Source organism: Pseudomonas sp. ZS1P83 (genome assembly GCF_054897825.1).
The window spans coordinates 4,452,209-4,508,486 of sequence record NZ_CM142706.1 but is presented as its reverse complement, the minus strand read 5'-3'; the positions used below and the strand labels follow the sequence as shown (position 1 = coordinate 4,508,486).

Sequence of the window (56,278 nt, the reverse complement as noted above, 5' to 3'; positions counted from 1 at the left end):
AAGCACACTTCGGAAGACGAAGCTTCGGGCCTGGCGGATGCCGCGTTGATGGCCAAGGATCTACAGGATTTCGACCTGTTCCACCAATGGGACATCACCCCCGAGCAAGCCATCGAAATGGCTCTGAGCTGCGAAGCGGCGGCGTTTGCCACCGACAGCCGGATCAAGAACGCCGACGGCACCACCCTCAGCACCCACCAAGGCTGCCGTGTTTACGGCAACAGTCACGGTTTCATCGGCGGTTACGCGTCGACTCGTCACAGCTTGAGCTGCGTGATGATCGCCGAGGCCGACGGCCAGATGCAGCGCGATTACTGGTACGACGTGAACCGTCAGGGCACCTTGCTGGCCGACCCGGTGAGCATCGGCCAGCGTGCCGCGCAACGGGCGGCGAGCCGTCTGGGTGCGCGTCCGGTGCCGACCTGCGAAGTGCCGGTGCTGTTTTCCGCGGAACTGGCCGGTGGTTTGTTTGGCAGTTTCCTCTCGGCGATTTCTGGCGGCAGTCTGTATCGCAAATCGTCGTTCCTTGAAGGCACGCTGGGGCAGAAGTTGTTCCCGGAATGGCTGACCCTCGATGAGCGTCCGCACTTGATGCGTGCGATGGGCAGTTCTGCGTTCGATGGCGACGGTTTGGCGACCTACGCTAAACCGTTCGTCGAAAAAGGCGAGTTGGTGTCATACATTCTCGGCACGTACTCCGGCCGTAAGCTCGGGATGCCGAGCACCGCCAATGCCGGCGGGGTGCACAACCTGTTCGTCACCCATGGCGACGAAGACCAGGCAGCCTTGCTGCGACGCATGGGTCGCGGCCTGCTGGTCACAGAATTGATGGGCCAGGGCCTGAACATGGTCACTGGCGATTACTCCCGTGGCGCGGCGGGTTACTGGGTCGAAAATGGGGAAATCCAGTTTGCGGTCCAGGAAGTGACCATCGCTGGCAACATGCGTGACATGTTCAAACAGATCGTTGCGGTGGGTAATGACCTGGAATTGCGCAGCAACATTCGCACAGGTTCGGTGCTGATCGAACGGATGACGGTAGCGGGTAGCTAACGCTTAACCGTTACGCAAAAAGGCGCGCCACCCATCGTTGGGCGGCGCGCCTTTTTTGTGCGTTGATTTTCTCGGGATTGTTTTGGTTCTCATTACCGAATGAGCCCAGATCATGAGTTCTGCCTTGCACGAGCAGCCTTACCTTGAAATCTGGCGCTGGATGAGTCGCCAGATCCGTTGCGCAATCGTTCCCGGGATCTCCGCCGCTGAAAACCTGGGGCTGACGCCTTGGGCGGCCAGCGGACTGATCAGTTTCGGCATCATGGTGGGTGCGTTCGGGCTGTTTCTGGTGGATCGAAAGGTCTCCGGAGCGAGTCCGCAAATGTGGGTCGGCACCCTGGAACGGCCCGTGATTCCACCGCGTTTCTAGTGTTTTTGTTTGCCATCATCGCGCACAACATCCCCGAAAGCAGGGCGGTTGGTGTGTCGGCGGGTGGAGGCTGTCGCGGGTCAAGACGTTCCTGATCGGTGCTGCTTCAGGGTTGGTCGAGCCGGTCTTCGCGCTGTTGTGTGCCTGGCTGGTGAGCCTGGCGGAATTGTTGTTGCCCTTGGGGTTGACACTGGCAGCCGGGGCAATGTTGCTGGTCGTCACCCATGAAGTCATTCCCGAGTCGCGCCGCAATGGTCACGACAAGCTTGCAAGTCTTGGGCTGCTGATCGGGTTTTGTTTGATGATGGTGATGGATACGGCGCTCGCCTAGGCGAGTGCTTAACCACCTTCGCCGAAGTAGTCCTTGATCAAATCCACCAAAGCCTGCAAGGCTTCGTCAGCCTGCTCACCTTCGGTACTCAGGTGAATTATTGTTCCCTTGCCGGCAGCGAGCATCATCATCGCCATGATGCTTTTTCCGTCTACCATGGACTCGGGAGTACGTCCGACCCGAATCGTGCAATCTTTGAACTCACCGGCGACGCCAACGAATTTCGCAGAAGCACGGGCATGCAAACCCAGTTTGTTGATGATTTCAATTTCCAGAGCAGGCATCGCGGTGTGAATCCTTTAGCTGAGGTCGCGGTGGCGAACCTGGACGTTCTTCAGGGTTTTTTGCAGGGCCTGACCCAGACGTTCGGTCAGGTAGACGGAGCGGTGATGTCCACCGGTGCAGCCAATGGCAATGGTGACATAAGCACGGTTGCTGGCGGCGAAGCGTGGCAGCCATTTGAGCAAGTACGTGGAAATGTCCTGGAACATCTCTTCGACATCCGGCTGCGCCGCCAGGTACTCGGCGACCGGTTGATCGAGCCCGGAATGATCGCGCAACTCCGGCTTCCAATAGGGATTGGGCAGGCAACGCACGTCGAACACCAGATCGGCGTCCACCGGCATGCCACGCTTGAAACCAAAAGACTCCACCAGAAACGCAGTACCGGGCTCCGGCTGGTTCAGCAGGCGCAGCTTGATGGTATCGCGCAGCTGATACAGGTTCAGGTTGGTGGTGTTTACTTTGAGATCGGCGAGGTCGGCAATCGGCCCGAGCAGGCTGGTTTCATCGTTGATGGCTTCGGCCAGCGAGCGATTGGCATTGCTCAGAGGGTGGCGCCGGCGGGTTTCCGAGAAGCGTTTGAGCAAGGTTTCTTCATCGGCGTCCAGATAAAGCACATCGCACTGGATATGCCGGCTGCGCACTTCTTCCAGCAGTTCGGGAAACCGCGACAAGTGACTTGGCAAGTTACGCGCATCGATGGATACGGCAACCAGCGGTTGTGCCAGCTCGGTGTGAATCAACGCGCGTTCGGCCAGTTCCGGCAGCAGGCCGGCGGGAAGGTTGTCGATGCAGTAGTAGCCGTTGTCCTCGAGAACATCGAGCGCGGTACTTTTACCTGAGCCGGAGCGGCCACTGACGATGATCAAACGCATGATTACTGACCGTTTTGCTCGTCCAGGACGACCTGATACAAGGCTTCATTGCTCGGGGCGCTGCGCAGTTTTTCGCGCACTTCCTTGCGATCGAGCATGCTGGCGATCTGGCGCAGTAGCTCCAGGTGCGCATCGGTGGCGGCTTGCGGGACCAGCAGAACGAACAGCAGGTCAACCGGGGCGCCGTCGATGGCGTCGAAATCGATGGGGGCATCAAGGTGCATCAAGGCACTGATGGGCGAGTTGCAGCCCTTCAGGCGACAGTGGGGAATGGCGATGCCGTTGCCAAAACCGGTGGAACCGAGTTTTTCACGGGCAATCAGAGCCTCGAAGACATCTTGCATCTCCAGATCCGGCACTTCTTTATGGATAAGGTTGGCAATTTGCTCGAGGGCTTTCTTTTTACTGCCGCCCGGCACGTTCACGAGGGAACGGCCGGGGGTCAGGATGCTTTCAAGTCGGATCATGGGTTGGGAGTGTTAACGACCGGTCGCGCCCTGGAGGAGGCTTTGGGTCTTTTCCTTATGCTTTTTGAGTTGTTTATCCAGCTTGTCAGTCAGTGCGTCGATAGCCGCGTACATATCGGTATGCTCCGCGTTTGCGACCACTTCATTGCCGGGAATATGCAGCGTGGCTTCGATTTTCTGCTTGAGCTTTTCGACCGTCATCGTGACTTGCACGTTGGTGATCTTGTCGAAATGCCTCTCTAATCGTTCGAGTTTTTCGCCGATGTAGGTGCGAAGAGGTTCGGTCACTTCCAGTTGGTGTCCACTGATGTTGACTTGCATACAGCTCTCCTTCGTTGCCAGTGCATAAAGCGGCAGGCAGAAATGCCTGCCACTGGAACGCTGTGGCGTGGCTCTACATCAACCGCTTGCGTTCGCTCGAAGGCGCGATCCCGAGGGATTCGCGGTACTTGGCGACGGTGCGGCGAGCCACCTGAATGCCTTGTGCCTCCAGTAAACCAGCGATCTTGCTGTCACTCAACGGCTTTTTCTGATTTTCCGCGGCAACCAGTTTTTTGATGATCGCGCGGATCGCTGTAGACGAGCATTCACCGCCCTCAGAGGTGCTGACGTGACTTGAGAAAAAGTATTTCAGTTCATATATGCCCCGTGGGGTATGCATGAATTTCTGCGTGGTCACCCGAGAAATCGTCGACTCGTGCATGCCCACCGCTTCGGCGATGTCATGCAGGACCAGCGGTTTCATGGCTTCGTCGCCGTATTCAAGAAAGCCGCGCTGATGCTCGACGATCTGAGTGGCTACTTTCATCAGGGTTTCGTTGCGGCTTTGCAGGCTTTTGATGAACCAGCGGGCCTCTTGCAACTGATTGCGCATGAAGGTGTTGTCGGCGCTGGTGTCGGCGCGGCGTACGAAACCGGCGTATTGAGCATTGACCCGCAGTCGCGGCACGGATTCCTGGTTCAGTTCCACCAGCCAGCGCTCGTTGTCCTTGCGTACGATCACGTCGGGAACGACGTATTCGGCTTCGCCGGACTCGATTTGCGAGCCTGGGCGCGGGTTGAGGCTCTGGACCAGTTCAATCACTTGGCGCAGCTCATCTTCCTTGAGCTTCATGCGACGCATCAGCTGGCTGTAATCGCGGCTGCCGAGCAGGTCGATGTAATCGGTGACCAGGCGTTTGGCTTCGACCAGCCAAGGAGTCTTGGCGGACAACTGACGCAGTTGCAGCAGCAGGCATTCGCCCAGGTTACGGGCGCCGATGCCAGCGGGTTCGAATTGCTGGATGCGGTGCAGGACAGCTTCGATTTCGTCCAGTTCGATGTCCAGTTCCGGATCGAAGGCTTCGAGAATCTCCTCGAGGGTTTCGTCCAGGTAGCCCTGATTGTTGATGCAGTCGATCAGGGTCACGGCAATCAGGCGATCAGTGTCGGACATCGGTGCCAGGTTCAGTTGCCACAGCAAGTGGCTTTGCAGGCTTTCGCCGGCCGATGTACGGGTGGTGAAATCCCACTCGTCGTCATCGTTGCTCGGCAGGCTGCTGGCGCTGGTCTGGTAGACGTCTTCCCACGCGGTATCGACGGGCAGTTCGTTGGGAATGCGCTCGTTCCAGTCGCCTTCCTCGAGGTTGTCCACCGTCGGGGCGGTTTCCTGGTAGGAGGGTTCAGAAACGTCGGCGTTGGGTGGCTGTTCCGCTTTGTCGGCCAAGGGGTCAGCGTTATCGAAGTCGTCGCCTTCTTCCTGGCGTTCGAGCATCGGATTGGACTCCAGGGCCTCCTGGATTTCCTGTTGCAGGTCCAGGGTCGACAATTGGAGCAGGCGGATGGCCTGTTGCAGCTGCGGTGTCATCGTCAGCTGCTGGCCCATTCTCAAGACTAGCGATGGTTTCATGGCAGGGGCTTAACACCTTATTCGCCGGCGCACATGCGCCATCCACTACAGGACGCCGGAGCGCCAAACATAAGCAAATTATATGCCTGAAACCGCAACGTTTGCCTAGAGCGCTGTAACAATAAAAAAGTATTCATTTTTATCGAGACGAGCACTCGATCGACTAGCCAGGCACCTCAGTGCTTACAAGCGGAACTCATGACCCAGATACACTTCCTTGACCAGGTCGTTGGCCAGGATGGTGGCAGAGTCACCTTCGGCTATCAGCTGGCCATCGTTGACGATGTAGGCGGTTTCGCAGATATCCAGGGTTTCACGGACGTTGTGGTCAGTGATCAGCACACCAATGCCCTTGGCCTTGAGGTGATAGATGATCTGCTTGATGTCGCCCACCGAAATCGGGTCCACACCGGCGAATGGTTCGTCGAGGAGAATGAATTTCGGGTTGGTGGCCAGTGCCCTGGCGATTTCCACGCGGCGGCGTTCACCGCCGGACAGACTCATGCCGAGGTTGTCGCGGATGTGGCTGATGTGGAATTCCTGCAATAGGCTTTCCAACTCCTTGCGACGACTGTTCTTGTCGAGCTCCTTGCGGGTCTCGAGGATTGCCATGATGTTGTCGGCTACCGAGAGTTTGCGGAAGATCGATGCTTCTTGCGGAAGATAGCCAATACCGGCCTTAGCACGACCGTGCATAGGCTGGTGGCTGACATCCAGATCGTCAATCAGTACGCGGCCCTGGTCGGCTTGTACCAGACCGACAATCATGTAGAAACAGGTGGTCTTGCCGGCGCCGTTGGGGCCTAGCAGGCCGACGATCTGACCGCTGTCGATCGACAGGCTGACGTCACGCACGACCTGACGGCTCTTGTAGCTCTTCGCCAAATGCTGAGCTTTCAGAGTTGCCATTACTGGGCCTTTTGCTCGTCGGTTTTCTTCTTCGGCTGGATCACCATGTCGATGCGCGGACGCGCCTCGGTGACCTTGTTGCCGGTGGCGCGACCGGCGCTCGCGAGCTTTTTGACCGTGTCGTAGACGATTTTCTCGCCTTGGGTGACGTTGTTGTCCTTATCGATGACTTTGGCGCGATCGATCAGCACGACGCGGTTTTGCGCAGCGTGGTACTGGATCGTTACCCCGTAACCCTGAACCGGCTTGGTATCGCCCGCAGTTTGCAGTTGCTCGAAGTAGGCGAGGTTGCCCACCGAAGTCATCACGTCGATGTCGCCAGTCGGGGTGCGGGTGATGGTTACGGTGTTGCCGGTAACCTTCAACGAGCCCTGAGTAATGATCACGTCACCTTTATAGGTGGCGATGCCGTTCTTGTCGTCCAGCTGGGCGTCGTCGGCCTGGATGCGGATAGGCTGCTCTTGATCGTTCGGCAGAGCCCAGGCGCTCACGCTTCCCAGTGCTGCGCCCAGACTGAGCAAAATAGGGAGGGTTTTAACGAGCCTCATACTGTCCTCTTACGTTAGATAGCAGGTGTATCCTGCTTTCTTTCAAATACGCTTTCATTCCCTTGCCAGTCGACACACCACCAGCGCCGTCGATTCTAACGGGTTGCTCGGTCTGCGCATATTGCTGCTGCGGGAACACTGTCATGCGGGTGGTGGTAATCAGAGTCTTGCGGTTTTTCTCGTCGAAGCGTGTGATGCGCACCGAGTCAATCAGTTCGACCTGAGTGCCGTCGGGGTTCACTTCGCCGTGCTCGCTTTGGACGTGCCAGGGAAACTCGGTGCCGCGGAACATGTTCAGGTCGGGATTGGTCAACAACGTTACTTCGGTCGCCTTAAGGTGTTCGACCTTGTCGGACGTCATTTCGTATTGCAGTTTGCCGTCCGGCAGGTACTGCACGCTGTGGGCGTTGACCGCGTAATAGTCGATCGCGGTTTCATCGACCTTTGCCACTGGCTGGTCGAGGAAGCGTTCCGGACTGATGTTCCAGTAGCCGACCGCCGCGAATATCGCTGCGATGCAACCAAACACCAGGAATTTGCGAATCTTTTTGCTCAGCATAGTTGGCTCACAGGTACGCAGCGTTGGCCGCATCGAGGCGGCCCTGGGCGCGCAGGATCAATTCGCAGAATTCGCGAGCGGCACCCTCGCCACCACGAGCCTGGGTGATGCCGTGGGCGTGTTCACGGACGAAACTGGCAGCGTTGGCCACCGCCATGCCCAGGCCGACGCGGCGAATCACCGGCAGGTCCGGCAGGTCGTCGCCGAGATAGGCGACTTGCTCATAGCTTAGGTTGAGTTGGGCAAGAAGCTCGTCGAGCACCACCAGTTTGTCTTCGTGCCCCTGGTACAGGTGTGGAATGCCGAGGTTCTTCGCTCGTCGCTCGACCACCGGGGTCTTGCGGCCGCTGATGATAGCGGTCTGCACGCCCGCTGCCATCAACATCTTGATGCCTTGGCCGTCGAGAGTGTTGAAAGACTTGAATTCGCTGCCGTCTTCAAGGAAGTACAGGCGTCCGTCGGTCAGTACGCCATCGACGTCGAAAATCGCCAGCTTGATGTTCTTGCCGCGTTGCAACAGGTCGGTGCTCATCACATTACTCCTGCGCGCAGCAGATCAGAGAGGTTGAAGGCGCCGATCGGACGGTCCTCCTTGTCCACCACCACCAGCGCGTTGATTCGATGGTCTTCCATGATTTTCAGAGCCTCGGCCGCGAGCATCTCGGGACGGGCGGTCTTGCCGTGAACGGTCATGACCTCGTCGATGGTCGCGTGATGGATATCGATGGCACGGTCCAGGGTGCGGCGCAGGTCGCCGTCGGTGAAGATCCCGGCGAGTTTGCCATCGGCTTCAAGAATCACGGTCATGCCCAGGCCCTTGCGGGTCATTTCCATCAATGCGTCCTTGAGCAGAGTGCCGCGTTGAACGTGCGGCAGCTCTTGCCCGGCGTGCATGACGTTTTCCACTTTCAGCAGCAGGCGTCGGCCAAGCGCGCCACCGGGGTGGGAAAAGGCGAAATCTTCAGCGGTAAAACCGCGGGCTTCCAGCAGCGCAACGGCAAGAGCGTCGCCCATGACCAGCGCGGCAGTGGTCGACGAGGTCGGTGCCAGGTTAAGCGGGCAGGCTTCGTGCTCGACGTGCACGTTGAGGTTGACCTCGGCAGCCTTTGCCAGTGGTGATTCCGGGTTGCCGGTCATGCTGATCAATTGAATGCCCAGACGCTTGATCAGTGGCAGCAGGGTGACGATTTCATTGGTGGAGCCGGAGTTCGACAGCGCCAGGATGATGTCGTCGCGGGTGATCATGCCCATGTCGCCGTGGCTGGCTTCGGCCGGGTGCACGAAAAAGGCCGTGGTGCCGGTGCTGGCCAGGGTGGCGGCGATCTTGTTGCCGATGTGCCCGGATTTGCCCATGCCGACCACGACCACGCGGCCTTTGCTGGCCAGAATCATCTCGCAAGCGCGTACGAAATCTGCGTCGATATGGGGCAGCAAGCCTTGTACGGCTTCCAGTTCGAGGCGGATGGTGCGTTGAGCAGATTGAATCAGGTCGCTGGATTGGCTCATGTCAGAAATCGTATAGCCTGATGAAAAGGCGGCGATTATAACGGTAATGATCGAAACCCTCACGCAAGTTCGTCGCGCTTTGTCGTTCCCTGTTACCGAATACCCCTCAATAGAAGCTTTTGCCCTGTCATGTTGCTGAAGATGGCCCGGCTTGGGCCTTGGGCGCTTGGCCTTTGCAGTGATATAGTTCGCCGCCAGTTCGGCCTGCCCGGGAGGGATGTGCTTTCGTCAGAAAGTCAGGCGTCCGAGTGAGAGGCTGCATCGCAAGGAGTTTAGATGAGTGCCGATAAAGCCTACGCGGTCGAGCTGAAGGGACTGACCTTCAAGCGCGGTGCGCGCAGCATTTTCAATAACGTCGATATACGTATCCCGCGCGGCAAGGTCACCGGCATCATGGGGCCTTCCGGGTGTGGCAAGACTACGCTGTTGCGGCTGATGGGTGCACAGTTGCGGCCCACCAAAGGCGAAGTCTGGGTCAACGGGCAGAACCTGCCGAAGCTGTCGCGCAGTGATCTATTCGATGCGCGCAAGCACATGGGCGTGCTTTTTCAGAGTGGTGCACTGTTCACCGATCTCGACGTGTTCGAGAACGTCGCCTTTCCGCTACGCGTTCATACCGAACTGCCGGAAGAAATGATCCGTGACATTGTCCTGCTCAAATTGCAGGCCGTGGGCTTGCGTGGCGCCATCGACCTGATGCCTGACGAGTTGTCCGGCGGCATGAAGCGTCGTGTCGCTCTGGCCCGGGCGATTGCCCTTGATCCGCAAATCCTCATGTACGACGAGCCCTTTGTCGGCCAGGACCCCATCGCCATGGGCGTGCTGGTGCGCCTGATCCGCCTGCTCAACGATGCGCTGGGCATCACCAGTATCGTGGTCTCCCACGATCTGGCCGAGACTGCGAGCATCGCCGATTACATCTATGTCGTCGGCGAAGGCCAGGTGTTGGGGCAGGGCACTCCCGAGGAACTGATGAACTCGCAGGAACCACGCATCCGTCAATTCATGACAGGCGAGCCGGACGGTCCGGTCGCCTATCACTTTCCAGCGACGGATTACCGCGCAGATCTTCTGGGGAAGCGTTGATGCGCAAGATTTCACTAATAGAACGGGTTCGCCGGTTCGGCCACTCTGGCATTGACGTGCTGGGGGTGTTCGGTCGTTCGGCGATATTCCTGTTTCATGCCTTGCTCGGCCGTGGTGGCATTGGTGGCGGTTTTGGCCTGCTGATCAAGCAACTGCATTCAGTGGGCGTGATGTCTCTGGTGATCATCGTGGTCTCCGGGGTATTCATCGGCATGGTGCTGGCGCTGCAAGGCTTCAATATTCTATCCAGCTACGGTTCGGAGCAGGCGGTCGGGCAGATGGTTGCGCTGACGCTGTTGCGCGAACTGGGCCCCGTGGTCACGGCATTGTTGTTCGCCGGGCGCGCCGGTTCGGCGTTGACTGCCGAAATCGGCAACATGAAGTCCACCGAGCAGTTGTCCAGTCTGGAAATGATTGGTGTCGACCCGCTCAAGTACATCATTGCCCCGCGCCTGTGGGCCGGCTTCATTTCCCTGCCGGTGCTGGCGATTATCTTCAGCGTGGTGGGAATCTGGGGTGGTTCGTGGGTGGCCGTCGACTGGCTGGGTGTCTATGAAGGTTCCTACTGGTCCAACATGCAGAACAGCGTGACCTTTGCTGATGATGTGCTCAACGGCATCATCAAAAGCATCGTTTTCGCCTTTGTCGTGACTTGGATCGCTGTATTTCAAGGCTATGACTGCGAGCCCACTTCCGAGGGGATCAGTCGTGCCACTACCAAGACCGTGGTGTACGCCTCTTTGGCTGTACTCGGCCTGGACTTTATTCTGACCGCCTTGATGTTTGGAGATTTCTGATGCAAAACCGCACCCTGGAAATCGGTGTCGGCCTTTTCTTGCTGGCTGGCATCCTGGCTTTGCTGTTGCTGGCGTTGCGGGTGAGTGGCCTGTCCCCGAGCGCAACCACCGATACTTATAAAACTTATGCGTATTTCGACAATATCGCCGGTTTGACTGTCAGAGCTAAAGTGACCATGGCCGGTGTGACCATCGGCAAGGTCACGGCGATCGATCTGGACCGCGACAGTTTCACCGGTCGAGTGACCATGCAGCTGGAAAAACGCGTAGATAACCTGCCGACTGACTCCACTGCATCTATCCTGACCGCTGGCCTGTTGGGCGAGAAGTACATCGGTATCAGCGTAGGCGGGGAAGAAACCTTGCTCAAGGATGGTTCAACCATCCACGACACGCAGTCGTCGTTGGTACTTGAGGATCTGATCGGTAAATTTCTGCTCAATACCGTTAGTAAAGACGCCAAATAAGGAGCTTTTGAATGATCTCTACCTTGCGACGTGGCCTGTTGGTATTACTCGCGGCCCTGCCGTTGATGGCTAACGCAGTGGCAGCGCCCTCGGCGCACGATATCGTGCAGGACACCACCAGCCGGTTACTGGCCGATCTGTCGGCCAATAAAGAGAAGTACAAGCAAGACCCGCAAGACTTTTATACGGCGCTGAACACAATCGTCGGGCCTGTGGTGGATGCCGAGGGCATTTCCAAAAGCATCATGACGGTCAAGTTTTCACGCAAAGCCACACCTGCGCAGATGAAGACCTTTGAAGAAAACTTCAAAAGGGGTCTGTTCCAGTTCTATGGCAACGCGTTGCTCGAGTACAACAATCAGGGGATCGTCGTCGACCCTGCCAAGGATGAGTCGGGAGACCGTACAAGCGTCGCCATGAGGGTCAAAGGCACCAACGGCGCGATCTATCCTGTGTCTTACACACTCGAAAAGATCAATGGTGAGTGGAAACTGCGCAACGTGATCATCAACGGCATCAACATTGGCAAGCTGTTCCGTGATCAGTTCGCTGATGCGATGCAGCGCAATGGTAACGACTTGGACAAGACCATCAATGGTTGGGCCGGGGAAGTCGCCAAAGCCAAGGAAGCCAGCCAGAAGCAAACCACTGAGACGCAAGCTCAATGAGTGTGTCGGCCATTCGCATGAGCGAATCCGGCGAGCTGACGCTTAGCGGCATGCTGGATTACCGCACCGGCCCGGGCTTGCGCAAGCAGGGGCAGGCGCTGATCAAGTCCAGCAAGGCCGCTGCACTGTTGGTCGATTGCTCGGCGGTGTTGAAGTCCAGCAGTGTCGGCTTGTCGCTGCTGCTGTGCTTCATGCGTGATGCAGAGGAGGCCGGCAAGGCGTTGAGCATCCGTGGGATGCCAGAAGATATGCGCGAAATCGCTCAGGTCAGCGAATTGACCGAGCTGTTGGCGCATCCCTAACCAGCATCAATAAAGAAGCCCCCCGTCAGAGTCCTGCTTCGCGGGGTTCGCAGGCGCGGGGCTTTTTTGTATGATGTCCGACCCGCGCGCACAGGGCGCCGATTGAGGTTGAGCATGCAGGCCGTAGAAGTGAAGAGCTTCCTTGAAGGAAAGCTGCCCGGAACGTTGGTAGAAGTTGAGGGCGAAGGCTGCAACTTTCAGCTGAACGTGATTAGCGATGAACTGGCGGCGTTGAGCCCGGTGAAGCGTCAGCAGCAGATCTATGCCCATTTGAACCCATGGATCACCGATGGCAGCATCCATGCGGTCACTATGAAATTTTTCAGCAGCGCGGCCTGGGCCGAGCGCACCTGAGCCCAAGGGCGTCGAGATTCTTATGGATAAATTGATTATTACCGGTGGCGTTCGTCTTGATGGCGAAATCCGCATCTCCGGGGCAAAGAACTCTGCCCTGCCGATCCTGGCTGCAACCCTGCTGTGCGATGGCCCGGTTACCGTTGCCAACCTGCCGCACCTGCACGACATCACCACCATGATCGAACTGTTCGGTCGCATGGGCATTGAGCCGGTGATCGACGAGAAGCTGAGCGTCGAAATCGATCCGCGTACCATCAAGACCCTGATCGCACCGTACGAACTGGTTAAAACCATGCGTGCGTCGATTCTGGTGCTGGGCCCGATGGTTGCACGTTTCGGTGAGGCCGAAGTCGCACTGCCTGGCGGTTGCGCCATTGGTTCGCGTCCGGTTGACCTGCACATCCGTGGCCTCGAAGCCATGGGCGCGGTCATTGACGTCGAAGGCGGCTACATCAAGGCCAAGGCGCCTGAAGGCGGCCTGCGCGGTGCGCACTTCTTCTTCGACACCGTCAGCGTGACCGGTACCGAAAACATCATGATGGCGGCCGCTCTGGCCAAGGGCCGCAGCGTTCTGGCAAACGCCGCTCGCGAACCTGAAGTCATCGACCTGGCGAACTTCCTGATCGCCATGGGCGCCAAGATCACTGGTGCCGGCACCGACACCATCACCATCGATGGCGTCGAGCGTCTGCACCCGACCACTTACAAAGTGATGCCTGACCGTATCGAAACCGGCACCTACCTGGTCGCCGCTGCCGTGACCGGCGGTCGTGTGAAGGTCAAGGACACTGATCCGACCATCCTCGAAGCCGTTCTTGAGAAACTCAAGGAATCGGGCGCGGAAATCACCTGCGGCGAAGACTGGATCGAGCTGAACATGCACGGCAAGCGGCCAAAAGCCGTCAACGTGCGGACCGCTCCGTACCCGGCGTTCCCGACTGACATGCAAGCGCAGTTCATCTCCCTCAACGCCATTGCCGAAGGCACCGGTGCCGTGATCGAGACGATCTTCGAGAACCGCTTCATGCACGTTTACGAACTGCACCGCATGGGCGCCAAGATCCAGGTCGAAGGCAACACTGCCATCGTCACCGGTACCGAGAAGCTGAAAGGCGCGCCAGTCATGGCCACCGACCTGCGTGCTTCGGCCAGCCTGGTGATCTCGGCGCTGATCGCTGAAGGTGACACCCTGATCGACCGCATCTACCACATCGACCGTGGTTACGAGTGCATCGAAGAGAAACTGCAGATGCTCGGCGCCAAGATCCGCCGCGTACCGGGCTAGTTTCTGCTTTATGGGCGCAAGGACGTGCCCGTTGATTTCGCTTCAAGTCGAGGGTGCTTCACCCTCGGTGTGTGTTCGGCGCCATTTGCGACCGGGCATGAGTACCTTGATAAGGACTGACGTTTCCCATGTTGACCATCGCACTGTCCAAGGGCCGCATCCTTGACGACACCCTGCCGCTTCTGGCTGAAGCGGGCATCGTGCCGACCGAGAATCCGGACAAGAGCCGCAAGCTGATCATCCCCACGACTCAGGCCGATGTGCGGCTGCTGATCGTGCGCGCCACCGATGTGCCGACGTACGTCGAGCATGGTGCCGCTGACCTGGGCGTCGCCGGTAAAGATGTGCTGATGGAATATGGCGGCCAAGGTTTGTACGAGCCTTTAGACCTGCGAATTGCCCTCTGCAAGCTGATGACCGCTGGCCGTGTCGGCGATGTCGATCCCAAGGGCCGTTTGCGGGTGGCGACCAAGTTTGTCAACGTTGCCAAGCGCTACTACGCCGAACAGGGCCGCCAGGTCGACATCATCAAGCTTTACGGCTCGATGGAACTGGCGCCACTGATCGGTCTGGCGGACAAGATCATCGACGTGGTCGACACCGGCAACACCCTGCGCGCCAATGGCCTGGAACCCCAGGATTTCATTGCCGACATCAGCTCCCGGCTGATCGTCAACAAAGCTTCGATGAAAATGCAGCACGCCCGTATCCAGGCGTTGATCGACACCCTGCGCAAGGCAGTGGAGTCTCGACACCGCGGCTGATTCACCTGCGCGACGTTAAGTCGCGCCCGTCTATCCGCCTCATAGCCAGAATTCTCAGGTGCCCAAGCGGATCGGCTGCTAGCTTACGGCACCTGAGTTTTTTGCCATTCCTATGAGGCTCTCGCTATGACCGCACCGACTGCAATTCGCCGACTCAACGCTGCTGACCCGGATTTCGCACATCATCTGGATCATCTGCTGAGCTGGGAAAGTGTGTCTGACGACTCGGTCAATCAGCGGGTGCTGGACATCATCAAGGCTGTGCGCGAGCGTGGCGATGCCGCGCTGGTGGAGTTCACCCAGAAGTTCGACGGCCTGCAAGTCGCGTCCATGGCGGACCTGATCCTGCCTCGCGAACGTCTGGAACTGGCCCTGACCCGAATCACCGTGCCTCAGCGTGAAGCGCTGGAAAAAGCCGCGACTCGAGTACGCATCTATCACGAGAAACAGAAACAGGATTCCTGGAGCTACACCGAAGCCGACGGTACCGTGCTAGGCCAGAAGGTCACGCCGCTGGATCGCGCCGGCCTGTATGTACCGGGTGGCAAGGCGTCTTATCCTTCCTCGGTTCTAATGAACGCAATTCCGGCCAAGGTGGCCGGCGTGACCGAAGTGGTCATGGTGGTGCCGACTCCTCGCGGTGAAATCAACGAACTGGTGCTGGCTGCAGCCTGCATCGCTGGCGTCGACCGCGTGTTCACCATCGGCGGCGCGCAAGCGGTCGCCGCACTGGCTTACGGCACCGAAAGCGTGCCGAAGGTCGACAAGGTGGTCGGTCCTGGCAACATCTATGTCGCCACGGCCAAGCGCCATGTGTTTGGCCAGGTCGGCATCGACATGATCGCCGGCCCCTCCGAAATCCTCGTGGTGTGCGACGGCAAGACCGATCCGGACTGGATTGCCATGGACCTGTTCTCCCAAGCCGAGCACGACGAAGACGCCCAAGCGATTCTGGTCAGCCCAGACGCCGAGTTCCTCGACAAGGTCGCCGCCAGCATCGCCAAACTGCTGCCGACCATGGAGCGTGCCGAGATCATTGAAACCTCGATCAACGGTCGTGGCGCGCTGATCAAGGTTCGTGACATGGACCAAGCCATCGAAGTGGCCAACCGCATTGCGCCGGAACACCTTGAGTTGTCCGTTGCTGATCCGCAGGCCTGGCTGCCGAAGATCCGCCACGCCGGCGCGATCTTCATGGGCCGCCACACCTCCGAAGCCTTGGGCGACTACTGCGCCGGTCCGAACCACGTGTTGCCGACTTCCGGCACCGCGCGATTCTCGTCGCCGTTGGGCGTGTACGACTTCCAGAAACGTTCGTCGATCATCTTCTGCTCCGAGCAGGGTGCGTCGGAACTGGGCAAAACCGCTTCCGTGCTGGCCCGTGGCGAGTCGCTGACCGCTCACGCCCGCAGCGCCGAATACCGCATCCTCGACGAAGACTTTTCACAAGGGCAGGGGAACTGAGCATGAGTAAATTCTGGAGCCCGTTCGTCAAGAATCTGGTGCCTTACGTGCCGGGCGAGCAGCCCAAACTGGCGAAACTGGTGAAGCTCAACACCAACGAAAACCCGTACGGCCCATCGCCAAAAGCCTTGGCGGCGATGCAGACCGAACTCAATGACGACCTGCGTCTGTACCCGGACCCGAACAGCGACCTGCTCAAGCAAGCGGTCGCCAAGTACTACGGCGTACAGAGCAATCAGGTGTTCCTCGGCAACGGTTCCGATGAAGTCCTGGCGCACATCTTTCACGGTTTGCTGCAACACGATCAGCCGCTGCTGTTCCCGGACATCAGCTACAGCTTCTATCCGGTTTACTGCGGCTTGTATGGCATCACCTTCGACGCGGTGCCGCTGGACGAGCAGTTCCAGATCAACCCGGCGGACTACGCCAAGCCGAACGGCGGGATCATCTTCCCGAATCCGAATGCACCGACGGGCTGCCTGTTGGCGCTGGATGCCGTGGAGCAAATCCTCAAGGCCAGCCCGGATACGGTGGTCGTGGTTGATGAGGCTTACATCGACTTCGGAGGTGAGACGGCGATCAGCCTGGTGGACCGTTACCCGAACCTGCTGGTGACCCAGACCCTGTCCAAATCCCGTTCACTGGCGGGCCTGCGAGTGGGTCTGGCGGTGGGGCATCCGGACCTGATCGAGGCGCTGGAGCGGATCAAGAACAGCTTCAACTCTTATCCGCTGGATCGTCTCGCGAATGTCGGTGCAGCCGCAGCGTTTGAAGATCGTGAGTACTTCGACAAGACCTGCCGGTTGGTCATCGAGAATCGTAAACAGGTCGTTGTGCAATTGGAAGCGAAGGGCTTTGAAGTGCTGCCGTCGGCGGCGAATTTCATTTTCGCCCGTCATCCGAAGCATGATGCGGCGGGGCTGGCAGCGAAATTGCGCGAGCAAGGCGTGATTGTTCGGCATTTCAAGCAGGAGCGGATTGCGCAGTTCCTGCGGATCAGCATTGGCACGCCGGAGCAGAATCAGGCACTGATTGACGGCCTCGGCGACCTGTAACGTTACTCGCTGATCGTTCCCATGCTCCGCGTGGGAATGCATCCCGTGACGCTCCGCGTCACAGTGGGCGCAGAGCGTCCATGGCGGCATTCCCACGCGGAGTGGAACGATCAGTCACTTACTCTTCTGCTTTCTCTTTGACCGGCGCCGGTGGCGGACGCAAACCGATCTCTGCGGTCAGCTTGAGCTCTTTGCCGTTGCGCATCACCTGGACCGTGACCTTGTCGGTCGGCTTGATCCGCGCGACCTGGTTCATCGAGCGGCGACCATCGCCAGCCGGCTCGCCGTCGATGCTGAGAATCACGTCACCCAATTGCAGGCCGGCCTTCTGCGCCGGACCGTCGCGGAAAATTCCCGCGACCACAATGCCCGGACGTCCCGACAGACCAAACGATTCCGCCAGTTCCTGAGTCAACGGCTGCACTTCGATACCGAGCCAGCCGCGAATGACCTGGCCGTGTTCGATGATCGACTTCATCACTTCCATGGCCAGTTTCACCGGGATCGCGAAACCGATGCCCTGGGAGCCGCCGGACTTGGAGAAAATCGCCGTGTTGATGCCGGTCAGGTTGCCGTTGGCATCCACCAGCGCACCGCCGGAGTTGCCTGGGTTGATCGCGGCGTCGGTCTGGATGAAGTCTTCGTAGTTGTTCAGGCCCAGCTGATTACGCCCGGTGGCGCTGATGATGCCCATGGTCACGGTCTGGCCGACACCGAACGGGTTACCGATGGCCAGGGCTACGTCGCCGATGCGGATGTTGTCGGAGCGCCCGACCGTGATCGATGGCAGGTTTTTCAGATCGATTTTCAGTACCGCAAGGTCGGTTTCCGGGTCGCTGCCGATCACTCGGGCCAGGGTTTCACGACCGTCCTTGAGCGCCACCACAATCTGGTCGGCACCGCTGGTCACATGGTTGTTGGTCAGCAGGTAACCTTCCGGGCTCATGATCACGCCGGAGCCGAGGCTCGATTCCATGCGCTTCTGTTTCGGCGAGTTGTCGCCGAAGAAGCGGCGGAACTGCGGGTCCTCGAACAGCGGATGGTTCGGTTTGTTGATGACTTTGGTGGTGTACAGGTTGACCACCGATGGCGCCGCCGTGGTCACCGCGTCGGCATAGGACACGGGGCCTTGTTGCATCGTGGTGGTTTGCGGGGCTTGCTGCATGTTGACGTCGAGGCTTGGGAGCCCGACCCACTGCGGGTAACGCTGGATTATCAATAGAGCGATAAGCACGCCGGCCAACAGCGGCCAGCCGGAAAAACGCAGCGCCTTGAGCATTAAGCACGTCCTGAGAGGTTGCAGGCGGTATGAGACCGCCCATAATGTCGCGCATTATACGAGGCGAAGCGTGCCTCTGAACGGGATATTTAGGAGTCTTTTATGGCCGTCGCCCTGAGCACCCTGGTCGAAGAAGCCGACCGTTACCTTAGCAGTGCAAAGATTGCCGATTACTGCCCCAACGGGTTGCAGGTCGAAGGCAGGCCGCAGGTGATGCGCATCGTCAGTGGCGTCACCGCCAGCCAGGCTTTGCTCGACGCCGCTGTGGAAGCCAATGCCGATCTGGTGCTGGTGCATCACGGCTACTTCTGGAAGGGCGAGAATCCGTGCATCACCGGCATGAAGCAGCGTCGGTTGAAAACCCTGCTCAAGCACGATATCAGCCTGTTGTCCTACCATCTGCCGCTGGATCTGCACCCGGAAGTCGGCAATAACGTGCAGTTGGCACGTCAGCTGGACATCACCGTTGAAGGCCCGCTGGACCCGGACAACCTCAAAGTGATCGGCCTGGTCGGTTCATTGAGCGAGCCGGTGACGCCCCGTGATTTTGCCCGTCGCGTACAAGAAGTCATGGGGCGCGAGCCGTTACTGATTGAAGGCAGCGAGATGATCCGCCGCGTTGGCTGGTGCACCGGTGGCGGTCAGGGATATATCGATCAGGCCGTGCTGGCGGGCGTCGACTTGTACCTCAGCGGTGAGGCGTCCGAGCAGACCTTCCACAGTGCCCGGGAAAACAACATCAGCTTCATCGCCGCCGGCCACCACGCCACCGAGCGCTATGGCGTTCAGGCGCTGGGGGATTATCTGGCGCGGCGTTTTGCCCTTGAGCACATCTTCATCGATTGCCCGAACCCCATCTGACATCGTTGTCCCCCGTAGGAGCGAGGCCGCCGCACCGCTCGCTCCTACAGGGGGCATGGTGCCCAAACGCGGGGGTATATTCATATACCCTTTCGATCTAGTCGGTGTCCTGATTAGAAGAGGTCGCTGTGCTAGGATTCCCCGCTCGAACACGGCCCGCTGGCCGTCCATAAGATCGTTTTCGTGAGTAGCCATGGTCGACAAACTGACGCATCTAAAACAGCTGGAGGCCGAAAGCATCCACATCATCCGCGAGGTCGCCGCCGAGTTCGATAACCCGGTGATGCTGTACTCCGTCGGTAAAGACTCTGCCGTGATGCTGCACCTTGCGCGCAAAGCATTCTTCCCGGGCAAACTGCCGTTCCCGGTGATGCACGTCGACACCCGGTGGAAGTTCAAGGAAATGTACGCGTTCCGCGACCGCATGGTCGAAGAACTCGGCCTGGACCTGATCGTGCACGTGAACCCCGATGGCGTCGCGCAGGGCATCAACCCGCTGACCCACGGCAGCGCCAAACACACCGACATCATGAAAACCGAAGGCCTCAAGCAGGCCCTCGACAAGTACGGTTTCGATGCCGCATTTGGTGGTGCCCGTCGTGACGAAGAGAAGTCCCGTGCCAAAGAGCGCGTGTACTCCTTCCGCGACACCAAGCACCGCTGGGACCCGAAAAACCAGCGTCCCGAGTTGTGGAACGTCTACAACGGCAAGGTCAACAAGGGCGAATCGATCCGCGTGTTCCCTTTGTCGAACTGGACCGAACTGGACATCTGGCAGTACATCTACCTCGAAGGCATCCCGATTGTGCCGTTGTATTTCGCCGCCGAGCGCGACGTCATCGAGATGAATGGCACCTGGATCATGATTGACGACGAACGTCTGCTCAATCACCTGAGCGATGAAGACAAGGCGCGTATCGTCAAGAAGAAGGTCCGTTTCCGTACACTCGGCGACTACCCGTTGACCGGTGCGGTCGAGTCCGAGGCCATCAGCCTGACCGACATCATTCAGGAAATGCTCCTGACGCGAACTTCCGAACGCCAGGGCCGAGTCATCGATCACGATGGCGCCGGCTCGATGGAAGAAAAGAAACGTCAGGGTTATTTCTAAGGGGTTGTCATGTCGCATCAATCTGAGTTGATCAGCGAGGACATCCTCGCCTATCTGGGCCAGCACGAACGCAAGGAAATGCTGCGCTTTCTTACCTGTGGCAACGTCGACGACGGCAAGAGCACCCTGATCGGGCGCCTGCTGCACGACTCCAAAATGATCTACGAAGATCACCTGGAAGCCATTACCCGCGATTCGAAAAAAGTCGGCACCACCGGCGATGACATCGACCTGGCATTGCTGGTCGACGGTCTGCAGGCCGAGCGGGAGCAGGGCATCACCATCGATGTCGCTTACCGTTATTTCTCCACCGCCAAACGCAAATTCATCATCGCCGACACCCCTGGCCATGAGCAGTACACCCGCAACATGGCCACCGGTGCGTCCACCTGTGACCTGGCGATCATCCTGGTCGATGCCCGTTACGGCGTGCAGACCCAGACCCGTCGCCACAGCTTCATTGCCTCGTTGCTCGGCATCAAGCACATCGTTGTCGCCATCAACAAGATGGACCTCAACGGCTTCGACGAAACAGTCTTCGAGTCGATCAAGGCCGATTACCTGAAGTTCGCCGAAGGCATCGCGTTCAAACCGAGCACCATGGCCTTCGTGCCGATGTCGGCGCTGAAGGGCGACAACGTGGTGAACAAGTCCGAGCGCTCGCCGTGGTACACCGGCCAGTCGCTGATGGAAATTCTTGAAACCGTCGAGATCGCCAACGACCGCAACTACACCGACCTGCGTTTCCCGGTGCAGTACGTCAACCGTCCGAACCTGAACTTCCGTGGTTTCGCCGGTACCCTGGCCAGCGGCGTCGTGCACAAGGGCGACGAAGTCGTTGTGCTGCCGTCGGGCAAGAGCAGCCGCGTGAAATCCATCGTCACCTTCGAAGGTGAGTTGGAGCACGCCGGTCCAGGTCAGGCTGTCACGCTGACCATGGAAGACGAGATCGACATCTCCCGCGGTGACTTGCTGGTGCACGCCGATAACCAGCCGCAAGTGACTGATGCCTTCGACGCCATGCTGGTGTGGATGGCTGAAGAGCCGATGCTGCCGGGCAAGAAATACGACATCAAGCGCGCCACCACTTACGTGCCGGGTTCGATCACCAGCATCGTCAACCGCGTTGACGTGAACACCCTGGAAGAAGGTCCGGCCAGTTCGTTGCATCTGAACGAGATCGGTCGGGTCAAGATCAGCCTCGACGCGGCCATCGCGCTGGACGGTTACGCGAGCAACCGCACCACCGGTTCGTTCATCGTCATCGATCGTTTGACCAATGGTACCGTTGCGGCCGGCATGATCATCGCTCAGCCGTTGAGCCATGGCACCAGCACGCATCACGGCAAACTGGCTCACGTTGCCACCGAAGAACGCGCCCAGCGCTTCGGCCAGCAACCGGCCACCGTGTTGTTCAGCGGTTTGTCGGGCGCGGGTAAAAGCACCTTGGCTTACGCGGTTGAACGCAAGCTGTTCGACATGGGCCGTGCGGTGTTTGTACTCGATGGTCAGAACCTGCGTCACGACCTGAACAAAGGTCTGCCACAGGACCGTGCCGGGCGTACCGAGAACTGGCGTCGTGCGGCTCACGTCGCGCGTCAGTTCAACGAGGCCGGTTTGTTGACCTTGGCAGCCTTCGTTGCGCCGAATGCCGAAGGTCGTGAGCAGGCCAGGGACCTGATCGGCAAGGAGCGTCTGCTGACGGTCTACGTCCAGGCCTCGCCGACGGTCTGTGCCGAGCGTGACCCACAAGGCCTGTACGCGGCGGCCGGGGATAACATCCCGGGCGATTCCTTCCCGTACGACGTGCCGCTGGACGCCGACCTCGTGGTCGACACCCAGTCGCTGTCGCTGGAAGAAAGCGTCAAGCAAGTGCTGGATCTGCTGCGTCAGCGTGGCGCGATCTAAGCGTTAGCTGCAAATAAAAAACCCGCCGATGAGTGATCATCGGCGGGTTTTTTTGTGCTCTTGAGATGATGATCGTTCCCACGCTCCGCGTCACTAGTGTCCGGTAAACATGCTTCATAGTTGAAGGCTGCCTTGGGCAGCCTTCAACTTTTCTCGCTCCTGCCTTCGTCGATCCCTCAATACTGGGGTTCCGGGCCGTTCAAACAGGACATGAACTATGCGAACCGTCAGTTCGAACAACGAGCCGGTAAATCCTGAGCGACGATGGAGTATTTGCAGTAACAGATAGCTGATCAAGGCACTGTAAATCTGCAAACGCACCGCATTTTCGGAGTAGGCATAAAAGCGTTTGAGCTTCAGATGTTGTTTGATCCACTTGAAAAATAGCTCGATCTGCCAACGATCTTTGTACAAGGACGCGATTTCTTCAGCTGTCCTCGTGAAGTCGTTGGTCACCAGAACTAACGGCGTCGCATGCCCCTCGCGCTCAACCACGACGCGTCTTACCGACTTTTCCCAATAGTCGTTCAGGCGTTTGCCGGCCAAATGCTTTTTGCCAAACTGGACGACTTCATCGGTCATGACCGAGCTTTGCTCAGTCACGGTCGAGTGCTCATGCAGCACTTTGATATTGGCGTTTTTCTTCAGGCGGGTGACGAAAAAAGCACCTTTGGTCTGCAACTCGTGCCACCAGTTGTAATCGCAGTAGCCCTTGTCGAAAACATACGTCATGCCGGTCTGGATCGGCATTTCCAGTGCATCGCTCAGGTCGTTGACGTTGGCAGGCGTAATGTTCACGTACACCGGGGCCAGCTGCGCCAGATCCAGTCCGACATGCACTTTGAGGCCTTGGGTGATGCGGGTTTTCGTCGCGGCTGTCCAGCCATCGAAGTGAGGTCCGCGCAAGGTGATCGACGTGGAGTCAATCAGGCTAACCATGGCCCCGACCTCCTTGCGCTGCTGGCGGCTGACGGCGCTCATCAGGTACCCACAAAGGTCCTGTAATGGCCGGTAGTCACGCTTGTTCAAGGCATCGGACATTGTCGAGCGGGCAATAGGGCCGGCATTAAGATGGTAGCTATGCGGGCCGAAATTTTCGGAGATAGTCGCCAAGGATCGCAGGCTTGAGGCTCGGGTCAAATGGCCGCTGATCAGTGTCACCAGCAATTGCCAGGTCGTGCAGCGTTTGACATAGCGATCAGCTTGGTGTGTTTCGATGGATTGCTGGAAAAACTGGCGCGGGATCGCACTGAGTAGTTGGCTTAAACGGGTGCTGGAAAACATAAGTCAAAATCGAGTCTGAAAAAACCGATTATGCCTCACAGCCGCCAACAGCAAGGGGGAGCAAGCTCCCCCCTCGTTTTTTACCGGACACTAGTGACGCTCCGCGTGGGAATGCCGCCTGGGACGCTCCGCGTCCCTTCGCTGGCGTGACGCAGAGCGTCACTGGATGCATTCCCACGCGGACGGTTCGACGCCTCGACGTGGGAATGATCAGTTAGACGGGTATTCGCGATGCATCTGCCCCAGCAGTGCATCCTTGTCTTCCCACAACTGATTAATCCACCCCTGAAACTGCAGTCGATACTCCCCATCCTGGTCGTAGTTCTTGCCGATGAACTGCGGCGGAATCTTCAGAACGATTCTTCCGGTTTTTCTCTGGAATGTATTACTAATCCGTGAAGTCTGACATGTGTATGTAGGATCTGACTTAACCAGGGACGAAAGCGCAATCGATAATCGGAATTGGACTACGGTTACGTCGGAAGTGGGAGGGTGATATTTATTCCTAAATGAGATTAGTCTTCTCGGCGCCTTTGCTCTTAAAGGTTGGCCGAGAATTCTTTTATCGATTTAAGGAAATAAAGGCATGAAATCAGAGTGTAAAAACTCTTACTTGTCGGTATTAACAAATGAAGCGTTGATTACGTTCGCGATTGGTGTCGTGTTAGTCATTAGTCTAATTGGCTATTCATCATTTGCATCTGCTAATGATCGATTTGGTCGTGCTGATTTGCTGAGTGTTTATCAAGAGGCAACTGCCAATGATGCGCAGCTTGCCGCAGCTAGGCATCAATATAAAGCCCACAAGGAAATAACCTCCCAAGCCCGCGCTGAGCTATTGCCCTCTTTAACTGCCGGCACGTCGGTACAATCCATAAAAGTGGATCAGAATGCTTCTTCTTTCAATCACACCCGCAGTGACTCCATTTTTCAGGCCAGTTTAAACCAGCCTCTGTTTCGAGCTGATCGCTGGTTTCAGCTTGAGGCTGCTCATGCCAGTACAGCCCAGGCCGAACTCGAACTTTCAGCAAAGGAGCAATCGCTGATCTTAACTGCGGCAGAAGCTTACTTTCAGACCCTACGTGCGCTGGATATGCTTGCTGCATCGAAGGCGGAAGAAGCAGCAATGCAGCGTCAACAAAAACAGGCACAAGCACGCCTTGAGAGCGGCGCCTCTAGTATTACCGATACATTAGATGCCCAGGCCGCCTACGACAATGCCATGGCCAACCGCAAGTTGGCGGAGCGTAAAGTGGATGATGCTTTCGGGTATCTATGTCGCCTTACCAACCGAGACTACACCAGCATTGAGGGCATTCAGCACCAATTACCTCTCGAAGCGCCAGTACCTAATGACGTGAGCACCTGGGTTAACCAAGCGGTGCAGGAAAATTTACTTCTTAAAGCAAGTAATTTTTCAGTTATTGCGGCAGAGCACATTATCCTTCAGCGAAAGTCCGGGTTTGCCCCAACTCTTGATGCTGTTATTTCCTATCGCAAAGGTGATGGCTCCAGTATGGGTGGAAGTAATTATCAAGGTGATGTCACCCAGCGCAGCATTGGACTTGAACTCAATATTCCGTTGTACTCGGGTGGTATGACTCGTTCGCAAGTGCGTGAAGCAACTGAGCAGTTGTCTCAAAGCCAATATGAAAGAGAAGACAGGCTCCGTGGAATAGTACAGAGCACTAGAAGCCTTCGTCGAACCGTTAACTCCGATATTGAACAGGTTGTTGCGAGACGTCAAAGTATTCGTTCGAGTCAGGCGTCCGTACATGCAAATAAGATGGGTTGGGAGATGGGAGTTCGTAACGTCGCTGATGTGCTTAACGCCCAGCGTCAACTCTATAGTGTTGTTAGGGAATACAACAATGCTCGCTACGATTATATTATTAACACTCTAAAGTTGAAGCAGGCGGCAGGAGTGTTGAGTCCTGATGATTTGTCCGATTTGAGTATCTATTTGGCCAAGGACTATGATTCGGTGCGCGACTTCCTTCCGCCAGATATTCGTGCGCCGCTTTGAGCAAGATCAAAAAGCTGGCAGTTAGTCTTCTGTTCGACATCATGTTTTTATTCATGAGTGGTCATTCTCGTATTGCAAGCAGTTAAATTATTTTCCAGGCATCGTTGGGATCACTATGAGCGAAGAAGTAACAAATGCTGATTCAGCAGGCTTGAGTATTGATTTGGATACTGGTGCTGTTTGTTTAGTCGTGTTGGCCCGTTTTCATAATATTGCGGCATCGGTAGAGCAGTTGCGTTACCAGCTTTCTTCTTCAGTTCAGCTACTCAGTCAATCTGAGTTGCTCTTGGCTGCTCGCAAATTAGGACTTAAGTCCAAGCTTGTGCAAACAACGATCTCCCGTCTTGATCGTACTCCGCTGCCTGCTATTGCTACGGATCGTGATGGTTCTTTTTTTATTATTGCGAAGATTGATAACGGTAAAGCACTCATCCAGGATCCTTGCTGCAACGGGCCCGAGGTAATCAGTTTAGAGCATCTGGAAGCTCGTTGGACGGGTGCCCTGGTGTTGGTGCGCTCCGAATCGGGAGTTCCTGGTGAGACTTCACGCTTTGATTTCACCTGGTTTATTCCGGCCATCGTCAAATACCGAAGGCTACTGGGCGAAACCGTACTCGTCTCTTTTGTTCTGCAACTTTTTGCATTGGTGACACCCCTTTTCTTTCAGGTAGTGATGGACAAAGTACTGGTGCACCATGGTTTAACTACGTTAGATGTTATCGCCTCAGGCTTGCTGGCGGTGATGATCTTTGAGTCGGCGCTCAGTAGTTTGCGTAGCTATATATTTGCCCATACCGCCAGCCGTATTGATGTGGAGCTTGGCTCGCGCTTGTTTCAACATTTAATCAATCTACCGTTGGCCTACTTTCAGGCGCGGCGGGTAGGTGACTCAATCGCGCGTGTACGAGAGCTGGAAAATATCCGCAGCTTCCTCACTGGCAATGCCATTACGTTGCTGCTGGACGTCCTGTTTTCAGTGGTGTTCATCGTCGTGATGTTCTATTACAGCGGCTGGTTGACGCTAATCGTGCTTTTGTCATTACCGCTTTATATTTTGGTCTCGCTATTTATCACGCCAGTATTGAGATCGAGACTGCAAGACAGTTTTGCTCGAGGTGCCGAGAACCAGGCTTTTCTGGTGGAGGTCGTGAATGGTATTGATACCGTCAAGTCGATGGCCGTCGAACCGCAGGTAATGCGCAAGTGGGACAACCAGTTGGCGGCCTATGTTGCGGCGGGCTTCAAAACCCAAAACCTGTCCACTGTCGCAAATGAAAGTGTCTCCCTGATTGGCAAATTGGTCACTGTGGCGACGCTCTGGCTGGGCGCACAGTTAGTCATTGGCGGGCAGCTTTCGGTGGGTGAGTTGATCGCCTTTAACATGCTTGCCGGTCGGGTATCGCAACCCATTATGCGCATGGCGCAGTTATGGACGAGCTTTCAGCAGACGGGTGTTTCGGTTCAGCGTCTGGGCGACATTCTCAATACTCCCACTGAGTTGGCCAAGGGCACACGCAGCACGCTGCCGGCGCTTAAGGGCCAAATAGAGTTCGACCAAGTGCATTTCCGTTATCGCACCGCTGGCTCGGAAGTTTTGCGTGGGGTGAGCCTGCGTATCGAAGCCGGTGAAGTCATTGGTGTCGTCGGTCGGTCTGGCTCTGGAAAAAGTACATTGACCCGCCTTCTGCAACGGCTGTACGTCCCTGAACGTGGCCGGGTACTGGTCGATGGAATGGATTTGGCGCTGGCTGATGTTTCATCGCTACGCCGACAGATTGGGGTGGTGTTGCAGGACAGCATGCTGTTTAACCGCAGCATTCGCGAAAACATTGCACTGACTGACCCCGCAGCTCCCCTTGAGTCTGTGATCGATGCCGCCAAAATGGCGGGAGCTCATGAGTTCATCCTGGAGTTGCCAGAAGGCTACGACACCGTCGTTGGTGAACACGGAGCTTCGCTATCCGGCGGGCAGCGCCAGCGTGTGGCTATCGCTCGAGCATTGATGGGCAATCCGCGCATTCTCATCTTTGATGAAGCCACCAGCGCTCTGGATTACGAATCAGAGCGAATCATCCAGCAGAACATGCAGACCATTTGCCGAGGGCGCAGCGTGATCATCATTGCTCACCGACTATCGGCTGTACGTGAAGCCAATCGCATTCTGGTTGTGGATCGAGGGCAAATCGTTGAACAGGGCTCGCATACCGAACTGCTAGCCCAGCAAGCCGAACATTACTGTCGCTTACACCGTATGCAGCAAGGCTGAGCCATCAAAAACGCGAGACAACAATGTTCACTACTGACCTCTCCATGTGAGGCAGGGATGAAAACACTTTGACTCAAGGAGCGACCTTCTCATGAGCGCAAGTCTTGAACTATTGCACCGATATCGCGACTCCTGGCGCCAGTGCTGGCGTCAGCGCAAGCAGATGGACGCGCCTGAGCGCCTGCCACATGAAGTCCAGTTTTTACCGGCTGCTTTGGAGCTCCAGGATAAGCCTGCACACCCGGCGCCTCGCGTTTTTATCTGGGGCATCATGGCGTTCGCCGTACTCACAGTGCTGTGGGCTTCAATCGGCAAAATAGAAGTGGTAGCCATCGCCTCAGGCAAGATTGTGCCCAGCGGTAAAACCAAACTGATTCAGTCCAGTGAAACGGCTGTGGTCAAAGCCATCCATGTCGGTGATGGCCAGACGGTCAGGATGGGGGAGTTGCTTGTCGAGCTAGATCCGACTTCTGCGGATGCAGACATCAAGCTCATCCAAAGTGAGCTTCTTGCCGCGCGAATTGACAGTGCTCGTGGCAAGGCAATGCTGGATGCAATCAATCACCAAAAAGACCCTGAGTCCTTGGGCGGTGTCATCCAGAATGCCAATCCGGAGCAAGTGCTTTCGGCGCAGCGCTGGCTCCAGGGGCAGTATCAGGAGTACCGCAGCAGCCTGGAGTTGGTTGATGCGGAAATCCTTCAGCGTAGCGCCGAAATCCAGGCCGCTCGGGCTCAGGTGTCGAATCTGCTGAAAACGCTGCCGATAGCCACGCAGTTGGCGGAGGATTATCAGCGCTTGCTGAGCCAGCAATACGTGGCTCGTCACGAATACCTTGAGAAAGAGCAGGCTCGACTGGATCTACAGCGTCACTTGAGGGTGCAGCAGGCCGGCGTGCTGCAATTCTCTGCGGCTCAAGCAGAAGCTCGACGTCGCCGTGAAGGCGTCATCGCCCAGACACGCAGAGTCATGCTTGATTTGCAGCAACAGGCGGATCAAAAGGTCGCGCGACTGGTTCAGGAACTTGCCAAGGCCCGCTATCAGGAATCGCTAACACTTCTTCACGCTCCGGTGGCTGGCACTGTCCAGCAACTGGCGATTCACACCGTTGGTGGAGTGGTGACCGCTGCCCAGCCACTGATGGTGATCGTTCCAGATAATCAACCGGTTGAGGTTGAGGCTTTCCTGGAAAACAAGGACGTCGGTTTTGTGCGGGCTGGGCAGCCCGTCACGGTGAAGGTGGAGACATTTACCTTTACCAAATATGGGACGGTGGCTGGCGAAGTTTTCAGTATTTCCAGTGATGCAATCGAGGATGAAAAGAAAGGACTTGTCTACAGCAGTCGGATACGACTGAAAAACGATCACTTAGTAGTGAATGGCAAAAAAGTGTCCTTATCCCCCGGTATGTCGGTGACGGCTGAAGTGAAGACAGATCAACGCCGAGTGATTGAGTATTTCTTGAGTCCGTTGCAGCGAAACGCGAATGAAAGCTTGAGAGAACGCTGAGTTTTTATCGTGCAGAAAGGGCTTTTGTTAGCCAATGGTTTACTGCGACTTTGTTTGGTTTGTATGAATTGTTTAATTCACAAGTTCTGTGGAGGGTATTTTGATGCTTAAAAAATATGCAGCTATGAGTTGGATGATTTGGAGTGTGTTGATTTTTTCGATTTCTGTGGGTGCTTTTGCAACATGTAAAGATCAGCCTGAGACATTGGTTGCTTATCCTTTTCAGGCTGAGATGGCTGAAAAAGAGTGCCATTTTGTTGCTTACAAAAAAGACGGCAAGATAGAAGTGGTCGTTGAATACCCTGAAATGAAAATTGTAGAGGCTAAAGCAGGCTCCGACAAAGGACGGATGATTATTCAGTTTTGGTATTTCCCAATACCGGAGGATGGAGTAGATCGTGCTGTCGTTGATGTTCCACTTCTCAATACAGGGCCTATTACAAGTTTCAGGGTCGGAAGAAGCCGGGTCAGCACATTTTTGGGGCGCGACGGCCGAGAGGTTTATGTTAATGAACGTGAAACTGTTAATAGTGTGGCGCGAAAATTCGCCATCAACATACAAGGCACTTATCAATACTCGGTGGAGCATGCGGATATAAGAGGTATGGACGATTTTGCCTTGGATTTTTTTAAGAAAATAATGGGCGGAAATTTGGCTATAAAGTAGGCGCCTCACAATAATTTCTACAGTGGTGTGATCCTACAATCGGCAAGAGATTATCGGAAGGACCCTACAGGATTGTCGGAAGCCAGGTTAGTGACTTATAGGGGAAAGCGGCTAGGCTAGCAAGTATTGAAATTAATTATTTAGCGGTTGAATCTTGACGTGGGTTTTTGAATTCATGGTCCGTTATAGGGCGATGGACTTGTTCGGCTGGCTAAAAATCGTGTTTGAAGCATATAGGAGAATTTTCATGATGCTGGGAAAGCGTTTGTTGTTTTTAGTCGGAATGATGTTTTTTTTTTATTGCTCCGTAGGTGTTTCTTTAGCTGAAGATATGGTCTGTGGAAAGTTAAATGGGCATGTGATCGAGGTGTCACGTAAATACAGTGCGTTTTGGCCGGAATATGAAGGTGAAAGCTCTTGGGGACAGGGGTTTATCCATAACAAGAAAGGGTGTGATGCAAATTTAGAGTCTTTGCCGATGGTCATGACATGGCCGGAGATGTTGCCGGCTGATCATACGACTTACTTTGTACAAGCACTGAGGTTTGAAGGGGTGGATATTACGCTAGAACCTCTTCGTAGACCCAATAGCGACATGAGTTATTTGCTTGATTTTTTTCTTTGGGAAACACCCGGGCAACGGAAGGAATATGTGGGTTTTGATGGAAGTCTTGGTCTGTTTTATGTGGAAGGAAAAGACAGAGTTTTCGCTGAGGGTTTGAATCGGTATTACTGGCAGGACAGTGGTGGTGAGGTCTCTATCGTATTCGAATGCCTATGGTTGCCTAAGGAAAACAGACTTTATACCTGTGAGGGGGCCTATGTGTTGCAGGAGGTTGATACTTTGGTACGTTTCAGATTTACACCAGAGAAGATGAAAGAGTGGAAGGCCGTCGTCGGCGCTATAAGAAAATTTGTGTTGGATAAAGTCAAAAAATAAGGAATATGCATATGGCAAAGGTGTTGACTGTCGCTGATCTGGAACATGCTCGGAATCTTTTAGCGTCGCAAGGTCCCGGCCCAATGTATGATTTTTTATCGGCTAAAGGTTACAAGTACGCAACATTAGCGAATGGCGTAGCAAAGGGTAACTCTGTCGCAGGAGAGGTTGCTATTAATTTCATGAAGCTTACCGCTACTAAAATGGGAGCGCCGATTTCCCCGGATGGTGTAGATGAAATTCGTTCTCAGATGGCTGCCGAATATATTAATACACTCTTGGGTAAGCTTAAAAAAAGTAATTTGGTGCTGACTTCTGATATTAATCATAAAGAGGCGTGGGAGTTTCACACTAAAGTTTTCGAAAGAAATGGCCTTACAGCTGACGCCTGGACTTTGAACTCCGTGTTATCAATCATGAGTGAAAGAAGCCGCGAAGGGTATTGGCAAGCTGCACTAGACGCAGCAGGGAGTCTACCAGCAGAGTTGAGTCTGGCAGCCCGAACGGATGTATTGATGTCAACGGCAAGTTCTGCCGGTACAGAACAAAACAGAAAACTGGCAAAAAACTGGATTAATCGGGTCGACTCTCCTTCGGGTACATTGACTTTTCTATCCAGTGTTGCGAGCCAACTTGGAAGTGCTGCAATTGAGCTCTTTGGTCCGCCTATAGAAGCGGCGGCCGGTGCGCCACCTATCAACCACATCAACATCCAAATCACTCCCAACCCAAAACCCCAACAAAAAATCCCCAACGAAAACCAGGCCCGCGAAGACGTAGCCAACGGCTTCACTCAAAACTCCCCCACCCATCGCGTGTTCTTCAACGACCAAACCCTGAACAAAACCGATTTCACATCCGTCCAGCTTGGCAGTCTGGCAACTGGCGGTATTCGTCCCGGCGAAATTCAGCTCGATCCTAACGTTCGCCCAAGCGACTACTTGTCGCAGTTCTACCACCATCGCCCCTCAGATAAGGCGCCGGATTTCAGTTTGCGCAATGCAGTGACATTGAACGGATTGGCAGCGCTGACCACCGTCAATACGTACGTCGATCCGCTACTACTGGACCTGACTGGCGATGGCGTGCAAATGACGCCGATCAGCGACGGTGTGTTGTTCGATACAGACCATAGCGGGACGCTCAAGCGTAGCGGTTGGGCAGACCGAGCAACCGGGATGTTGGTGATCGACGATGGCAGCGGGCAAATCAAGGATGTCAGCCAGATGTTTTCCGAATACTTCCGGGGCACTTCGGGGGGCAACGGTCAGGCGGGCCAGGCATTGTATAAAGAGGGGTTTGCGGCGCTGGCTAGTGTCGACAGCAACGCTGATCTGGTGATTGATCAGCGTGATGACATATGGAGCCAGTTGCGGGTTTGGGTCGATGCGTCTCACGACGGTAAAAGCGATGCAGCTGAACTCAAGACTTTGGCCGAGCTCGGCATCTCTCAGATCAACGTCACGGCTACACCGGTTAGTGGTGATATTCGCCAGGGTAACAGCGTGGTTGCGCGCGGTTCCTTTGTTATCAACGGCGAGACTCGTGAAGCCCTGGCGGTCAACTTCCTGGGGGATCCGGTCAGCAGCACGCTGACGGTTGAAGGTAATGGCAGCAAAGTAGTGTCGACTACCGGCACTACCACCACGACGGCTTATGCGAGTAGCAGCTCCGCCGATGAAACCCTCGATGCGGGCCAACTGGGCGTCACCAACCTGTACGCCGGTAGCGGCAATGACACCTTGACCGCCGCGTCGACGGGCAGTTGGTTGGTGGGTGGCGCTGGTAGCAACATTTATAACGGCGGAATGGGTGACGATGTGTTTGTCATCAGCTCTTCCGACAGCTCTCAAAACATCCATGGCAACGGAGGACGCGACACGGCGATTATCGTCGGTGATGAGGGCGTTGCGCTGAACATGGCTAAGGCCGGGTTGACCATTGCTCAAGGTGGCCGGGGTCATGATTATCTAATCAGCGGTGGCCAGTCCGGGGTCTTTATATAAGGAGGTTCTGGAGGCGCGACATTGGTGGGCGGTGGCGGCAACGATGTATTGGTGGGTGGTGCAGGCCGCAACACCATCATCGGAGGAAGTGGTAAGGCACTTATTTACGCGGGTCCCAAGGGCGATGCGATCATGGCGTCGGCCGGTGGCAGCATCATTCACGCCGGGGCAGGTATGGATCGGATTTATGGTGGTGCGGGTCATGATGTGATCGAGGCCGGCAACGGCAACGCGATCATTGACGGTGGCGGGGGAATCAATCTGGTGACGCTGCATGGTAAGTACGGCGACTACACGATCAGTCCCACCGGCAACGGTTACACCGTGGCCGATAAGGTCACGGGGCGAGACGGCACCCTGACCCTGAGCAATATCCAGAAGGTGAACTTCGCAGATATTTCGGCGGTGGACCTCCAGCAACCCAATGCGATGCCAGTGGCGGATGCATTACGGGTCAATCAAGCCGGAAATGAATTTGATCGTACTCAGCCTCACCTGATTTCGGCAGCGATTCTGGTTGCAAACGATCAGCGGCTCAACAGCAAGGGCAACTTGCGTATTGCTTCTGTTGGCGACGCGATTGGCGGTAGCGTGAGTCTCACTGAACAGGGAGATGTGCTATTTATTCCCAATCCGCGTTTCACCGGGATTCTCAGTTTTAAGTATGGCTTGGTGGATGAAGCCGGTAACGCGGCGACGTCGGTTGTGGACTTGAAGACCGGCGAACTGGCACCCATGCGTGCGACCGTCACACTGCTTACGTCGGAGGTTCCGACTGACCCGTTGGCGGCGCAGGAGTGGTACTTGAGCGACATCGACGTGCTGCCGATCTGGAAGGACTACACCGGCAAGGGCGTGCGCATTGGCCAGTTCGAGCCGGGTGGGGAGTTTTCCACCGGACCGGAAATTTTTGATATCCAGCACCCCGATTTGGCACCTAATGTCGATCAGGCCTGGCTGCAGGCGCAACGCACCGATCAGACCCTGCCAGCGTTGGTATCGAATCACGCGACGATGGTCGCGGGCGTCATGGTGGCGGCGAAAAATGCACTGGGCGGTGTTGGAATTGCCCACGAGGCAACATTAGGCGGCCATTACTTGGCCAACAGCGGTGAAGACCTGACCGGCATGGGCAAGATGCTCGGCTATGACATTGCCAATCACAGTTGGGGATTCACCAAGGACTTTGGCTTAAGTAATCTGCAAGGAGGGCAAATCAACACGGCAAGTGCGTTGATCAGTAATGCGCGCTATGCCGCGAGCAATGGCCGAAGCGGCCTTGGAACGTTGATCGTCACCTCGGGCGGGAACAAGCGTGAGACTGGCGGTAGCTCTCAAGGCTCGCTGACCAACAACAACCGCTTTTCGATCCAGGTCGGCGCACTTAATGCTCAGGCGGATCTGTCAACGCTGGAGGTGGGCTCTGCACCTTTCTCCAATCCTGGCGCGAGTCTGCTGGTTTCGGCTCCGGGCAGTAACGTCTGGTCCACCAGTTACAAGCTGGAAACCGAGCGTGGCTCGACGTTCGGCAACGATTACAGTGCTATGCAAGGCACCAGTTTCGCAGCACCGATTGTCTCAGGTGTGATTGCCCTGATGCTGCAAGCCAACCCCAATCTCGGCTACCGCGATGTGCAGCAAATACTCGCCGTGTCTGCACGCAAGGTGGAGGGCTCGTCCACGCAGTGGAGCGACAACGGTGCCCGTAACTGGAATGGTGGGGGGATGCACGCCAGCCACGATTATGGTTTTGGCAAAGTGGATGCGCGGGCAGCCGTGCGCTTGGCTGAGAGTTGGATGACGCAAAGCACAGGCGCTACTGAAAAGTCACTCAGCGCATCGAGTGGTGCGCTTGGGCAGGCCGTTGCTGCTGGAAAGCTCATCGCGCCTAAACTGGCGATACTGGGAGGATTAAACGTCGAACACGTGGAAGTCGATTTTGACGCTCAGGTCGGACGGTTAGGCGATCTGGTCGTCAAACTGATTTCACCCAATGGCACTCAAAGCGTGTTGCTTGACCGGGTGGGCAAGATCCCGGTGGCCGTGACCGGCGCCAACGAAGCGGACGTCGGCAGCACTCAATCGGGTGAATTTAAATACACCTTTATGTCGACCCATGACTGGGGTGAACGCTCGGCTGGGGACTGGACGTTACAGGTGACTAATACTGCCAACGGCCTGCCGGTCACGCTCAACAGTTGGTCGCTTCGACTCTATGGTGCCGAGGCTACGAGCGACGATAGCTACTTCTATACCGATGAGTTTGTCGATGCGGCTAAACGCCAGAATGCTCGCACAGTTCTCGACGATGGGCTTAACGGCACGTCGGGTGGGCGCAACACGATAAATGCCGCAGCTGTTAGTGCCGATGTCTCGATTGATCTGAGTACAGGCACCGCATCTATCGGGGGAGTCGCCTTGACAGTGAAGAATCCCGGCGCGATTCAGAGTCTGCTCAGTGGTGACGGAAATGACTGGCTGGTTGCCGGTCCGTCGGACAGCTTGCTTAACGGTGGTCGCGGGAAAAACACCTTGGTTGGAGGCGCAGGCAAGGATCTTTTCGTAGTTCATCGGCGTAGTGGTGGAAACGACACAGTAGTCAATTTTGATCCCGTTCGCGGTGAAGTGATCAACTTGGTCGGCTTCAAGGGTAAGCAGTTCAGTGAACTTCGGTTTCACCAGCAAGGGGCAGATGTCAATTTTGAATTGGGTGAAGGGCAGACCCTTTTGCTGAAAAATCAGTTAGCCGCTGATGTAAAGGCGAGCCAGTTCAAGTTCCAGAACACGTTCGTTGCTCCGGTCTTTCTGAGTGAAATCTCTGCAGGTGAAAAAACTACCATCACTCCTGAGATGTCACGCGATGCACCGGGCATAGTGACCCTGAAAGGAGGCGCAGGAGGCGTAAGTTATTCAACTGATGCCAACGGACAACTGATCGCCTCTCTGACAGGCAAGGTGTATAGCCACGATAACGAAGCATCCAATGTATTTGTCGTCGCGAAGCAGGAAGGTGTGTCGAATTACAGCAATGCGATGCGGGGATTTCGCCAAGGTGTCGATAAGATAGACTTGAGCCAGACTGGCATCATCGATTTCAGCTCGTTGACGATCAGCAAGCAAAATAGGGCAACGATCAATGGCATCTCACTGGTTCACGGTGTGGAGGTTAGCGCGGGAATATCAGGCGCTGGCTCCAAGGTCAAATTGCTCTACCTGGATGCGCTTGAAGTTTCTCAATTGAATGCGGCGGACTTTATATTTGCCTCACCTGGCCGCCAAGTTGAAGTGAATCCGGATTCGGTATTGGTGCCAATTACTGAAAATTTGACAACCGGCCTATCACCCACGAGCGCGCATGAGCAGAGCTTGAGGCCCGAGCCTATTGCTCGGTTAGTACCGTTGCCGGAAATGGATCTTCGACCCTCTACGATTGAAAGCAGCAGAGAAATTCCACTTCGCCTGAGTCCAGTTATCGATAGAGTGCCTTTCCGGTTGAGCGACTACTTTTCAAAGCTGGATGAGATTTCTTTTAAGCCCATCGTGTTTGAACCGCGCGATTGGAAAATCCCAGAGCTGAGCTCTTTTGAACGGAATCGACCAACGCTCTCATCGATAGAAGATCGAATTCTTTCGGCTGACAGATTGCTGGACGCCCTTAAAATGCCCACCATGCCGGTTGGAAGGGAGCAGAGTCGCAGTGCTTTTATGCAGCAAGGCGCTGATCATTTGGTACAGGCGATGGCGACATTCGCTCCGACAAATTCGGCAGCATTGTCGTTCATGCCGATGGAGCCAAAATCAGTGCATCCCGTATTAGTGGCGAGTGTTGGCTGAGTACCCGTCTTAAAAAAAACCGCCGATGAGTGATCATCGGCGGGTTTTTTTGTGTCCCTGAAACCGCTTTCGCGAGCAGGCCGGTACAGTCACCTGATTACTTCGCTGGATACTCCCGATGCATCTGCGCAAGCAACGCATCCTTGTCTTCCCACAACTGATTAATCCAGCCCTGAAACTGCAGTCGATATTCCCCATCCTGGTCGTAGTTCTTGCCAATGAACTGCGGCGGAATCTTCAGTTCCTGAAAGTGCACCACCACCTCCTTCACATTCCCGCAGAGCAGATCCCAGTAACCAAGACGCCCGGCCGGATAGTGAATGGTCACGTTGACGATCGACTCAAGTTGCTCACCCATGGCATCCAGCACAAACGCAATGCCGCCGGCCTTCGGTTTGAGCAAGTGGCGGAACGGCGATTTCTGTTGCGCATGCTTGCCTTCGGTGAAGCGTGTGCCTTCGACGAAGTTGAAAATCCCCACCGGGTTATTGCGGAACTTGTCGCACGTCTTGCGGGTGGTTTCCAGGTCTTTGCCTTTCTTCTCCGGGTGCTTTTCCAGATAGGCCTTGGAGTAGCGCTTCATGAACGGAAAGCCAAGCGCCCACCACGCCAGGCCAATCACCGGCACCCAGATCAGTTCCTGTTTGAGGAAGAACTTCAGCGGGCGGATGCGGCGGTTGAGCACGTACTGCAACACCATGATGTCGACCCAGCTCTGGTGGTTGCTGGTGATCAAATACGAGTGCTGATAGTCCAGGCCTCCGAGGCCGCTGAGGTGCCAGCGGGTGCGGCAGACCAGGTTCATCCAGGCCTTGTTGTTGCTGATCCAGGCTTCATGGGTATGGCTCATCAGCCAGTGCGTGAAACGCTGGGTGAGGGCGAACGGCAACACCTTGAGAATCGCCACGCAGAACAGAAACGAGCACAGCAAAATAGTATTCAGCGCCAGCAACAACGACGCGATCACGCCGCGCACGGCGGCAGGTAAGAAATCCAGCATTTAAAGATCCAAAGGTCGGTTGGCAGCTTGAATCGCGGTCAACGCGATGGTGTAGACGATGTCGTCGACTTGCGCGCCGCGCGGCAGGTCGTTCACCGGTTTGCGCAGGCCTTGCAGCATCGGCCCGAGGCTGACGCAGTCGGCGCTGCGCTGCACGGCTTTGTGGGTGGTGTTGCCGGTGTTCAGGTCGGGGAATACGAACACTGTGGCGCGACCGGCGACCTGGCTGTTCGGCGCCAGTTGCCGGGCGACGGTTTCGTTGGCGGCGGCGTCGTATTGCAATGGGCCGTCGATCAGCAGCGAGTTTTGCTGTTCGTGGGCGAGCAATGTCGCTTCGCGAACCTTTTCGACTTCTTCGCCGCTGGCCGATTCACCGCTGGAGTAGCTGATCATCGCCACGCGTGGGGTGATGCCGAATGCAGCGGCCGAGTCGGCGCTTTGCAGGGCGATTTCGGCCAGTTCGCTGGCGCTCGGGTGCGGGTTCATCACGCAGTCGCCGTAGACCAGGACTTCCTCGGGGAAAAGCATGAAGAACACCGACGACACCAACGTGCAGCCCGGCGCGGTCTTGATCAGTTGCAGGGCTGGGCGGATGGTGTTGGCGGTGGAGTGAATGACCCCGGACACGAGGCCGTCGACTTCATCCAGCGCCAGCATCATGGTGCCGATCACCACGGTGTCTTCCAGTTGCTGCTCGGCCATTGGCGCGTTGAGGCTTTTGCTTTTGCGCAGGGCGACCATCGGTTCGACGTAGCGCTCGCGAATCAGGTCCGGGTCAAGAATCTCCAGGCCCGGCGGCAACTCGATGCCTTGGGCGCGGGCCACGGCTTCGACGTCCGCAGGTTTCGCCAGCAATACGCAACGGGCAATTCCGCGCGCCTGGCAGATCGCTGCCGCTTGCACGGTCAGCGGCTCGCTGCCTTCAGGCAGAACGATGCGCTTGTTGGCGGCCTGGGCACGCTGAATCAATTGATAGCGGAACACCGCTGGCGACAGGCGCATTTCCCGCGGCGTGCCGCAACGCTGGTGCAGCCAGTTGGCATCGAGGTGGCTGGCGACGAAGTCGGTGATGATCTCCGCGCGCTCGCGGTCGTCGATCGGGATTTCCTTGTTCAGGCCGTTCAACTGGTTGGCGGTGTCGTAGGAGCCAGTGCTCACCGACAACACCGGCAGGCCAGCCTGCAACGCGCCACGGCACAGGTCCATGATGCGCGGGTCGGGCAGGGTGTCGCTGGTCAGCAACAGGCCGGCCAGGGGCACGCCGTTCATGGCGGCGAGGCTGACGGCGAGGATGATGTCGTCGCGATCGCCAGGCGTCACCACCAACACGCCGGGCTTGAGCAGCTCCACGGTGTTACGCATGGTGCGGGCGCAGATGATGATTTTGGTCATGCGCCGGGTTTCGTAATCACCGGCATTGAGAATTTGCGCGCCCATCAGATCGGCGACGTCGCGAGTGCGCGGGGCGTTCAATTCCGGCTGGAAAGGGATGCAACCCAGCAGACGGAAATCGCCACTGCGCAGTAACGGCGAATGCTCTTTCAAGCGCGAGGCGAAGGCCTCCATGCTCTCGTCGGTTTTGACTTTGTTGAGGATCACACCGAGGACTTTCGGGTCTTTCGGGCCGCCGAACAATTGCGCCTGCAATTCCACTCGGCCAGACAGTTCGGTCAGCACTTCGTTTTCCGGTGCCGAGACCAGGATCACTTCGGCGTCGAGGCTCTTGGCCAAATGCAGATTGACCCGCGCGGCGTAGCTGGCGCTGCGGGTCGGAACCATGCCTTCGACGATCAGCACATCTTTGCCGACTGCCGCCTGCTGATAGAGGGTGATGATTTCTTCGAGCAGTTCATCCAGCTGACCGTCGCCGAGCATGCGTTCGACGTGTGCCAGACCGAGCGGCTGGGGCGGTTTCAAACCGTGGGTGCGGGCCACCAGTTCGGTCGACCGTTCAGGCCCGGTGTCACCCGGATGCGGCTGGGCAATCGGCTTGAGAAAACCGACTTTGAGGCCGGCTCGCTCAAGGGTACGTACCAGCCCAAGGCTGATGGAGGTCAGGCCCACACCAAAATCGGTGGGCGCGATAAAAAAAGTTTGCATGCGAATTCTCTGGAGGTGCATGTGGGCAGCCCGTGTGGCCTTTGCCGTCAGTCAAATTCGGCGCCTAAAATCCATATCCTGCGTTGCTGTTCCTCCCCATAGCGAGCTATGACTCGTCACAGCGCCTTGGCTATGGACTTCAGGCATCCGAATTTGATCTGACGCAAAGGCCGTACGGGCCGCCAGGCGATCATCTATGTCTGACGATCTACCGAAATTCAGTCGCCAAGGTTATCGCTAACCGAGCCTTGTGCGCACCAACCGCAATCAAAGGGCTGGCCTATTTTTTCAATACGTTGCGCGGGGCTCAGGACCCAGGCGCGCGATTGCCAGGGCGGCTGGTGGCGCAGGTGCTGGGTGTGACCGCAGGAAAGCTCGGCCACCCAGTGCCCGTCCTCATCCTGATGGAAACCCGTGACCGTCGAGTCTTGCGCCGCGGCCCGTCTGTCCGGGTTGTGTTCGCTTTCGGGCGATTGCTTCGCTAAACTTGGCCATTCTTCATTCTTATGCAAAAGGTCTCGCCCCATGCTGATCGCCGCCAATAAGGCTGTCTCCATCGACTATACCCTGACCAACGACGCCGGTGAGGTCATCGACAGCTCCGACGGCGGCGCGCCGCTGGTCTACCTGCAAGGCGCAGGTAACATCATTCCGGGCCTGGAAAAGGCACTGGACGGCAAAACAGTCGGCGACGAGCTGACCGTAGCTGTTGAACCTGAAGATGCCTACGGCGAATACGCTGCCGAACTGGTCAGCACGTTGAGCCGCAGCATGTTCGAAGGCGTCGACGAGCTGGAAGTGGGCATGCAGTTCCACGCATCCGCGCCGGACGGCCAGATGCAGATCGTCACCATTCGCGACCTGGACGGCGACGATGTCACCGTCGACGGCAACCACCCGTTGGCCGGTCAGCGCCTGAATTTCCAGGTCAAGATCATCGACATCCGTGAAGCCAGCCAGGAAGAAATCGCCCATGGTCACGTCCATGGCGAAGGTGGCCATCACCACTGATTTTCTGCGCTAAGCTCACAGAACTGGAGAGGCGCCCGAGGGCGCCTTTTTAGTCCGCGGCTGTCCCTGGTGACACCGCCAAGTGGCTGTTTCGAGAAGAACAAGGGAATTTGGAGTTCGTCATGAGTGCTTTTCACGACCTTAAATTGACAGCCCTGGATGGTCAGGAGCTACCGCTGGCACCCCTCAAGGGGCACGTCGTGCTGGTGGTCAACGTCGCCTCCAAATGTGGCTTGACCCCACAGTACGCGGCGCTGGAAAACCTCTACCAGCAATACAAGGACAAAGGATTCAGCGTGCTGGGCCTGCCGTGCAACCAGTTTGCCGGGCAGGAACCGGGTACCGAGCAAGAGATCCAGGATTTTTGCAGCCTCAACTATGGCGTGACCTTTCCGTTGTCCAGCAAGCTGGAAGTCAACGGTCACGATCGTCATCAGTTGTACCGTCTGCTGGCGGGCGAGGGTGCTGAATTTCCCGGTGACATTACCTGGAACTTCGAAAAATTCCTGCTCGGCAAGGATGGTCGCGTGCTGGCGCGGTTCTCGCCGCGCACAGCGCCGGATGATCCGTCTGTCGTTCATGCGATCGAAAAAGCGCTGAGCTGAACCCCCCCTCTGTAGGAGCGAAGCTTGCTCGCGAAGGCGTCATGTCATTCAAAATTGATATCGACTGACCTGACGCCTTCACGCCCTGAGCCTTTCCGTCAACACGGTTTTGCTGTGTCCGGCTCGCTGGTCAACGGTGAGCCGTGCCGGAGCAAGGCTTGTAAATAAACCTTTTCGTCGTACACGGTGCTGCTCTTCCAGCACTGATAAACGATCCGGATCCACTTGAACGCCAGGGCCCTGAGGGCCGCTTGGTATGAGCAGCCTTTGGCCCTTTGCTGGCGATAATAAGCCTCTGCCCACACCGATTGATTGATGCTGTGTGCAGCCCACTCAACAAAGGTCTGGCGCAAAAAAGTTGCGCATTGATAGCGCCAGTGGACGACTTTTTTCTTGCCACTGCGTTCGGTGACCGGGGCAATCCCGGCATATCGCTGCACAGCACTGGCATCCTTGAAGCGATCACGCTGCTCACCAAAGGCGACCATCAACCGTGGTGCAAGCTGCTGTCCCGCGCCGGGCAAGGCCTTGAAGAGTCGATAGTCGGCCAGGGTGTTGGCAGTTTTTTCGATCTCCCGATCAAAATCTTTGATCGCCGTGATGACCCCTTTCAGTTGCGAGACCAGGGCCAGCACATACAGCGCTGAAGGACTGACCACGCCTGGATCTTCAGTCAACGGCATGGCTTTGGCGATCAATGCCAAACGCTGCTGATTGAGCCCAGCATGGCGAACATTATGCGCGTGAAGGAACTTCAAAACGCTGGCCGGCCGAGCGTGCTTAAGCACTTCAAATGTCGACCAGCGCGCCAAAAACTCACAGAAAACCAGCGTGTCATGGTCATGAAACAGCTCAAGAGCCAACGGATAATACTGTTTGAGCATGCAGACCAGACGATTGCTGATCTTGACCCGGTCATCGACCAACCCGCGGCGATGTTCGGTCAGGCTGGCGAGCGAACGCATGGCGGAGCTTTGCTGGACCAGTTGAGGAAACCGTTCGGGGTGATTCAGCAACAGCTCAAGCGCCCATTGAGCATCCGTTGGATCATCCTTGGCGCCACTGGGGACGAAGGTTTTACGGTGCCGGGCCAAGATGCTCGGATTGATCGGAAAGATACAAAAAAACTCATATTTTTGCAGAGCCGCTATCAGTGGCCCTTTGTTCAACTCCACGGCGATCGCGATCGGGCCACCGTAACGTTGATGCAGCGACTTGGCCCAGCGATCAATCGACTCGGGCTTGTGGTCGATGACCTCGAAACTCCGCTGCGCCTCTCCAGCAATCTGCAAACAGATGTCGTGCTTGGCGTCTGCCCAATCAATTCCGATATAAGCAGTGAAATTCTGAGACAGGAGCGTTTGCATGGAACACCTCCACAGGCGCTAAAGTACATGCAGGGACATGCATGCTTGCGTCCAGCGAAGGCGATATAGAGAGCCGTGTCGGGCTTTCCCTGAGAATTCGTTAGAGGGCGCAAGCGCACCTGTGGACTCGAAGGTGAAGGCGTAATCATCGAGTGCTGCGCGAGCATATTCGTAGCCCGCAGGTGCATGTTCCTTCCTCGCCGACAGCCAACTTCCAGCGAAGTCAGTATGGAAGAGAAAGGAACGGACTACCTATATCGCGAGCAAGCTTCGCTCCTACTGTCTTTTGATCCTTAATCACCCAAATCAATAGTGCTGTTCAAGGCTGGCAACTCTCCATATTATCGCCGTCATAAAGTCATTTCCCCGTGGAGCGCCCCATGCCCGTCAAAGCCCTGTTCAAACCGTTCCATCTCGGCAACCTTGAACTGCCGACCCGCGTCGTCATGGCGCCGATGACCCGCTCGTTTTCGCCGGGTGGCGTTCCCAATTCCAAAGTGATCGAGTACTACCGTCGTCGCGCCGCAGCGGGTGTCGGCCTGATCATCACCGAAGGCACCACCGTCGCCCACAAGGCTTCCAACGGTTATCCGAACGTGCCGCATTTCTACGGTGAAGCAGCGCTGGCCGGCTGGAAGAAAGTGGTCGACGCGGTTCATGCTGAAGGCGGCAAGATCGTTCCGCAGCTGTGGCATGTCGGCAGCGTGCGCCGCATCGGCACCGAGCCGGATGCCAGCGTGCCGGGTTACGGTCCGTCGGAGAAATTGAAGGACGGTCAGGTCGTGGTTCACGGCATGACCCAGCAAGATATCCAGGACGTGATCGCCGCGTTCGCCCAGGCCGCCAAAGATGCCCAGAGCATCGGCATGGACGGCGTGGAAATTCACGGTGCCCACGGCTACCTCGTGGACCAGTTCTTCTGGGAAGGCAGCAACCAGCGCACCGACGAATACGGCGGCAGCCTGGCCAACCGTTCGCGCTTCGCCATTGAACTGATTCAGGCGGTGCGTGCGGCGGTCGGTGAAGGCTTCTCGATTATTTTTCGTTTCTCCCAATGGAAGCAGCAGGATTACACCGCGCGTCTGGTGCAAACACCCGAAGCGTTGGGCGAATTCCTCAAACCGTTGTCCGACGCCGGCGTGGATATTTTCCACTGCTCGACACGTCGTTTCTGGGAGCCGGAATTCGACGGTTCCGAGCTGAACCTGGCAGGCTGGACCCGCAAACTCACTGGCAAGCCGACTATCACAGTGGGCAGTGTCGGCCTGGACGGCGAGTTCCTGCAGTTCATGGTCAACACCGACAAGATCGCGCAGCCGGCCAGTCTGGAAAAACTGCTGGAGCGTTTGAACAATGATGAGTTCGATCTGGTGGCGGTAGGTCGTGCGCTGCTGGTGGACCCGGACTGGGCGCAGAAAGTGCGTGATGGCCGGGAAGAAGACATCCTGCCGTTCAGCCGTGAGGCGTTGATGACCCTGGTTTAAGCAGCGACCGGAAGGGCCTCTTCGCGGGCAAGCCTCGCTCCTACAGGTCCGAGTCGTGTCGAAGTGTTGTGATCGACATAGATCCTGTAGGAGCGAGGCTTGCCCGCGAAGCTTTTAAGGTACCGACGCCGCACCAGGCAACGCTTGCCCCTGCACACAAGCCCCGCGCAACTGCCCTTCAAACTGCTCGATAATCGCCGCCCAGCCCTGACGACTCGCATGCTGACGCGCATTAAGCCGCACGCAGCGCAAGGTTTCGCGCTTCTCCAGCAGCCAACACGCCGCATCGCAGAACGCCTCTTCGTCTCCCGGCATCGCCAGTACGCCGTTGTAGCCATGGCGAATGTGCTGAGCCGCGGCAGCCTGATCGTAAGCCACCACACCCAAACCCGAAGCCAGTGCCTCAAGCACCACGTTGCCGAAAGTCTCGGTCAGGCTTGGAAACAGAAACACATCCCCCGATGCATAGTGACTGGCCAGCGCTTCGCCGCGTTGTGAGCCACAGAAAAGCGCTTCAGGCAGTTCCTTCTCAAGTGCCGCTCGTTGCGGACCGTCTCCGACCACGATCAACTTTATTGTTCGCTGTGGATAAGTCGCTTTCAGCGCGTCGAAACTGCGCTTGAGCAGGCCCAGATTTTTCTCTGGTGCCAGGCGTCCTACGTGGATGACAGCAATGTCGTCGTTCCCCACCCCCCAACTCTCACGCAGGGCGTTAATCCGTTTGGTCGGGTGAAACAACTGGCTGTCGACCCCTCGGGACAGCAACGCCAGACGCTCGAAATGCCGGCGCTCCAGTTCCAGCCGCTGGCTGACGCTGGGCACCAGGGTCAGGGTCGAGCGATTGTGAAACCAGCGCAGGTAGTGCGTCAGCAAACGTGTCAGCAACCCGAGCCCATACTGGCTGGAGTACTGCTGGAAATTGGTGTGGAAGCCACTGACGACCGAAATCCCCAAGCGCCGTGCCGCGCGCAACGCGGACAATCCCAGCGGTCCTTCCGTGGCGATGTACAGCACGTCCGGCCGATGACGCTTCCAGCGCCGCAGCAGTTTGTGCATCGACGACTGGCCCCATTGCAAACCGGGATAGCCCGGCAGCGGCCAGCCCCGACACAGCAACAAGGCATCGTCGCTGCCCAGCTGCTGGTCGCAACCCTGACGAGGTCGCACCAATTCCACCTGATGCCCGCGCGCGCGCAAGCCGTCGCACAAGCGGCCAAGGGTATTGGCTACGCCGTTGATTTCCGGTGGGAAGGTTTCGGTGATCAGAGTGATATGCAGAGCTGTCGTCATGACCTCAGTGTCGGCTGAGGCCATGTCGTCAGTGTGACGGTTCGATGACGGATTTGTGACCGAATCAGCGTTGGGTCACCAGGTTTTCAGCGCCGCGCTCGCGCACCCAGAACAAGGTCGCTCCCGCCACAGCGGCCGGCATCATCAGGATGTTGACCACCGGAATCAGCAGCACCAGATAAACACTCCCGCCGAAACTCATGCTCTGCCAGCGCTTCTCGCGCAACCAGGCAAGCATCTCGTTCCAGCCCAGTTTGTGGTTATCCGCCGGGTAGTCGATGTATTGGATCGCCATCATCCACACTCCGAACAGCAGCCACAGTGGCGCAGCGATGATGTTCACCACCGGAATGAACGAGAGGATGAACAACCCGATGGCGCGGGGCAGGAAGTAACCGAGTTTGCGCATCTCCCGGGCCAGGGTGCGAGGGATCATGGCGATCAGTTCGCCCCAGCTGAAGGTCGGGAAGTCGTCCGTGCCACGCACCACGACTTCGACTTTTTCCGCCAGAAAGCCGTTGAACGGTGCCGCGATGACGTTGGCCAGCATGGTGAAGGTGAAGAACACCATCAACACCACCAGCACCACGAACAACGGCCAGAGGACATAACTGAGAAAACTCAGCCAGTCGGGCAGGGACGGCATCAATGTATCGACCCACAGGCTGAATTGATGGCTGGCCAGGTAGATCAATCCGACGAACAGCACCAGGTTGATCACCAGGGGCAACAACACGAACAAGCGCAGGCTTGGGCTCAGGACCAGCTTGAGGCCTTCGCGCAGGTATTGCGGGCCGGACAGAACGGGGGCGGGCATAACGTGCTCCGAGCAAAGGGGAAACGCGCCGACCTTACCGGCTTTGCCTGACGGGCGAAAGCGCGGCAGCAGCATCGACATTAACTGTAACAAAGGCGCCTATCTCTCCATTGTGATGGGATAGAGACCGCCTATGAGCTGGATTGTTAAACCGTATTTCCTTAATCTTCGCCCCCTCGATACGCTGCACCCAATCTTTTTACAGGACTGTCGAGTTCAAGCCTTCCCCAAGTGCTTTCAACGGTCCTTTTTTATTCCCGCCGGCAACCCGGCGTTCCGCGCCAGGTGTTTCCGGCCGGTCAACAGGAGCAGGTCATGTCTGAAGTCCGTCATTCGCGAGTGATTATTCTCGGTTCCGGCCCTGCCGGTTACAGCGCTGCGGTGTATGCCGCCCGTGCCAATCTCAAGCCGCTGCTGATCACCGGCATGCAGGCCGGTGGTCAACTGACCACCACCACCGAAGTCGACAACTGGCCGGGCGACGTCCACGGCCTGACCGGCCCGGCGCTGATGGAGCGCATGAAAGAGCACGCCGAGCGTTTTGAAACCGAGATCGTCTTCGATCACATCAATGCCGTCGACTTCGCTGCCAAGCCTTACACCCTGACCGGCGACAGCGCGACTTACACCTGCGACGCCCTGATCATCGCCACCGGCGCCAGCGCTCGTTACCTGGGCCTGCCGTCGGAAGAAGCGTTCATGGGCAAAGGCGTTTCGGCCTGCGCGACCTGCGACGGATTCTTCTACCGCAACAAGCCAGTGGCCGTGGTGGGTGGCGGTAACACTGCTGTGGAAGAAGCGCTGTACCTGGCCAACATCGCCAGCAAGGTCACCCTGATCCACCGTCGCGAAACCTTCCGCGCCGAGAAAATCCTGATCGACAAGCTCAATGCCCGGGTTGCCGAAGGCAAGATCGTCTTGAAGCTGAACTCGACTCTGGACGAAGTCCTGGGCGACAACATGGGCGTGACCGGTGCCCGCCTGAAGAACAACGACGGCAGCTTCGACGAGCTGACCGTCGACGGCGTGTTCATCGCCATCGGCCACACCCCGAACACCTCGTTGTTCGAAGGTCAGTTGACGTTGAAAGACGGTTACCTGGTGGTGCAGGGCGGCCGTGACGGCAACGCCACGGCCACCAGCCTCGAAGGCATCTTTGCTGCCGGTGACGTGGCTGACCACGTTTACCGTCAGGCCATCACCTCGGCCGGCGCTGGCTGCATGGCGGCACTGGACGCCGAGCGTTACCTCGACGACCTGCAGAACGCTTCGTTCTGATTGCGTAGCAATGAAAAAACCGGCCTCGGCCGGTTTTTTTGTGCACACAGCAAATGCGTTCACCACATCCCCTGTAGGAGCGAGCGGTGCGGCGATCCGACTTGCCCGCGAATGCGCCGTGTCAGCCGACATCAATGCTGAATATTAAATCGCCTTCGCGGGCAAGTCGGATCGCCGCACCGCTCGCTCCTACAGGAATTGTATTGGCCAATTCATTTAGCCCGGAAGCGCTCCTGGACAAAATCCATGAGCTTCAGCGATTGATAGATGGCATTGGCGGCAACGCGCCCGAACGGCCCGCCGTTCCAGTCCAGCAAGTACGGTTTGAACAGCTGATAACGCGCACTTTCCCCGCACACCGCTTCGGCGATGACCCTGCCGCCAATCGAACCGGTATTCAAGCCATGACCACCGAACGAGGTGCAGGCCCAAACGCCCGATTCCAGCAATCCCAGGTTGGGCATTTTGTTGGTGGAATAGCCCATTAGGCCGGACCAGGCCAATTCAATTTTGACCGGGGCCAGTTGTGGATAGACCGACATCATGTCGGCCTTGAGCATGGTGGCGAGAGCCTTTTCGTTCTGTTCGTTGCGGGTGGTGATGCGTCCGCCCCAGAGCAGGCGGTCGCCTTCGACCACGCGGTAATAGTCCGAAGCTCGGCGGTCGTCGGAGAACGCGGCGCCGGAGTCGAGGACGTTTTTGATCGAGTCGCCCAGGTGTTCGGTCAGCACCACGTAAGTAGCGATGGGCAGGTAGGCGCGGCTGAGTTTTTGTAACTCCGGGCCGCCGTAACCACCGGCGCAAAACACCAGGTCCTGGCAGCGCACGGTGCCGTGAGCGGTCTGGACAATTTTGTCAGCGCCCTCGCCATGCCAGGCCAGCATTTTTGATTGTTCGAAAATCCGGCTTCCCGCGGCTTCGATGGCGAGGGCCAGCCCCAGGCAATAATTCAGCGGGTGAAAGTGCAGCGCCTTCGGATCTTCGATGCCTTGGAAATAGCGCAGGGTGTGGGCCCGCTCGCGGACCTGAGGGGTGTCGAGGTAGTTGAGTTCATAGCCGAAGTCACGGCGCATCGTGTCGATGTGGTTTTTCACACCCGCACTGTCGTCGTAACGCTTGACCTGAATCGTACCGGCGGACGGATCGCAGCCAGCCAAGGCCAGTTCGGCGATGTTGCGGCGGACAATCTCCACACCCTCGACCGACATTTTAAAGAGCGCCTTGGCCTGTTCCAGTCCAAGTTTCTTGCAGATCGCTCCCGACCCTTGAGCCCAGCCCGGCGAGACCACGCCGCCATTTCGACCGGACGCGCCCCAGGCGACTTGTCGGGCTTCGAGGATCATCACGCGTTTGCCCCGTCGGGTCAGTTCCAGGGCAGCGGTAAGGCCCGCGATCCCGGCGCCGATGATGCAGACGTCGCAGGTTTCGTCAGTGCGCAGTTCGGGCCTGGCTGCGCGGGGTAGAGAGGTTTGGGAGTACCAGGTGGTGGGGAAGGACATGGTCAATCCTTGAAGAGTTAGCTTTTGTGGGAGCGAGCCTGCTCGCGAATGCGGAGGATCAGTCGACATCAATATTGACTGGCACACCGCTTTCGCGAGCAGGCTCGCTCCCACAGGGAGGGCAGCGTTTACTTGATGGTCGAATAGTCGACGCCGTACCACTTGTCCGACAGCTTGGTCAGCGTGCCGTCCTTGTGCATCGCGGCGATTATTTCACCGAGCTTGGCTTTCAGCTCCAGGTCACCCTTGTCGGTGGCGACGGCCAGCGGTTCGTAGAACACCACGTTGTTGTCGACGGCCCGCAATGGATAGCCCTTTTTCACCGCTGCATCCAGCGTGCTGCGTTGCGTGAGGATGGCGTCCAGGCGGGCACCGTCGCCCAGGCGCAGGTCGTCGAGCGGCCCGACGGAACCGGAGTAGGTTTTCATTTTTTCGGTTTTGACGTCGTACACGACTGGCGGCACGTCAGTGGTTTCAATCGCCAGGGACTGGCTGAAATAGTCCTCGGACGTGGTGCCACCTTCGACGCCGATGATTCTGCCATTCAACGCTTTGTGGTCAGTGACCGTGGATTTTGCGTGCACCGCGAACACGTAGGGAACGTAGTAATAGGTCCCTGGGAAATCGAGGATTCGTGCGCGACTTTTGGTCGCCGTCATCGAGCCGACGGACACGTCCCAGCGGCCGTTCCACTTGCCGGCGGTGATCACGTCCCAGTCGGGCGTAATGAACTTGGCCTCTACGCCGAGACGCTTGGCGATTTCCTTGGAAACGTCGATATCAAACCCATCGATTTCATTCTTGTCGTTGATAAAACCCTGGGGTGGCCAGGTCGCCGACGTGGCGACGGTCAATGTCTTGCTGCTCTGGATCTTGTCCAGCACGGCACCGGCATTGGCGGCGCCGACGAATACCAGCGACATTGCGGCTGCAATTACGTGTTTTTTGCTGACCATGTCCATCTCCACTTATCGTTATTGTGATGAAGGGGCAAAGCGGTGCTCAGTGACCGATGATCTGCGACAGGAATTTCTGCGCACGTTCGGTTTGCGGGTTGTTGAAAAACTCGGCAGGGGTGGCTTGTTCGATCACCTGGCCCTGGTCCATGAACAGCACGCGGTCGGCGACCTTGCTGGCAAAACCCATTTCGTGGGTCACGCAAATCATGGTCATGCCGTCGGTGGCCAACTCGCCCATTACGTCCAGCACTTCGTGGACCATTTCCGGATCCAGCGCCGAGGTCGGCTCATCGAACAGCATCACTTTGGGGTTCATGCACAGCGCCCGGGCAATCGCCACGCGCTGTTGCTGGCCACCGGACAATTGCGATGGGTACTTGTGCGCATGCTCGGCAATTCGCACCCGTTCCAGGTAAACCTGAGCGCGTTTTTTCGCCTCGACGCCCGACACGCCTTGCACCAGTTGCGGCGCCAGGGTCAGGTTGTCCATCACGCTCAAGTGCGGGAACAAGTTGAAGCTCTGGAACACCATGCCGATTTCCCGGCGCACCGCGCTGACACTTTCTGCCTCGCTGGTGAGGGTGATTCCGTTGACCTGGATGTGGCCCTTCTGGAAGTTTTCCAGGTGGTTGATGCAGCGAATCATCGTCGATTTGCCCGAGCCCGACGGTCCGCACACCACCAGGATTTCGCCGGCGGCGACGTTCAGGTCGACATCGCGCAAAGCGTGAAAGTCGCCGTACCACTTGTTCAAACCGATGATGGAAATCATCGAAGGGCTGGCCTGCGCAACGGGTGCCAGGTCGAGTAGCTCCGCGGTATTGGTTCGAGTCATCACGCATCAACCCCTTGCGATGGATCGGTTGACCCGTTTTTCGATCCGCGCCTGCACCCGTTCGAGGATGAACGACAGGGCCCAGTAAATCATTGCGGCGGTGATCAGCATTTCCAGGTGGCGGAAGTCCGCGCGGCCCTGGGTCTTGGCCAGGTACATCAGTTCCCAGACGCCGATCACCGACACCAGCGAACTGTCTTTGAGCATGGCGATGAACTGGTTACCGGTGGGCGGAATGATCACCCGCAAGGCTTGCGGCATGATCACCCGGCTCAAGGTCTTGAACGGGCTGATGCCCAAAGCTCGTGAAGCTTCCCATTGGCCCACCGGAATGCTCTGGATACCCGCACGGAAAATCTCGGTCATGTAGGCGCCGTAGCACAGGGATAACGCAAGGATGCCGGCGGGAACCGCGTCGACCACATAGCCCAATTGCGGCAGCCCGAGGTAAATCAGGTAGATCTGTATCAGCAGCGGAACACCGCGAAAGAACGAGGTGTAGAACGAGGCGATGGCATTGGCCAGGCCGTTGTTCGATAGCTTGGCCACCGCCCCGATCAACGCCAGCACGAAGGCAATCACAATCGCCACGGCGGAGATGTACAGCGTGGTTGCAGCGCCCTGGATGATCAGGAAGCCGACCTTGTCGAGGATGAAACTGTAGGAGAGGTCGAAGGTGTCGAAGAACGCCAGGAACAGGATCAGCAGCTCGATCCAGACCACGGTGGTCTGCACCTTGAGTTTCAAGCGTCCGAGGACGTGAAAGTTCAGCGTGCCCAGTGCGGCAATCGCCAGACCGATGGCGATATTGCGAGCGGTCAGGCTGTCCGGGGCATTGCCCAACAGCGGATGCAGGAAATGACTGAGGGCGCTGTTACCCAGGTTCATCAGGTAGGAGCCGAGAAACAGCACCACGGCGACGCCAAGCAGGAATTGAGGATCATTGGACTTTTTTTTATAAATTATATTGTCGTGATACATGAATGCCTCAGGCTTGTAAGTGGTCGTGATCTCGCTCGGTAAAAGGGGTATTTGGTGAGTATTGCGACGCAAAATCAGGGACGACAAGCGAACATAATTCGCTACGTCAGTCCCTGATCGTAGTTTGCTTTTCAGGAAAGCTTGGCGAGGCAGGCCTCAAGAATGTCCAGCCCTTCCTCCAGCACAGCCGCTTCGGTGGTCAACGGTGCCAGGAGCCGGATGATGTGGCGCGACTTGCCGCTGGGCATCAGCAGCAAACCTGCGTCGCGTGCCAACGCCAACAGTTGCGTCAACTGTGCCGAGGCCGGTGTGCCGTCGGGACGGGTCAGTTCGATGCCGCGCATCGCACCGACGCCGGTCAAACGGCCCAGGTACGGCGACAGCGTGCGGGTGCGCCAGGATTCATAGCGGCTGACAATCGCTTCTTCCTGCTGTGCCCCCCAAGCTTGCAGATTCGCGTCAGTCATTTCATCCAGGGTCGCCAACGCCGCAGCGCAGGCGATGGGATTGCCCGAATAGGTGCCGCCCAGCCCGCCCTTTGGCAAGGTGTCGAGCAGCGACTTACGGCCGACTACCGCACCCAACGGCACGCCGCCGGCAATGCTTTTGCCCAGCAGGATCAGGTCCGGCTCTATGCCCAGTCGCGAGAACGCAAAGCGTTGGCCGGTGCGGCCGAAGCCGGACTGGATTTCATCGGCGATCAGCAGAATGTTTTTTTCATCACAGAACCGCCGTAGCGCTTGAGCGAACTCCACGTCCATCGCCAGGAAGCCGGCCTCACCCTGCACTGGTTCGACGATAAAACAGGCGACGTCGTCGACGTCGATCTCGACGCTGAACAGTCGCTCCAAGGCTTTCAGGGCCTCGGCGCAGGTCACGCCGTTGTCGTTGCTCGGGAAGGGCAGGTGAAACACCGGACCCGGCAGCACGCCGACTTTCTGTTTGTAAGGCGCGACTTTACCGTTGAGGTTGAGGGTGGCGAGCGTGCGGCCGTGGAAGGCCCCGTCGAAGGCGATGACGACCGTGCGACCGGTCGCGCCGCGAACGATCTTCAGGGCGTTTTCCGCCGCTTCCGCGCCGCTGTTGGTGAGCATGCCGCTGACCGGGTAATTCACCGGAATAAACGCGGCGAGACGATCCATCAGTTCGAAGTAGGGCGCATGCGGGGCAGCGTTGAACGCGTAGTGGGTCAGGCGCGTGGCTTGTTCGCGAATGGCCTCGACGATGCGCGGATGGCAATGGCCGAGGTTCAGCACCCCGATGCCACCGACGAAGTCGATGTAGCGTTTGCCATCCGTGTCCCAGACCTCGGCATTTTTGCCGTGGCTGAGCGTGACGGGATGAACGATGTTGATCGACCGGCTGATGGTTTCGCTGCGCATGGATACCTGACTCAGAAGAAGGGATGCTTCTTTTTATCTAAGCCGTGAGCAGCGGTGCCCGGCAAACGAAATAAAGTTGCCGGGTCAATCTTAAAAGTCGGGATGTGGTTTGAGCGTTATGCAAAAATCAGCAGCAACAACGCAGAATCTGTAGGAGCATGGCTTGCCAGCGATGGCGTCTTCAAAAGCGATGCAAGATTCAAGGACGCCTTCGCAGGCAAGCCTTGCTCCTACAAAAAAGCTTTTAGCGGCGAGTCAGTGGCTGTTGGCTGAATTTCACACCGGCCAAACCATGAGCAATCAACGCGCGGATATTGCCGTGGTCGCTGCCTTCAGGCGTGGCCACCACCGAGCGGTAATGCTCGCCGAACGCCAACAGCGCTTCTTCATCGCTCAAGCCTTCCAGCAGCGCCAGACCCAGGGTCTTGCACGAGCCTTCGTTCTGCCCGGCCGTGTTTTCCACACCGCCGTTGTTGAAGGCCTGTGGCTGGTAGTCGTAGCCGGCGGCGATGAAGGCCAGGGTGTCGGCAAAAACGTGTTCGCCGCTCTTGAGGCGGGTGCGCAGGGTGTTCAAATCACTCATTGGGTTTTCCTTTGGCGAACGCCGCTTGTTGTTCGGCGTCGGCTTCTTGCTGGTATTGAGCTTTCCACTCGGCGTACGGCATGCCGTAAACCACTTCGCGGGCGTCATCGAGGCTGACCTCGATCTGGCGTTCGTCAGCGGCGGCCTTGTACCACTTGGACAAGCAGTTGCGGCAGAAACCGGAAAGGTTCATCAGGTCGATGTTCTGCACATCCTTGCGGCTGTCCAGGTGGGCGACCAGTCGGCGAAAGGCGGCGGCTTCGAGTTCCAGGCGTTGTTGATCGGTCATGGCGGGCTCTGTGCAATCAAATCGTGGCGGGATGATAAAAGCCTGGCGAACAATGCGCCAGACGCGCTTAGCGGCTTGCCGCGAGGGTAATCGACACCGATTCGGCAAAACGCAGGGCGTGTGGCTTGTCGACTTCGACCTCGGCATACAACACCGATTCGTTGGCCATGACCAGATCGAGAATTTCCTGAGTCAGGCGCTCGAGCAGGGCGAACCGATTGCCTTCCACGTGGGCGATGATCGCCTTGGTGATGGTGCGGTAATTCAGCGCGTGATCGATATCGTTGTCACGCACCGCTTCCTGAGCGGCATACAGGATGGTCAGGTTAATCAGCACATCCTGCTTATTGAGGATTTCATCCTCGTTGATGCCGATAAAGGTTCGCAGGCACAGGTCCTTGACCCGGATGCGTGCTGTTCCTGGTTGAAGTTGTGGCATTGCTACTTGCTCCGTCCAATCAATTGCAGGAACTCCTGGCGGGTGTTGCTCGAATCGCGGAAGGCGCCGAGCATCACCGAGGTGTTCATGGTCGAATTCTGTTTCTCGACGCCGCGCATCATCATGCACATGTGCTTGGCTTCGATGACCACCGCGACGCCCGCCGCGCCGGTCACTTGCTGCACCGCGTCGGCGATTTGCCGGGTGAGGTTTTCCTGGATTTGCAGGCGACGGGCGAACATGTCCACCAGTCGCGCAATCTTCGACAGGCCCAGCACCTTGCCCGTTGGAATATAAGCCACATGCGCCTTGCCGATGAAGGGCAGCATGTGATGTTCGCAGAGCGAGTACAGCTCGATGTTGTCGACGATGATCATTTCATCGTTGTCGGAAGCAAACAGCGCGCCGTTGACGATCTCTTCGACGCTTTGCTCGTAACCATGGCAGAGGTACTGCATGGCTTTTGCCGCGCGAGCCGGGGTGTCGAGCAGGCCCTCGCGGTCGGGATTTTCACCGAGGCCGATGAGGATCTCGCGGTAGCTTTCGGATAAGGAGTTCTGGGGCAGGTATAACGTCATGGAACATCCTCGCGGGGCCGCTTATTTGATGTGCCGTCCGCCGTTGACGGTCAGAGTCGTGCCGGTGACATAAGGGTTGTCGAGCAAATAGCGCAAGCTCTGGTAGATCACTTCGCTGCCGGGTTCGATACCCAGCGCGGACTTGGCCAGTGCCTTGGCGCGGTACGCCGCATCGTCGTCAGGATTGAACAGTAGCAGGGCTGGCGCGATGCCGTTGACCTTGATCGTTGGCGCATATTTCGCGGCGAAGGACAGGGTCAGGCTGTCGAGCCCGGCTTTGCTGGCACAGTAGCCAATGTGCTTGCTGCTACCCTTGCGGGTCACGTCGTCGCCGATGTGCACGATGTCGGCGGGGCTTGAGCGTTGCAGCAAGTCGGCACAGTGCAGGTTGATCAGGTAAGGCGCCAGCATGTGCACGCTGAACATGCGGGTGAAGGCCGCGGCGTCGGTGCCTGGGGTTTCGGCCAGCCATTCGGAAGCGTTGTGGACGATCGCCCGCAGGCTGTCGGTGTGGTTTTTCAGTTCGCTGATAAACGCGAAGATCCCGGCTTCAGTGGAGAAGTCTGCAAACACCGCGATCGCCCCCAGGTCGCGCAGGGTTTGCACGCCGGGGCGTTCACTGCGGTAGCTGAAGATTACTGGATGGCCATCCTCGAGCAAACGCTGCGCGCAGTGCAGGCCAACACGTTGGCCGGCACCGGTGATAAGGATTGGGGCTGCGGAAGAGGTCATGAACGGCTCGCGTCGCGGTAAGAGCAAAACTATACCAGCGACGGGAGGCGTACACCTATGTGCCTTTGTAGGAGCGAGGCTTGCCCGCGAAGAACGATGATGCAGTTTGACAGATGGACCGCGTCGCCCCATTCGCGGGCAAGCCTCGCTCCTACAGAGGTCAGTGATTTTGGGTGGTGGGCTCGACGGGCAAACGCCGACGCGGCGTGGTGTTCAGCCAGCCGGCTAACACATGAGTCGACAGCGGAATGAAGAAATAAACCATCAGCGGCGTCAGGCACAGGGTGCTGATGAACACACGACTCAACAGGCTCGTTTCCGCCAGCA

The 56,278-nt window shown here is 57.1% G+C and carries 54 protein-coding genes and 3 pseudogenes (2 of these 57 cut by a window edge); 27 read left to right on the top strand and 30 right to left on the bottom strand.

Annotated elements, in window-relative coordinates; genetic code table 11:
• From pmbA to ACYZT0_RS21380, 3 genes and pseudogenes are all read left to right on the top strand, one after another.
• Positions 1-1,053: the 3' portion of a metalloprotease PmbA gene (gene pmbA, locus ACYZT0_RS21390; protein ID WP_462042888.1), read on the top strand. It extends 294 nt beyond the left edge of the window; the window shows 1,053 of its 1,347 coding nt (coding positions 295-1,347); its start codon lies off the left edge, out of view; it ends in the stop codon at positions 1,051-1,053.
• Positions 1,054-1,165: 112 nt separating this feature from the next.
• Positions 1,166-1,246: pseudogene (locus tag ACYZT0_RS21385) on the top strand (FagA protein); the annotation flags it as partial.
• Positions 1,238-1,754 (top strand): annotated as a pseudogene (locus ACYZT0_RS21380) (ZIP family metal transporter); the annotation flags it as partial. The pseudogenes ACYZT0_RS21385 and ACYZT0_RS21380, both read left to right, overlap by 9 nt.
• A gap of 8 nt (positions 1,755-1,762) precedes the next feature.
• Here the strand turns inward: ACYZT0_RS21380 and ACYZT0_RS21375 are convergent.
• From ACYZT0_RS21375 to ACYZT0_RS21330, 10 genes are all read right to left on the bottom strand, one after another.
• Positions 1,763-2,038 (bottom strand): HPr family phosphocarrier protein, encoded by a 276-nt coding sequence (locus tag ACYZT0_RS21375; protein ID WP_282375086.1) that lies wholly within the window; start codon positions 2,036-2,038, stop codon positions 1,763-1,765.
• A gap of 15 nt (positions 2,039-2,053) precedes the next feature.
• A complete protein-coding gene (gene rapZ, locus ACYZT0_RS21370) occupies positions 2,054-2,911 on the bottom strand; it encodes an RNase adapter RapZ (RefSeq protein ID WP_282375087.1) in 858 nt (285 codons plus the stop codon).
• Positions 2,912-2,913: 2 nt separating this feature from the next.
• Positions 2,914-3,378: a PTS IIA-like nitrogen regulatory protein PtsN gene (gene ptsN, locus ACYZT0_RS21365; protein WP_131061210.1), complete on the bottom strand. Its 465-nt coding sequence runs from the start codon at positions 3,376-3,378 to the stop codon at positions 2,914-2,916.
• Positions 3,379-3,390: 12 nt separating this feature from the next.
• Positions 3,391-3,699: a ribosome hibernation-promoting factor, HPF/YfiA family gene (gene hpf / locus ACYZT0_RS21360; RefSeq protein ID WP_007941242.1), complete on the bottom strand. Its 309-nt coding sequence runs from the start codon at positions 3,697-3,699 to the stop codon at positions 3,391-3,393.
• Positions 3,700-3,772: 73 nt separating this feature from the next.
• Positions 3,773-5,266 carry an RNA polymerase factor sigma-54 gene (locus ACYZT0_RS21355; RefSeq protein WP_462042887.1) on the bottom strand — a complete coding sequence of 498 codons (1,494 nt, stop codon included), beginning with the start codon at positions 5,264-5,266 and terminating at the stop codon, positions 3,773-3,775.
• A 183-nt stretch (positions 5,267-5,449) separates the two neighbouring features.
• Positions 5,450-6,175 (bottom strand): LPS export ABC transporter ATP-binding protein, encoded by a 726-nt coding sequence (lptB, locus tag ACYZT0_RS21350; RefSeq protein ID WP_462042886.1) that lies wholly within the window; start codon positions 6,173-6,175, stop codon positions 5,450-5,452.
• Complete coding sequence (lptA, locus tag ACYZT0_RS21345) at positions 6,175-6,723, bottom strand: lipopolysaccharide transport periplasmic protein LptA (RefSeq protein WP_462042885.1); 549 nt, start codon at positions 6,721-6,723, stop codon at positions 6,175-6,177. The genes lptB and lptA overlap by 1 nt, the downstream gene beginning before the upstream one ends.
• Positions 6,710-7,282 (bottom strand): LPS export ABC transporter periplasmic protein LptC, encoded by a 573-nt coding sequence (gene lptC / locus ACYZT0_RS21340; RefSeq protein ID WP_462042884.1) that lies wholly within the window; start codon positions 7,280-7,282, stop codon positions 6,710-6,712. Before lptC ends, lptA begins: the two co-directional genes overlap by 14 nt.
• 7 nt (positions 7,283-7,289) lie before the next feature.
• On the bottom strand, positions 7,290-7,814 hold the full coding sequence (locus ACYZT0_RS21335; RefSeq protein WP_462042883.1) for a KdsC family phosphatase: 525 nt from the start codon (positions 7,812-7,814) through the stop codon (positions 7,290-7,292).
• Positions 7,814-8,788 (bottom strand): KpsF/GutQ family sugar-phosphate isomerase, encoded by a 975-nt coding sequence (locus ACYZT0_RS21330; protein WP_462042882.1) that lies wholly within the window; start codon positions 8,786-8,788, stop codon positions 7,814-7,816. Before ACYZT0_RS21330 ends, ACYZT0_RS21335 begins: the two co-directional genes overlap by 1 nt.
• Positions 8,789-9,064: 276 nt before the next feature.
• Between ACYZT0_RS21330 and ACYZT0_RS21325 the strand changes: the two genes are divergently transcribed.
• The 10 genes from ACYZT0_RS21325 to hisC all read left to right on the top strand — a co-directional run bounded on the left by ACYZT0_RS21325 (position 9,065) and on the right by hisC (position 17,033).
• Entirely contained in the window at positions 9,065-9,874 is an 810-nt protein-coding gene (locus ACYZT0_RS21325; RefSeq protein WP_059403257.1) for an ATP-binding cassette domain-containing protein, read from the top strand.
• On the top strand, positions 9,874-10,671 hold the full coding sequence (gene mlaE / locus ACYZT0_RS21320; RefSeq protein ID WP_347803526.1) for a lipid asymmetry maintenance ABC transporter permease subunit MlaE: 798 nt from the start codon (positions 9,874-9,876) through the stop codon (positions 10,669-10,671). Before ACYZT0_RS21325 ends, mlaE begins: the two co-directional genes overlap by 1 nt.
• Entirely contained in the window at positions 10,671-11,138 is a 468-nt protein-coding gene (mlaD, locus tag ACYZT0_RS21315; protein WP_131061201.1) for an outer membrane lipid asymmetry maintenance protein MlaD, read from the top strand. The genes mlaE and mlaD overlap by 1 nt, the downstream gene beginning before the upstream one ends.
• 11 nt (positions 11,139-11,149) lie before the next feature.
• Entirely contained in the window at positions 11,150-11,806 is a 657-nt protein-coding gene (locus ACYZT0_RS21310) for an MlaC/ttg2D family ABC transporter substrate-binding protein (protein WP_462042881.1), read from the top strand.
• Positions 11,803-12,108 (top strand): STAS domain-containing protein, encoded by a 306-nt coding sequence (locus ACYZT0_RS21305; RefSeq protein ID WP_462042880.1) that lies wholly within the window; start codon positions 11,803-11,805, stop codon positions 12,106-12,108. The genes ACYZT0_RS21310 and ACYZT0_RS21305 overlap by 4 nt, the downstream gene beginning before the upstream one ends.
• Before the next feature lie 114 nt (positions 12,109-12,222).
• The gene (locus ACYZT0_RS21300) at positions 12,223-12,462 is read left to right on the top strand and encodes a BolA family protein (RefSeq protein ID WP_007912386.1); all 240 of its coding nucleotides are present in this window, start codon (positions 12,223-12,225) and stop codon (positions 12,460-12,462) included.
• Positions 12,463-12,484: 22 nt separating this feature from the next.
• Positions 12,485-13,750, top strand: coding sequence for a UDP-N-acetylglucosamine 1-carboxyvinyltransferase (gene murA, locus ACYZT0_RS21295; protein WP_046045865.1), 1,266 nt, complete (start codon positions 12,485-12,487; stop codon positions 13,748-13,750).
• 128 nt (positions 13,751-13,878) lie between these two features.
• Positions 13,879-14,514 (top strand): ATP phosphoribosyltransferase, encoded by a 636-nt coding sequence (hisG, locus tag ACYZT0_RS21290; protein ID WP_462042879.1) that lies wholly within the window; start codon positions 13,879-13,881, stop codon positions 14,512-14,514.
• 126 nt (positions 14,515-14,640) lie between these two features.
• On the top strand, positions 14,641-15,978 hold the full coding sequence (gene hisD / locus ACYZT0_RS21285; RefSeq protein ID WP_462042878.1) for a histidinol dehydrogenase: 1,338 nt from the start codon (positions 14,641-14,643) through the stop codon (positions 15,976-15,978).
• Between the two features lie 2 nt (positions 15,979-15,980).
• A complete protein-coding gene (gene hisC, locus ACYZT0_RS21280; protein ID WP_462042877.1) occupies positions 15,981-17,033 on the top strand; it encodes a histidinol-phosphate transaminase in 1,053 nt (350 codons plus the stop codon).
• A gap of 118 nt (positions 17,034-17,151) precedes the next feature.
• Here the strand turns inward: hisC and algW are convergent, their stop codons facing one another.
• Positions 17,152-18,312: a Do family serine endopeptidase AlgW gene (algW, locus tag ACYZT0_RS21275; RefSeq protein ID WP_462042876.1), complete on the bottom strand. Its 1,161-nt coding sequence runs from the start codon at positions 18,310-18,312 to the stop codon at positions 17,152-17,154.
• Positions 18,313-18,414: 102 nt separating this feature from the next.
• Between algW and ACYZT0_RS21270 the strand changes: the two genes are divergently transcribed.
• From ACYZT0_RS21270 to cysN, 3 genes are all read left to right on the top strand, one after another.
• Positions 18,415-19,173, top strand: a complete 759-nt coding sequence (locus ACYZT0_RS21270) for a Nif3-like dinuclear metal center hexameric protein (RefSeq protein ID WP_462042875.1) — start codon at positions 18,415-18,417, stop codon at positions 19,171-19,173.
• A 193-nt stretch (positions 19,174-19,366) separates the two neighbouring features.
• Complete coding sequence (gene cysD / locus ACYZT0_RS21265; RefSeq protein WP_283182974.1) at positions 19,367-20,284, top strand: sulfate adenylyltransferase subunit CysD; 918 nt, start codon at positions 19,367-19,369, stop codon at positions 20,282-20,284.
• Positions 20,285-20,293: 9 nt separating this feature from the next.
• Positions 20,294-22,192 (top strand): sulfate adenylyltransferase subunit CysN, encoded by a 1,899-nt coding sequence (gene cysN / locus ACYZT0_RS21260; RefSeq protein ID WP_462042874.1) that lies wholly within the window; start codon positions 20,294-20,296, stop codon positions 22,190-22,192.
• Between the two features lie 114 nt (positions 22,193-22,306).
• Here the strand turns inward: cysN and ACYZT0_RS21255 are convergent, their stop codons facing one another.
• Positions 22,307-23,476 (bottom strand): IS4 family transposase, encoded by a 1,170-nt coding sequence (locus ACYZT0_RS21255; protein WP_462041955.1) that lies wholly within the window; start codon positions 23,474-23,476, stop codon positions 22,307-22,309.
• 210 nt (positions 23,477-23,686) lie between these two features.
• Positions 23,687-23,830, bottom strand: a pseudogene (locus ACYZT0_RS21250) (acyltransferase); the annotation flags it as partial.
• A gap of 232 nt (positions 23,831-24,062) precedes the next feature.
• Between ACYZT0_RS21250 and ACYZT0_RS21245 the strand changes: the two are divergent.
• The 7 genes from ACYZT0_RS21245 (at position 24,063) to ACYZT0_RS21215 (ending at position 36,722) form a co-directional block, all read left to right on the top strand.
• Positions 24,063-25,502, top strand: coding sequence for a TolC family outer membrane protein (locus tag ACYZT0_RS21245; RefSeq protein WP_462042873.1), 1,440 nt, complete (start codon positions 24,063-24,065; stop codon positions 25,500-25,502).
• 115 nt (positions 25,503-25,617) lie between these two features.
• Positions 25,618-27,768, top strand: coding sequence for a type I secretion system permease/ATPase (locus ACYZT0_RS21240; protein ID WP_462042872.1), 2,151 nt, complete (start codon positions 25,618-25,620; stop codon positions 27,766-27,768).
• 91 nt (positions 27,769-27,859) lie between these two features.
• Positions 27,860-29,275: an HlyD family type I secretion periplasmic adaptor subunit gene (locus tag ACYZT0_RS21235; protein ID WP_462042871.1), complete on the top strand. Its 1,416-nt coding sequence runs from the start codon at positions 27,860-27,862 to the stop codon at positions 29,273-29,275.
• A 103-nt stretch (positions 29,276-29,378) separates the two neighbouring features.
• A complete protein-coding gene (locus tag ACYZT0_RS21230; RefSeq protein ID WP_462042870.1) occupies positions 29,379-29,942 on the top strand; it encodes a hypothetical protein in 564 nt (187 codons plus the stop codon).
• 247 nt (positions 29,943-30,189) lie between these two features.
• Entirely contained in the window at positions 30,190-30,882 is a 693-nt protein-coding gene (locus ACYZT0_RS21225) for a hypothetical protein (RefSeq protein ID WP_462042869.1), read from the top strand.
• 11 nt (positions 30,883-30,893) lie between these two features.
• The gene (locus tag ACYZT0_RS21220) at positions 30,894-32,888 is read left to right on the top strand and encodes a hypothetical protein (protein WP_462042868.1); all 1,995 of its coding nucleotides are present in this window, start codon (positions 30,894-30,896) and stop codon (positions 32,886-32,888) included.
• 24 nt (positions 32,889-32,912) lie between these two features.
• Complete coding sequence (locus ACYZT0_RS21215; RefSeq protein WP_462042867.1) at positions 32,913-36,722, top strand: S8 family serine peptidase; 3,810 nt, start codon at positions 32,913-32,915, stop codon at positions 36,720-36,722.
• A gap of 97 nt (positions 36,723-36,819) precedes the next feature.
• On the opposite strand, the gene ACYZT0_RS21210 is transcribed toward ACYZT0_RS21215, so the two are convergent.
• The 3 genes from ACYZT0_RS21210 to ACYZT0_RS21200 form a co-directional block, all read right to left on the bottom strand.
• Complete coding sequence (locus ACYZT0_RS21210) at positions 36,820-37,722, bottom strand: acyltransferase (RefSeq protein WP_462042866.1); 903 nt, start codon at positions 37,720-37,722, stop codon at positions 36,820-36,822.
• Entirely contained in the window at positions 37,723-39,822 is a 2,100-nt protein-coding gene (pta, locus tag ACYZT0_RS21205) for a phosphate acetyltransferase (RefSeq protein ID WP_462042865.1), read from the bottom strand.
• A 218-nt stretch (positions 39,823-40,040) separates the two neighbouring features.
• Positions 40,041-40,379, bottom strand: a complete 339-nt coding sequence (locus ACYZT0_RS21200; RefSeq protein ID WP_462042864.1) for a DUF3565 domain-containing protein — start codon at positions 40,377-40,379, stop codon at positions 40,041-40,043.
• Here ACYZT0_RS21200 and ACYZT0_RS21195 point away from each other — a divergent pair.
• Both ACYZT0_RS21195 and ACYZT0_RS21190 read left to right on the top strand, forming a co-directional pair.
• A complete protein-coding gene (locus tag ACYZT0_RS21195) occupies positions 40,348-40,833 on the top strand; it encodes an FKBP-type peptidyl-prolyl cis-trans isomerase (RefSeq protein WP_462042863.1) in 486 nt (161 codons plus the stop codon). The two genes, ACYZT0_RS21200 and ACYZT0_RS21195, sit on opposite strands and share 32 nt — an antisense overlap.
• A gap of 122 nt (positions 40,834-40,955) precedes the next feature.
• The gene (locus ACYZT0_RS21190; RefSeq protein ID WP_462042862.1) at positions 40,956-41,438 is read left to right on the top strand and encodes a glutathione peroxidase; all 483 of its coding nucleotides are present in this window, start codon (positions 40,956-40,958) and stop codon (positions 41,436-41,438) included.
• A 98-nt stretch (positions 41,439-41,536) separates the two neighbouring features.
• Here the strand turns inward: ACYZT0_RS21190 and ACYZT0_RS21185 are convergent, their stop codons facing one another.
• Positions 41,537-42,805: an IS110 family RNA-guided transposase gene (locus tag ACYZT0_RS21185; protein ID WP_462042861.1), complete on the bottom strand. Its 1,269-nt coding sequence runs from the start codon at positions 42,803-42,805 to the stop codon at positions 41,537-41,539.
• Positions 42,806-43,185: 380 nt separating this feature from the next.
• Here ACYZT0_RS21185 and ACYZT0_RS21180 point away from each other — a divergent pair, with 380 nt between their 5' ends.
• Entirely contained in the window at positions 43,186-44,289 is a 1,104-nt protein-coding gene (locus tag ACYZT0_RS21180) for an NADH:flavin oxidoreductase (RefSeq protein ID WP_462042860.1), read from the top strand.
• Positions 44,290-44,403: 114 nt separating this feature from the next.
• Here ACYZT0_RS21180 and ACYZT0_RS21175 read toward each other — a convergent pair whose 3' ends face one another.
• Both ACYZT0_RS21175 and cysZ read right to left on the bottom strand, forming a co-directional pair.
• Positions 44,404-45,603, bottom strand: a complete 1,200-nt coding sequence (locus ACYZT0_RS21175; RefSeq protein ID WP_462042859.1) for a glycosyltransferase family 4 protein — start codon at positions 45,601-45,603, stop codon at positions 44,404-44,406.
• A 40-nt stretch (positions 45,604-45,643) separates the two neighbouring features.
• Positions 45,644-46,396, bottom strand: a complete 753-nt coding sequence (gene cysZ / locus ACYZT0_RS21170; RefSeq protein WP_462042858.1) for a sulfate transporter CysZ — start codon at positions 46,394-46,396, stop codon at positions 45,644-45,646.
• A 315-nt stretch (positions 46,397-46,711) separates the two neighbouring features.
• Between cysZ and trxB the strand changes: the two genes are divergently transcribed.
• Complete coding sequence (gene trxB, locus ACYZT0_RS21165) at positions 46,712-47,674, top strand: thioredoxin-disulfide reductase (protein ID WP_462040285.1); 963 nt, start codon at positions 46,712-46,714, stop codon at positions 47,672-47,674.
• A gap of 212 nt (positions 47,675-47,886) precedes the next feature.
• Here trxB and ACYZT0_RS21160 read toward each other — a convergent pair whose 3' ends face one another.
• From ACYZT0_RS21160 to ACYZT0_RS21110, 11 genes are all read right to left on the bottom strand, one after another.
• Positions 47,887-49,173 (bottom strand): NAD(P)/FAD-dependent oxidoreductase, encoded by a 1,287-nt coding sequence (locus ACYZT0_RS21160; RefSeq protein ID WP_462042857.1) that lies wholly within the window; start codon positions 49,171-49,173, stop codon positions 47,887-47,889.
• A gap of 128 nt (positions 49,174-49,301) precedes the next feature.
• On the bottom strand, positions 49,302-50,129 hold the full coding sequence (locus ACYZT0_RS21155; protein WP_462042856.1) for a transporter substrate-binding domain-containing protein: 828 nt from the start codon (positions 50,127-50,129) through the stop codon (positions 49,302-49,304).
• 46 nt (positions 50,130-50,175) lie between these two features.
• Positions 50,176-50,967, bottom strand: a complete 792-nt coding sequence (locus ACYZT0_RS21150; protein ID WP_462042855.1) for an amino acid ABC transporter ATP-binding protein — start codon at positions 50,965-50,967, stop codon at positions 50,176-50,178.
• A 6-nt stretch (positions 50,968-50,973) separates the two neighbouring features.
• Positions 50,974-51,948, bottom strand: coding sequence for an amino acid ABC transporter permease (locus ACYZT0_RS21145; protein ID WP_462042854.1), 975 nt, complete (start codon positions 51,946-51,948; stop codon positions 50,974-50,976).
• 131 nt (positions 51,949-52,079) lie between these two features.
• Positions 52,080-53,330, bottom strand: a complete 1,251-nt coding sequence (locus ACYZT0_RS21140; RefSeq protein ID WP_462042853.1) for a 2-aminoadipate transaminase — start codon at positions 53,328-53,330, stop codon at positions 52,080-52,082.
• Between the two features lie 244 nt (positions 53,331-53,574).
• Positions 53,575-53,913, bottom strand: coding sequence for a HopJ type III effector protein (locus tag ACYZT0_RS21135; RefSeq protein WP_462042852.1), 339 nt, complete (start codon positions 53,911-53,913; stop codon positions 53,575-53,577).
• A complete protein-coding gene (locus ACYZT0_RS21130) occupies positions 53,906-54,202 on the bottom strand; it encodes a DUF1244 domain-containing protein (RefSeq protein WP_462042851.1) in 297 nt (98 codons plus the stop codon). Before ACYZT0_RS21130 ends, ACYZT0_RS21135 begins: the two co-directional genes overlap by 8 nt.
• Positions 54,203-54,269: 67 nt before the next feature.
• Entirely contained in the window at positions 54,270-54,641 is a 372-nt protein-coding gene (gene folX, locus ACYZT0_RS21125) for a dihydroneopterin triphosphate 2'-epimerase (protein ID WP_129438421.1), read from the bottom strand.
• Between the two features lie 2 nt (positions 54,642-54,643).
• A complete protein-coding gene (gene folE / locus ACYZT0_RS21120) occupies positions 54,644-55,219 on the bottom strand; it encodes a GTP cyclohydrolase I FolE (protein WP_462042850.1) in 576 nt (191 codons plus the stop codon).
• Between the two features lie 21 nt (positions 55,220-55,240).
• Positions 55,241-55,951: a dihydromonapterin reductase gene (gene folM, locus ACYZT0_RS21115; protein WP_462042849.1), complete on the bottom strand. Its 711-nt coding sequence runs from the start codon at positions 55,949-55,951 to the stop codon at positions 55,241-55,243.
• Between the two features lie 160 nt (positions 55,952-56,111).
• Positions 56,112-56,278, bottom strand: the 3' end of a protein-coding gene (locus ACYZT0_RS21110) for an antibiotic biosynthesis monooxygenase (RefSeq protein ID WP_462042848.1). The gene runs 403 nt beyond the window's last position; the window shows 167 of its 570 coding nt (coding positions 404-570); its start codon lies off the right edge, out of view — the gene reads right to left on this strand; it ends in the stop codon at positions 56,112-56,114.

Bases quoted from the DNA above. Each gene is read 5' to 3' on its own strand.
- ACYZT0_RS21235 (WP_462042871.1), top strand. From the start codon at position 27,860: ATGAGCGCAAGTCTTGAACTATTGCACCGATATCGCGACTCCTGGCGC.
- ACYZT0_RS21190 (WP_462042862.1), top strand. From the start codon at position 40,956: ATGAGTGCTTTTCACGACCTTAAATTGACAGCCCTGGATGGTCAGGAG.
- pta (WP_462042865.1), bottom strand. From the start codon at position 39,822: ATGCAAACTTTTTTTATCGCGCCCACCGATTTTGGTGTGGGCCTGACC.
- ACYZT0_RS21160 (WP_462042857.1), bottom strand. From the start codon at position 49,173: ATGTCCTTCCCCACCACCTGGTACTCCCAAACCTCTCTACCCCGCGCA.
- cysN (WP_462042874.1), top strand. From the start codon at position 20,294: ATGTCGCATCAATCTGAGTTGATCAGCGAGGACATCCTCGCCTATCTG.
- ACYZT0_RS21310 (WP_462042881.1), top strand. From the start codon at position 11,150: ATGATCTCTACCTTGCGACGTGGCCTGTTGGTATTACTCGCGGCCCTG.
- mlaD (WP_131061201.1), top strand. From the start codon at position 10,671: ATGCAAAACCGCACCCTGGAAATCGGTGTCGGCCTTTTCTTGCTGGCT.
- murA (WP_046045865.1), top strand. From the start codon at position 12,485: ATGGATAAATTGATTATTACCGGTGGCGTTCGTCTTGATGGCGAAATC.
- trxB (WP_462040285.1), top strand. From the start codon at position 46,712: ATGTCTGAAGTCCGTCATTCGCGAGTGATTATTCTCGGTTCCGGCCCT.
- hisD (WP_462042878.1), top strand. From the start codon at position 14,641: ATGACCGCACCGACTGCAATTCGCCGACTCAACGCTGCTGACCCGGAT.
- ACYZT0_RS21180 (WP_462042860.1), top strand. From the start codon at position 43,186: ATGCCCGTCAAAGCCCTGTTCAAACCGTTCCATCTCGGCAACCTTGAA.
- folX (WP_129438421.1), bottom strand. From the start codon at position 54,641: ATGCCACAACTTCAACCAGGAACAGCACGCATCCGGGTCAAGGACCTG.
- ACYZT0_RS21325 (WP_059403257.1), top strand. From the start codon at position 9,065: ATGAGTGCCGATAAAGCCTACGCGGTCGAGCTGAAGGGACTGACCTTC.
- lptB (WP_462042886.1), bottom strand. From the start codon at position 6,175: ATGGCAACTCTGAAAGCTCAGCATTTGGCGAAGAGCTACAAGAGCCGT.
- ACYZT0_RS21175 (WP_462042859.1), bottom strand. From the start codon at position 45,603: ATGGCCTCAGCCGACACTGAGGTCATGACGACAGCTCTGCATATCACT.
- lptA (WP_462042885.1), bottom strand. From the start codon at position 6,723: ATGAGGCTCGTTAAAACCCTCCCTATTTTGCTCAGTCTGGGCGCAGCA.
- rapZ (WP_282375087.1), bottom strand. From the start codon at position 2,911: ATGCGTTTGATCATCGTCAGTGGCCGCTCCGGCTCAGGTAAAAGTACC.
- folM (WP_462042849.1), bottom strand. From the start codon at position 55,951: ATGACCTCTTCCGCAGCCCCAATCCTTATCACCGGTGCCGGCCAACGT.
- ACYZT0_RS21245 (WP_462042873.1), top strand. From the start codon at position 24,063: ATGAAATCAGAGTGTAAAAACTCTTACTTGTCGGTATTAACAAATGAA.
- mlaE (WP_347803526.1), top strand. From the start codon at position 9,874: ATGCGCAAGATTTCACTAATAGAACGGGTTCGCCGGTTCGGCCACTCT.
- ACYZT0_RS21270 (WP_462042875.1), top strand. From the start codon at position 18,415: ATGGCCGTCGCCCTGAGCACCCTGGTCGAAGAAGCCGACCGTTACCTT.
- cysD (WP_283182974.1), top strand. From the start codon at position 19,367: ATGGTCGACAAACTGACGCATCTAAAACAGCTGGAGGCCGAAAGCATC.
- ACYZT0_RS21185 (WP_462042861.1), bottom strand. From the start codon at position 42,805: ATGCAAACGCTCCTGTCTCAGAATTTCACTGCTTATATCGGAATTGAT.
- ACYZT0_RS21225 (WP_462042869.1), top strand. From the start codon at position 30,190: ATGATGCTGGGAAAGCGTTTGTTGTTTTTAGTCGGAATGATGTTTTTT.
- ACYZT0_RS21300 (WP_007912386.1), top strand. From the start codon at position 12,223: ATGCAGGCCGTAGAAGTGAAGAGCTTCCTTGAAGGAAAGCTGCCCGGA.
- ACYZT0_RS21140 (WP_462042853.1), bottom strand. From the start codon at position 53,330: ATGCGCAGCGAAACCATCAGCCGGTCGATCAACATCGTTCATCCCGTC.
- ACYZT0_RS21330 (WP_462042882.1), bottom strand. From the start codon at position 8,788: ATGAGCCAATCCAGCGACCTGATTCAATCTGCTCAACGCACCATCCGC.
- folE (WP_462042850.1), bottom strand. From the start codon at position 55,219: ATGACGTTATACCTGCCCCAGAACTCCTTATCCGAAAGCTACCGCGAG.
- ACYZT0_RS21150 (WP_462042855.1), bottom strand. From the start codon at position 50,967: ATGACTCGAACCAATACCGCGGAGCTACTCGACCTGGCACCCGTTGCG.
- ACYZT0_RS21335 (WP_462042883.1), bottom strand. From the start codon at position 7,814: ATGAGCACCGACCTGTTGCAACGCGGCAAGAACATCAAGCTGGCGATT.
- ACYZT0_RS21355 (WP_462042887.1), bottom strand. From the start codon at position 5,266: ATGAAACCATCGCTAGTCTTGAGAATGGGCCAGCAGCTGACGATGACA.
- ACYZT0_RS21375 (WP_282375086.1), bottom strand. From the start codon at position 2,038: ATGCCTGCTCTGGAAATTGAAATCATCAACAAACTGGGTTTGCATGCC.
- ACYZT0_RS21155 (WP_462042856.1), bottom strand. From the start codon at position 50,129: ATGGTCAGCAAAAAACACGTAATTGCAGCCGCAATGTCGCTGGTATTC.
- ACYZT0_RS21305 (WP_462042880.1), top strand. From the start codon at position 11,803: ATGAGTGTGTCGGCCATTCGCATGAGCGAATCCGGCGAGCTGACGCTT.
- ACYZT0_RS21130 (WP_462042851.1), bottom strand. From the start codon at position 54,202: ATGACCGATCAACAACGCCTGGAACTCGAAGCCGCCGCCTTTCGCCGA.
- ACYZT0_RS21200 (WP_462042864.1), bottom strand. From the start codon at position 40,379: ATGGAGACAGCCTTATTGGCGGCGATCAGCATGGGGCGAGACCTTTTG.
- ACYZT0_RS21230 (WP_462042870.1), top strand. From the start codon at position 29,379: ATGCTTAAAAAATATGCAGCTATGAGTTGGATGATTTGGAGTGTGTTG.
- ACYZT0_RS21195 (WP_462042863.1), top strand. From the start codon at position 40,348: ATGCTGATCGCCGCCAATAAGGCTGTCTCCATCGACTATACCCTGACC.
- cysZ (WP_462042858.1), bottom strand. From the start codon at position 46,396: ATGCCCGCCCCCGTTCTGTCCGGCCCGCAATACCTGCGCGAAGGCCTC.
- ACYZT0_RS21135 (WP_462042852.1), bottom strand. From the start codon at position 53,913: ATGAGTGATTTGAACACCCTGCGCACCCGCCTCAAGAGCGGCGAACAC.
- ACYZT0_RS21255 (WP_462041955.1), bottom strand. From the start codon at position 23,476: ATGTTTTCCAGCACCCGTTTAAGCCAACTACTCAGTGCGATCCCGCGC.
- ACYZT0_RS21240 (WP_462042872.1), top strand. From the start codon at position 25,618: ATGAGCGAAGAAGTAACAAATGCTGATTCAGCAGGCTTGAGTATTGAT.
- lptC (WP_462042884.1), bottom strand. From the start codon at position 7,282: ATGCTGAGCAAAAAGATTCGCAAATTCCTGGTGTTTGGTTGCATCGCA.
- ACYZT0_RS21145 (WP_462042854.1), bottom strand. From the start codon at position 51,948: ATGTATCACGACAATATAATTTATAAAAAAAAGTCCAATGATCCTCAA.
- hpf (WP_007941242.1), bottom strand. From the start codon at position 3,699: ATGCAAGTCAACATCAGTGGACACCAACTGGAAGTGACCGAACCTCTT.
- ptsN (WP_131061210.1), bottom strand. From the start codon at position 3,378: ATGATCCGACTTGAAAGCATCCTGACCCCCGGCCGTTCCCTCGTGAAC.
- hisC (WP_462042877.1), top strand. From the start codon at position 15,981: ATGAGTAAATTCTGGAGCCCGTTCGTCAAGAATCTGGTGCCTTACGTG.
- ACYZT0_RS21220 (WP_462042868.1), top strand. From the start codon at position 30,894: ATGGCAAAGGTGTTGACTGTCGCTGATCTGGAACATGCTCGGAATCTT.
- algW (WP_462042876.1), bottom strand. From the start codon at position 18,312: ATGCTCAAGGCGCTGCGTTTTTCCGGCTGGCCGCTGTTGGCCGGCGTG.
- ACYZT0_RS21210 (WP_462042866.1), bottom strand. From the start codon at position 37,722: ATGCTGGATTTCTTACCTGCCGCCGTGCGCGGCGTGATCGCGTCGTTG.
- hisG (WP_462042879.1), top strand. From the start codon at position 13,879: ATGTTGACCATCGCACTGTCCAAGGGCCGCATCCTTGACGACACCCTG.